The organism is Deltaproteobacteria bacterium (assembly GCA_029210625.1).
In the GTDB taxonomy this organism is placed as follows: Bacteria; Myxococcota; Myxococcia; order SLRQ01; family SLRQ01; genus JARGFU01.
In genome coordinates this window covers 144,400-194,880 of sequence record JARGFU010000014.1, presented here as the reverse complement: position 1 = coordinate 194,880, position 50,481 = coordinate 144,400, and the positions used below count along the sequence as shown (strand labels likewise).

The 50,481-nt window shown below is 73.3% G+C and carries 40 protein-coding genes; 19 read left to right on the top strand and 21 right to left on the bottom strand.

Annotated elements, in window-relative coordinates; all coding sequences use genetic code 11:
* The coding region (locus P1V51_14960) for a hypothetical protein (protein MDF1564348.1) at window positions 1-2,107 on the top strand (2,107 nt) is incomplete at its 5' end.
* The gene (locus tag P1V51_14955; GenBank protein ID MDF1564347.1) at window positions 2,104-2,913 is read left to right on the top strand and encodes a hypothetical protein; all 810 of its coding nucleotides are present in this window, start codon (window positions 2,104-2,106) and stop codon (window positions 2,911-2,913) included. The genes P1V51_14960 and P1V51_14955, both read left to right, overlap by 4 nt.
* On the opposite strand, the gene P1V51_14950 is transcribed toward P1V51_14955, so the two are convergent.
* Window positions 2,877-3,065 carry a twin-arginine translocase TatA/TatE family subunit gene (locus tag P1V51_14950; protein ID MDF1564346.1) on the bottom strand — a complete coding sequence of 63 codons (189 nt, stop codon included), beginning with the start codon at window positions 3,063-3,065 and terminating at the stop codon, window positions 2,877-2,879. The two genes, P1V51_14955 and P1V51_14950, sit on opposite strands and share 37 nt — an antisense overlap.
* Window positions 3,066-3,104: 39 nt before the next feature.
* On the opposite strand from P1V51_14950, the gene P1V51_14945 reads away from it, so the two are divergent.
* Window positions 3,105-3,806 (top strand): glycerophosphodiester phosphodiesterase, encoded by a 702-nt coding sequence (locus P1V51_14945; protein ID MDF1564345.1) that lies wholly within the window; start codon window positions 3,105-3,107, stop codon window positions 3,804-3,806.
* Here P1V51_14945 and P1V51_14940 read toward each other — a convergent pair.
* From P1V51_14940 to P1V51_14910, 7 genes are all read right to left on the bottom strand, one after another.
* A complete protein-coding gene (locus P1V51_14940; protein ID MDF1564344.1) occupies window positions 3,803-4,738 on the bottom strand; it encodes a hypothetical protein in 936 nt (311 codons plus the stop codon). The two genes, P1V51_14945 and P1V51_14940, sit on opposite strands and share 4 nt — an antisense overlap.
* 88 nt (window positions 4,739-4,826) lie before the next feature.
* Window positions 4,827-6,800: a hypothetical protein gene (locus P1V51_14935; GenBank protein MDF1564343.1), complete on the bottom strand. Its 1,974-nt coding sequence runs from the start codon at window positions 6,798-6,800 to the stop codon at window positions 4,827-4,829.
* Window positions 6,797-7,792 (bottom strand): transglutaminase domain-containing protein, encoded by a 996-nt coding sequence (locus P1V51_14930; GenBank protein ID MDF1564342.1) that lies wholly within the window; start codon window positions 7,790-7,792, stop codon window positions 6,797-6,799. Before P1V51_14930 ends, P1V51_14935 begins: the two co-directional genes overlap by 4 nt.
* A complete protein-coding gene (locus tag P1V51_14925; protein ID MDF1564341.1) occupies window positions 7,789-10,920 on the bottom strand; it encodes an MXAN_5808 family serine peptidase in 3,132 nt (1,043 codons plus the stop codon). Before P1V51_14925 ends, P1V51_14930 begins: the two co-directional genes overlap by 4 nt.
* 127 nt (window positions 10,921-11,047) lie before the next feature.
* The gene (locus P1V51_14920; protein ID MDF1564340.1) at window positions 11,048-12,016 is read right to left on the bottom strand and encodes a tetratricopeptide repeat protein; all 969 of its coding nucleotides are present in this window, start codon (window positions 12,014-12,016) and stop codon (window positions 11,048-11,050) included.
* Window positions 12,013-12,228 carry a hypothetical protein gene (locus P1V51_14915; GenBank protein ID MDF1564339.1) on the bottom strand — a complete coding sequence of 72 codons (216 nt, stop codon included), beginning with the start codon at window positions 12,226-12,228 and terminating at the stop codon, window positions 12,013-12,015. Before P1V51_14915 ends, P1V51_14920 begins: the two co-directional genes overlap by 4 nt.
* Window positions 12,225-14,279 carry a putative metal-binding motif-containing protein gene (locus tag P1V51_14910; GenBank protein MDF1564338.1) on the bottom strand — a complete coding sequence of 685 codons (2,055 nt, stop codon included), beginning with the start codon at window positions 14,277-14,279 and terminating at the stop codon, window positions 12,225-12,227. Before P1V51_14910 ends, P1V51_14915 begins: the two co-directional genes overlap by 4 nt.
* Window positions 14,280-14,429: 150 nt before the next feature.
* Between P1V51_14910 and P1V51_14905 the strand changes: the two genes are divergently transcribed.
* Both P1V51_14905 and P1V51_14900 read left to right on the top strand, forming a co-directional pair.
* Complete coding sequence (locus P1V51_14905; protein MDF1564337.1) at window positions 14,430-15,053, top strand: YbhB/YbcL family Raf kinase inhibitor-like protein; 624 nt, start codon at window positions 14,430-14,432, stop codon at window positions 15,051-15,053.
* Window positions 15,050-16,009 (top strand): site-2 protease family protein, encoded by a 960-nt coding sequence (locus P1V51_14900; protein MDF1564336.1) that lies wholly within the window; start codon window positions 15,050-15,052, stop codon window positions 16,007-16,009. Before P1V51_14905 ends, P1V51_14900 begins: the two co-directional genes overlap by 4 nt.
* Window positions 16,010-16,012: 3 nt before the next feature.
* Here the strand turns inward: P1V51_14900 and P1V51_14895 are convergent, their stop codons facing one another.
* On the bottom strand, window positions 16,013-16,225 hold the full coding sequence (locus P1V51_14895) for a hypothetical protein (protein MDF1564335.1): 213 nt from the start codon (window positions 16,223-16,225) through the stop codon (window positions 16,013-16,015).
* Between the two features lie 89 nt (window positions 16,226-16,314).
* Here P1V51_14895 and P1V51_14890 point away from each other — a divergent pair, with 89 nt between their 5' ends.
* Window positions 16,315-17,886 (top strand): caspase family protein, encoded by a 1,572-nt coding sequence (locus tag P1V51_14890; GenBank protein ID MDF1564334.1) that lies wholly within the window; start codon window positions 16,315-16,317, stop codon window positions 17,884-17,886.
* On the opposite strand, the gene P1V51_14885 is transcribed toward P1V51_14890, so the two are convergent.
* Window positions 17,883-18,767, bottom strand: coding sequence for a hypothetical protein (locus P1V51_14885; protein MDF1564333.1), 885 nt, complete (start codon window positions 18,765-18,767; stop codon window positions 17,883-17,885). The genes P1V51_14890 and P1V51_14885 overlap by 4 nt on opposite strands.
* Before the next feature lie 166 nt (window positions 18,768-18,933).
* Between P1V51_14885 and P1V51_14880 the strand changes: the two genes are divergently transcribed.
* On the top strand, window positions 18,934-21,237 hold the full coding sequence (locus tag P1V51_14880) for a hypothetical protein (GenBank protein MDF1564332.1): 2,304 nt from the start codon (window positions 18,934-18,936) through the stop codon (window positions 21,235-21,237).
* A 1-nt stretch (window position 21,238) separates the two neighbouring features.
* Here the strand turns inward: P1V51_14880 and P1V51_14875 are convergent, their stop codons facing one another.
* Window positions 21,239-21,895 (bottom strand): 50S ribosomal protein L11 methyltransferase, encoded by a 657-nt coding sequence (locus tag P1V51_14875; protein ID MDF1564331.1) that lies wholly within the window; start codon window positions 21,893-21,895, stop codon window positions 21,239-21,241.
* Between the two features lie 47 nt (window positions 21,896-21,942).
* Here P1V51_14875 and P1V51_14870 point away from each other — a divergent pair, with 47 nt between their 5' ends.
* Window positions 21,943-22,935 carry a GNAT family N-acetyltransferase gene (locus tag P1V51_14870; GenBank protein ID MDF1564330.1) on the top strand — a complete coding sequence of 331 codons (993 nt, stop codon included), beginning with the start codon at window positions 21,943-21,945 and terminating at the stop codon, window positions 22,933-22,935.
* A 32-nt stretch (window positions 22,936-22,967) separates the two neighbouring features.
* Window positions 22,968-23,876 carry a tetratricopeptide repeat protein gene (locus P1V51_14865; GenBank protein MDF1564329.1) on the top strand — a complete coding sequence of 303 codons (909 nt, stop codon included), beginning with the start codon at window positions 22,968-22,970 and terminating at the stop codon, window positions 23,874-23,876.
* 32 nt (window positions 23,877-23,908) lie between these two features.
* On the opposite strand, the gene P1V51_14860 is transcribed toward P1V51_14865, so the two are convergent.
* Window positions 23,909-25,261 carry a B12-binding domain-containing radical SAM protein gene (locus tag P1V51_14860; protein MDF1564328.1) on the bottom strand — a complete coding sequence of 451 codons (1,353 nt, stop codon included), beginning with the start codon at window positions 25,259-25,261 and terminating at the stop codon, window positions 23,909-23,911.
* A 107-nt stretch (window positions 25,262-25,368) separates the two neighbouring features.
* Here P1V51_14860 and P1V51_14855 point away from each other — a divergent pair, with 107 nt between their 5' ends.
* Window positions 25,369-25,965 (top strand): hypothetical protein, encoded by a 597-nt coding sequence (locus P1V51_14855; protein ID MDF1564327.1) that lies wholly within the window; start codon window positions 25,369-25,371, stop codon window positions 25,963-25,965.
* Window positions 25,962-27,389 carry a glycosyltransferase family 39 protein gene (locus P1V51_14850; GenBank protein ID MDF1564326.1) on the top strand — a complete coding sequence of 476 codons (1,428 nt, stop codon included), beginning with the start codon at window positions 25,962-25,964 and terminating at the stop codon, window positions 27,387-27,389. The genes P1V51_14855 and P1V51_14850 overlap by 4 nt, the downstream gene beginning before the upstream one ends.
* Here P1V51_14850 and P1V51_14845 read toward each other — a convergent pair.
* On the bottom strand, window positions 27,386-28,345 hold the full coding sequence (locus tag P1V51_14845) for a threonine/serine dehydratase (GenBank protein MDF1564325.1): 960 nt from the start codon (window positions 28,343-28,345) through the stop codon (window positions 27,386-27,388). The two genes, P1V51_14850 and P1V51_14845, sit on opposite strands and share 4 nt — an antisense overlap.
* Window positions 28,342-29,052: an alpha/beta hydrolase gene (locus tag P1V51_14840; GenBank protein ID MDF1564324.1), complete on the bottom strand. Its 711-nt coding sequence runs from the start codon at window positions 29,050-29,052 to the stop codon at window positions 28,342-28,344. The genes P1V51_14845 and P1V51_14840 overlap by 4 nt, the downstream gene beginning before the upstream one ends.
* A 68-nt stretch (window positions 29,053-29,120) precedes the next feature.
* On the opposite strand from P1V51_14840, the gene P1V51_14835 reads away from it, so the two are divergent.
* The 4 genes from P1V51_14835 to P1V51_14820 are packed head-to-tail and all read left to right on the top strand — an operon-like array spanning window position 29,121 to window position 36,552.
* Complete coding sequence (locus P1V51_14835) at window positions 29,121-30,152, top strand: radical SAM protein (GenBank protein ID MDF1564323.1); 1,032 nt, start codon at window positions 29,121-29,123, stop codon at window positions 30,150-30,152.
* Entirely contained in the window at window positions 30,149-32,269 is a 2,121-nt protein-coding gene (locus P1V51_14830) for a transporter substrate-binding domain-containing protein (GenBank protein MDF1564322.1), read from the top strand. Before P1V51_14835 ends, P1V51_14830 begins: the two co-directional genes overlap by 4 nt.
* Window positions 32,270-32,309: 40 nt before the next feature.
* Window positions 32,310-36,092, top strand: coding sequence for a MopE-related protein (locus tag P1V51_14825; GenBank protein MDF1564321.1), 3,783 nt, complete (start codon window positions 32,310-32,312; stop codon window positions 36,090-36,092).
* A gap of 10 nt (window positions 36,093-36,102) precedes the next feature.
* Window positions 36,103-36,552, top strand: a complete 450-nt coding sequence (locus P1V51_14820; GenBank protein MDF1564320.1) for a hypothetical protein — start codon at window positions 36,103-36,105, stop codon at window positions 36,550-36,552.
* A 21-nt stretch (window positions 36,553-36,573) separates the two neighbouring features.
* Here P1V51_14820 and P1V51_14815 read toward each other — a convergent pair whose 3' ends face one another.
* The 3 genes from P1V51_14815 to P1V51_14805 form a co-directional block, all read right to left on the bottom strand.
* Window positions 36,574-36,945 carry a hypothetical protein gene (locus P1V51_14815; protein ID MDF1564319.1) on the bottom strand — a complete coding sequence of 124 codons (372 nt, stop codon included), beginning with the start codon at window positions 36,943-36,945 and terminating at the stop codon, window positions 36,574-36,576.
* A gap of 50 nt (window positions 36,946-36,995) precedes the next feature.
* Window positions 36,996-37,286, bottom strand: a complete 291-nt coding sequence (locus P1V51_14810; GenBank protein ID MDF1564318.1) for a hypothetical protein — start codon at window positions 37,284-37,286, stop codon at window positions 36,996-36,998.
* A 267-nt stretch (window positions 37,287-37,553) separates the two neighbouring features.
* Complete coding sequence (locus P1V51_14805) at window positions 37,554-38,561, bottom strand: integron integrase (protein ID MDF1564317.1); 1,008 nt, start codon at window positions 38,559-38,561, stop codon at window positions 37,554-37,556.
* On the opposite strand from P1V51_14805, the gene P1V51_14800 reads away from it, so the two are divergent.
* Window positions 38,538-38,852 (top strand): helix-turn-helix domain-containing protein, encoded by a 315-nt coding sequence (locus tag P1V51_14800; GenBank protein ID MDF1564316.1) that lies wholly within the window; start codon window positions 38,538-38,540, stop codon window positions 38,850-38,852. The two genes, P1V51_14805 and P1V51_14800, sit on opposite strands and share 24 nt — an antisense overlap.
* Before the next feature lie 15 nt (window positions 38,853-38,867).
* Here the strand turns inward: P1V51_14800 and P1V51_14795 are convergent, their stop codons facing one another.
* The 3 genes from P1V51_14795 to P1V51_14785 are packed head-to-tail and all read right to left on the bottom strand — an operon-like array spanning window position 38,868 to window position 44,448.
* A complete protein-coding gene (locus tag P1V51_14795; protein ID MDF1564315.1) occupies window positions 38,868-40,574 on the bottom strand; it encodes an adenylate/guanylate cyclase domain-containing protein in 1,707 nt (568 codons plus the stop codon).
* 14 nt (window positions 40,575-40,588) lie between these two features.
* Window positions 40,589-43,873, bottom strand: coding sequence for a PDZ domain-containing protein (locus tag P1V51_14790; GenBank protein MDF1564314.1), 3,285 nt, complete (start codon window positions 43,871-43,873; stop codon window positions 40,589-40,591).
* A gap of 14 nt (window positions 43,874-43,887) precedes the next feature.
* Window positions 43,888-44,448: a hypothetical protein gene (locus P1V51_14785; protein MDF1564313.1), complete on the bottom strand. Its 561-nt coding sequence runs from the start codon at window positions 44,446-44,448 to the stop codon at window positions 43,888-43,890.
* A gap of 168 nt (window positions 44,449-44,616) precedes the next feature.
* Here P1V51_14785 and P1V51_14780 point away from each other — a divergent pair, with 168 nt between their 5' ends.
* A complete protein-coding gene (locus tag P1V51_14780) occupies window positions 44,617-47,625 on the top strand; it encodes a protein kinase (GenBank protein MDF1564312.1) in 3,009 nt (1,002 codons plus the stop codon).
* Between the two features lies 1 nt (window position 47,626).
* Here P1V51_14780 and P1V51_14775 read toward each other — a convergent pair whose 3' ends face one another.
* Complete coding sequence (locus tag P1V51_14775; GenBank protein MDF1564311.1) at window positions 47,627-48,826, bottom strand: YkgJ family cysteine cluster protein; 1,200 nt, start codon at window positions 48,824-48,826, stop codon at window positions 47,627-47,629.
* Between the two features lie 136 nt (window positions 48,827-48,962).
* Here P1V51_14775 and P1V51_14770 point away from each other — a divergent pair, with 136 nt between their 5' ends.
* Both P1V51_14770 and P1V51_14765 read left to right on the top strand, forming a co-directional pair.
* Window positions 48,963-49,298, top strand: coding sequence for a hypothetical protein (locus P1V51_14770; protein ID MDF1564310.1), 336 nt, complete (start codon window positions 48,963-48,965; stop codon window positions 49,296-49,298).
* Between the two features lie 59 nt (window positions 49,299-49,357).
* A partial coding sequence (locus P1V51_14765; protein MDF1564309.1) for a hypothetical protein occupies window positions 49,358-50,481 on the top strand: 1,124 nt, incomplete at its 3' end.

Below are 50,481 nucleotides of genomic sequence, written 5' to 3'. Positions count from 1 at the left end.
GCCGCCCCCGCCGCCGCCCCCGCCCCCGCCCCCGCCGCCGGCGGCGGCGACCGCCGGAGCGCCCGGCGCGGGCCTGGACGATCTCTTCGGGGATCCCTCCGCCGGGTTCGGCGGGGAAGAGGCCGCCGAGGAGGAGGGCTACGAGGAGGAGGCCTACGCGCAGGAGGGCTCCGACTCCTTCCTCCCCAGCGCGGAGGACATGTTCGGCGGCCCCGCGTCCGCACCGCCGACCGACGACGACGGATCCCACCTCGACGCCGACGCGCTCTTCGGGAGCGCCGGGGCGGCTCCGGCTGCCGGCGGGGGCGGAGATCCGCGCCAGACCCAGGCGATGTTCGGGGGCTTCGACTTCGACTCCGAGGAGCCGGGCGCCGAGGGTGACACCCTCGCCGATCCCGGCACCGCCTCGGAGGGGGAGATGGACGCCGCCCTCTCGGACCTCGACTTCGGCGCCGAGGGGGAGACCTACGATCCGCCCCTCCCCGGCGGCGTGGACGCCTACGATCCGCCCCTCGGCGACGTGGGCAGCGACACCTACGATCCGCCGCTCCCCGCCGCGCCCCCGCCGCCACCGCCGGAGGCCACCGCCGGTGGCGACCTGCAGTTCTCCGGTGCCTTCGGGGCGCCGCCCGAGAGTGATCCCTTCGCCGCGGGCGCCTTCGACCTCGACACGGACACCTTCCCCCCGGCGGCGGCCACCCCGCCGCCCCCCGCCGCGGCGCCCTCGCCCATGCCGGACCCCGCCTCGCTCACCTTCGACACCAGCGCCGCCGCCGTGAGCCCCGGCGCCGGCTTCGAGGGAGGCGTCGGCCTCCCGCCGGTCGAGAGCGTGGCGAGCGACGCCGAGGCGCAGGAGGCCATCGACGCGGCCGTCAGCCTCGACCTCGACGCCGCCTTCGGGGTCTCGCCGGCCGGCGAGGCCGCGCCGCCCCCGCCGCCCCCCGCCGCGGCCTCCGAGGGCGCCCAGGAGGGAGGCTGGAGCTTCGACTTCGCCGACGCCACCGAGGGCGCCGGGCCCGGACCCGCGCCCGCCGCCGACCAGGAGACCGACGCGGCCCTCGACGCCGCCTTCGAGTCCGGCCTGGGAGGCGGGGAGCTGCCTCCGAGCGGCCTCGAGACCGCCGACGACGGCGGCTTCGACGACTGGCAGATCGACAAGAGCGAGGGCCCCCAGGCGCACGAGTTCGATCCCGGCTCCTTCCCCGGCGCGGAGGGCGGTGCGGCGCTCGAGTTCGATGGCGGCGGGCCCTCCTTCGATACCGGCCCGATCACCGACTTCGGCTCGCCGGACCCCGGCCTCGTCGCCGCGACCGACGGGGGCAGCGATCCCTTCGCCACCCTCGATCTCGGCGGCGGCGGGGGGATGCCCTTCGACGCCGGCGGCGGTGACCTGGGCGGCGGCTTCGAGCCGCCCGGAGGGGACCTGCCCACCGGGGCGGTGGTCGGCAGGCCGCGCGCCGCCCAGCCGCCTGCGCCGCCGCCCTCTGCCGAGGGCGTGGTCGTCGGCGCGATGGTGCGGCCGGACAAGCAGGCCGTCCATCAGAAGACGCCCGTCCCGGGGCGCAGCGCGAAGGGCGGCGTCGGCTCGCTGGTGATGAACGGCGTCTTCGTGGCCGCGCTCATCGCCGCGGGGCTGCTGGTCTTCGTCGCCCACCAGACCGAGGGCGCGATCGACGCGAGCCTCGTCTCGCCTGCGCGCATCGCCCAGGCCTTCGGCGGGGGCGCCCGCGGGGTCGAGGTGGTCTCGACCGTCCCGGGCGCCTATGCCCGCGCCGAGGGGCCGCCGCTGGTCTACGTCCGGGGCGAGCTCTACAACGCCTCCTCCGGGCCGGTGGCCGACCCCCGGATCGAGGCGCGCCTCATCGCCGCCTCGGGAGAGCTGCTGGGCACGGGCACCGGCATCGTGGGCGTCGAGCCGAGCGCGGCCGACCTGCACCACCTCATCGACGCCAACGCCCTCGAGGCCCTCATGGAGCGGCTGCGGGAGAAGGCCACCGCCGAGATGGCGCCGGGCGCGACCCTGCCCTACTTCGCGGTCTTCCTGGCGGCGCCGACCGATCCACGCTCGGGGCTGCGCTTCGAGGTGCGGCCCCAGACGGGGCCATGAGCCCGTCCGGCGGGAGAGCGGTCGAGCTGGCCGGGTCGCTCGCGCATCGCCTCACCGTCCTCGAGCCCAGCGCCCGCCTGGCCGCCGCCACCGCCTTCCTCGAGCTCTGGTCGGTGGAGGACATGGTCGACGCCCTGGAGGGCCTGCTCCGGCTGCGCGAGGCGGGGGACCGCCACGGCCGCGACGCCCTGGGGGTGATGACCGAGGCCATCTCGGCGCTCGGGGAGCGGGACGAGATCTCGGATCTCCTCGTCTTCGCCCGGGAGCATCACCGGCTGGAGGTGGCCCACCTCCTGGAGCGGCCGCCGCCGGCCCGAGAATTCCGGCCCGAGGACGAGAGGGGCGTCGACCGGGAGATGCGCTCGAAGACCCTCGGCTTCCGCAAGGCCCTGGCCCGCAAGGCCGACCGGCCGCAGCTGGCGCGGCTGCTCACCGATCCCGATCCCTCGGTGGTCCACAACCTCCTCGCGCACCCCCGCCTGACCGAGACGGAGGTCGTCGGCCTCGCCGCCCGCCGCCCGGCGCGCCCCGAGGTGCTCCGGGAGATCTACCGGGCGCCCCGCTGGAGCACCCGGCGGCGGGTGCGGCGGGCGCTGGCCAACAACCCCTACACGCCCACCGAGATCGCCCTGAAGCTCGTCGCTCTCCTTCCTCTGAGCGACGCGAAGGCGATCGCCGCCGACGGCAACCTGCACGAGGCGGTGCGCCGCGCCGCCGGGGCCCGGGTGGCCGAGTTCGCCCGCCGCAAGGAGACGGCCGAGGCGGCGGCTCAGCTCGACGCGCTGGAGCCCGAAGGTGAGGCCTGATCCCCGGCCGGATCCTCGGGGGGCGGCTCGGGAGGCGGCGCCTCCCCGTGGATCAGCTTGCCGAGCCCGTCGCCCAGATCGCCGAGGCGCCCGGCCACGAAGACCAGGATCACGATCAGCAAGATGACCAGGAACTCGACCAGGGTGGGCACGCCTCAGGGAGTAGCACGGGCCGGGAGCGAGGACGAGCGATGAAGATCCTGGCCCACCGGGGGGCGAGCGCCCGGGCGACCGAGAACACCCTCGCGGCCTTCGCGCTGGCCCGGCGGGAGGGCGCAGACGGGATCGAGCTCGACGTGCGCCTCTGCGGCAGCGGCGAGGTGGTGGTCTTCCACGACGCCACCCTCGAGCGCCTGACCGGCGACCCCCGCCGGGTCGCGGCGCTCTCCCTCTCGCACCTGCGGGCCCTGCGCCTTCCCGGCGGGGAGCGGATCCCGACCCTGGCCGAGGCCTACGAGGCGGCGGGGCCCGACCTCCTGGTCAACGTCGAGCTGAAGGTCACCGAGCGGCGGCCCACCGGCCTCGAGGAGGCGGTGGCGCGGGTGATCGCAGATCTGCGGGTGGCGGAGCGCACCCTGATCTCCTGCTTCCACCCGGCGGGGCTCTGGCGGATCCGGGAGCACGCCCCGCGCTTGCCCCGGGGCCTGCTCTTCGGCACCGAGCAGCACCGCCTCTGGCGGCGCGGCTGGCAGGGGCTGGGCGCCGGGCTCTCGGCGCTGCACCCCGAGGCCTCCCTCGTCGGCCCCGCGAGGATGCGGCTCTGGCGCTCGCTGGGCCTGGCGGTGAACGTCTGGACCGTCGACGACGCGCCGACCCTCCGGCGCCTCGCCGCCCTCGGCGTCGACGCCGTGATCACCAACGACCCCGCCTTCGCGAGGTCGGTGCTGATCTAGAAGTCGAGGCCCAGCTTGGTCGCGAAGGTCATCGTCGCGCCCTGGTCCGGGAAGCCCGGGTTCCCGGTCGAGACCGAGGCGGCCGAGACCTTGTGGGCGGGCTGGTAGGTGAACTCACCGGAGACCTGCACCACGTAGGCGTTGAAGCGGAAGCCCACGAAGAAGCGGTCGAAGTAGTTCCCGCCGATGAGGACGTCCTCGAAGATCGTGTCGTCCGCGGTGGCGTTGTCGAGCAGCTCGTTCGCGGGATCGAAGTCGATGACCTCGGAGATGGCGCTCACCCAGACCCGCTGCCAGCCGGCGTAGGGGGCCAGCACCGCCATGCCGCCCAGCGAGAACCACTTGCCCACCGTGACGTCGAGGGCGCCGGTGATGATGCCGATCTCCCGCACGCCCATCACGCGGGTGCCCTGACCGCCCACCGAGACGTCGGGCAGGAAGTCGAAGCCCTCGTTGAGCGACCAGCGCAGGCCGGCGGTGGCCGCGAACATCTCGCTGTGGATGAGGTACTGGAACTTCGTCTCGAACTCGAAGGAGAAGGGCAGGCCCTTGCGCACCTGCACCATCGGCATCAGGAAGAGGCTCTCGACGTTGCCCTCGGTCACCCAGACCCGGCAGTTGTCCGCGGAGTTGTTGCAGGTGCCGTTGCCCTCGACCCGGGCGTCGGCGTGGACCTGCGCCATGCGCATCCCCACCTCCATCGAGGCGCCGGAGCGGCCGAGGGTCTCGGCGGGGTGCATCGGGGTCGGGGTGAAGGCCATGGCCAGATCGGTCGAGAGCAGCCGGTAGCGGCCGTTGGCGCCCTCGAAGTCGGTGGCCGGGCTCCCCAGACGGAACGCCTGGATGTCGTTCGTGTTGGCCCGGGCCAGGCCTGGCAGGCAGGTGGCGGACAGCACGAGCGCCGAAAGCGCGATGTTCGAGATGCGTCGCATACTCCCTCCAAGCCGGATGGCACGGCGAATCAAAACGCTAGCAGCGCAGCGCCAATAGGGTCAAGAAAACCGGGCCCTTGGGGCGCCTTCAGCGCAGCAGCCGGAAGCTCGGGGCCGCTTGGGCGTCCGAGTGGACCAGCAGGTAGAGGCGGCGGCGGGCCGGGGCCCAGACCATGGCCCAGTCCCGATCGTCCAGCCCGGTCTCGAGGCGGGGCGGCGTGGCCTGCTCCGGGAGGCTCACCCAGCCGAAGTAGACCTCCTGCACCCGGCGGGGGCCCTCGGGATCGGAGCGCAGCTTGCCGATCAGGGAGCCCAGCTGTCCTCCGGGGTGGATCGACACCGAGTAGGCCTCGGTCTCGACCTCCGGGTGGCGCTCCGGCGGCAGCACGAAGGAGAGGCGATCGCCCTGGCGCTCGAGCCGGATCGCGGGAGGGTGGTCCTCCCCGGCCCGGGCGAGGGGGCGGGTCGTGGGATCGCCCCAGAGATCGAAGGCCAGGGCGGCGCGCCAGGTCTTGCGCCACTCGTCCTGGCCCCGCTTCGCCTTCAGGCGCAGGTAGGCCAGGGTGTAGTTGCGGGCGTGGACCAGGGCCTCGCCGGCGCCGATCCCCTGCTGGAGCTGGGCGTCGAGGAAGACCTTGGCCAGGGCCGAGCCCGAGGCGCTGTAGACCGGCATCGAGGTGCCCAGCACCGACTCGGCGCCCAGCGCCCCGAGGACGTAGGCGTCGTTGCGCTCGAGCGTGTAGCAGCCCTGGAGCACCACCAGGCGGGCGTCGAGGAGCTCGTCCCGCAGCCCGAGGTGGCCGTCGACGCCGAGGTCCCGGGGGTGGCCCTCCCAGACGATGAGGTCGTGGCCGGCGAGCGCGCCGGCCTTGCGGGCCTCCTCCACCGCCGGCCCGTAGTGGGCGTCGACCCTGAAGCCCGCCGCCTCCAGCTCCTTCACGCTCGCCCGCGAGATGGCCTCGCCCAGGCGGAACTTCAGATCGACGTTGGCCATCATCAGGGCGCGCCCGCTGCGCGGCCAGCGGCCTCCCTCCGAGGCGCGCTGCCGGGCGAGCTGGAGGGAGAGGTCGTGGACGTCGAGGGCGGCGAGGCGGCCCACCGCGATCTCGGCCGGCGCGATCGCCTCGGGATCGTCGGTGGTGGTGGGACCGAGGCCCACCAGATTGGGCAGGGCGAAGCGGCGCACGCGCTTGCGGCCCTGGTGGCGGTCGTCCGGATCGTCGATCTCCCGCTGCTCGATCCCGAGGATGTCCGCGACCAGGGTGACCGTGTCGGCGACCGGCGTCTTCGAACCCGCCGGCGGGCGGGCCAGGGCGGCGGTGGTGGCCGGATCGGCGTCGACCAGGTGCAGCTCGGCCCCCTGCTGCAGCGCGACCAGGGGCGCCAGCAGGGAGAGGTGGGGGGGCGAGAAGTGGCCCCGGGTGTCCTCGGGGTTGGCCAGCACCAGGCGGCGCTGTCCCATCGCGCGGGGATCCGAGGGGAGGGTGGCGAGGAGGGAAGCGGGGTCCACCACCAGGCGCTCCGCCTGCGAGTCGAGAAAGGGCGCCGTGCGTCGCGCCAGCCGCCCCACGACGACGGTGCTCGTGGGCAGGAAGGCCGGGTGGCTGGCAGCGGGTTTCCCCGGCGCCACGAAGCCCACGAAGCCGCCGGTGCGACCGGCGGCGTGGGTGGCGGCGAGCGCTGCCTCCAGATCGCCGCGCTCGACGAGGTAGCCGGTGGTCCCCGGCTCGATGGAGGCCGCGGCGGGCTCCGGGGCCAGGGTCGCCGGCAGACCGAGCATCTTCGCCACGATCCCTGGCTCGGCCCTCGAGGAGTCCGGGGTGGCGAAGAGGCGGGGTGCGCGGGCCTTCAGGCGAGCGATGAAGGCCGCCGCCAGCTCCGGCCGATCGGGGTCGACCAGGAGCAGGGGGGCGCCGCTGCGGTGCGCGAGGAGGGTGGCCGGCAGGACGAGCTCCGGATCGTGACCGATGACCACCACGAGGTCCGGTGGCGGCGCCGCGGCGGCCGCGCCGGGCAGGGCGAGCAGCACGAGCACGAGCAGCGAGGAGAGCGCGTTCCTCATTCCCGCTCCTCCTCCTGCTCCCGCGCCGCCCGGCGGCGGGCGCTCGCGTCGAGGGCCCGGGTGGCGGCCTCTCCGATCGCGTCGCCGGGGGGGACGACCAGGGGAAGGAGCACGAAGCGCAGGCGGGTGCCCTCGCTGCGGGGCAGGAAGCGCTGGTCGCCGTGATCGAGCTCGATCACCGATCCGGGTAGGGCGCTCATCCCCGGCGGGGCGAGGGCCCACCACGCCCCCTGGAGGTGCACCTCCGTCCAGCGGACGAAGCGCTCGCCCTTCGGCGCGGCGAGATCGAGGCCAGCGGCCAGGCGGGCGGGGATGCCCGCCGTGCGCAGGCTGGTGACGAGCAGCCGGTTCAGGCCGTTGGGCGTCGTCACCCCGGTGCGCAGCGCCTCGAGCACCCCGGGGCCCGAGGCCTTCTCCCGATCGAGGCGGACGGCCTCGTCCAGCACCGCGACGATCTCTCGCACGACGTCGGGGGCGCCGGCCTCCAGCCTCGGCTCGACCCGGGAGACGAGGAACTTGCGCACCCGGGGGCTGCGAGCGGGCAGGGCCGTGGTCGGCCGCAGCCAGCGCGAGAGCCCCGGGTCGGCCTCCGGCCAGCCCTCGAGGACGGGGGGCAGCGGAGCGTCACGCGCCGGCAGCCGGGCGGCGTAGCGCAGGCGGCCCACCCACTCGCCTGACTCAGCGGCCTCGCCCGGGCGCACCCGCAGGGGGCGCAGGTAGGGGTCGTCCTCGCGCGGCGGCAGCGCCTCGGTGCGCAGGGTCCCGGCCTCCAGCCACTCCTCGAGGCCCTCGAGCCCGGGGTGGGCGGGGACGCGAGGCAGGTCGAGGAAGGGGTCATCCTCCCCCCAGGCCTCGACGCGGACCTCCAGGGCGAAGGCCAGGCTGGCCGCCGGCGCCGCCGGGGTGGCGGGCCGTGAGGCGCAGGCCGAGGTCAGCGCGAGGGCGCCGAGGAGCGCCGCCGCCTCGATCACCCCGGGCCGCCTCCGGCTCAAGGGCTCTTCTTGGCCGGCGCGGTGTCCGGCGCGGCCGACTCGACCGCCGCGGCGAGGGTCGCCGGGCGACGGAAGATGACGACCGTCTTGCGACCGATCAGGGAGTCGTCCTCCCGCGCGAAGAGCATCAGGTTGTTCGCCCCCTCGGCCAGCTCGAGGGTGGTGGTGAAGGGGATCTCCCGATCTCCCGTCCCCGCGGCGGCCTTGAAGTAGACCTTCTGGTTGTTGAGGAAGAGGTAGACGTCCCGGATGCCGGTGGCGTCCGTGGCCTTGCCCGCCAGGGCGAAGGTGGCCTGATCGGTGGCCGGGGACTCCTCGAGGCCCACCAGCTGGATCGTCGGCGCCTCGAAGGGGAAGGCGAGGGCCACGCCCGCGGGCCGCTTGCGCACGGCGCCCTGCTTCTTCGAGACCTCCGCGGCCACGAAGCCGGAGAGGCCCTCTCCGAGCGACACCCGGTGGTAGGCGCCCACGTCGTGGGTGAGGGGGAGGACGGCGCCCTTCTTCAGGGTGGCCACCACCGGCGCCTCGGGGGCGGCCCAGGCGCGCGCCTCGGTCGCCGAGGTGGCGCGCAGGCTCCCGGCGGTCCGGACCGCGGCGTCGCCCCGGTGGGCCACGGGGACCTGGATCTCGGAGGAGATGTACTCGCCCGCGTCCCGGTCGTAGATCGTCACCCGCATCCGGGCCCGCGGCTCGTCGAAGCCGTCCTTCAGCTCGAGCAGCATCTCCCCGAGGGCGGTGCCGCCGCGGGGCAGCTTGCCGATCGCTGCGCGGCCCTCGTGGATGTAGAGGTGCTCGTCCTCGAGGTTCTTGAGCGTGGCGACCACCTCGGGGGCCGCGCCCTCGCCGACGTTCTTCACGCCCACCCAGAGCTTCACCTTCTCGCCGGGCGAGAGGACGCCGTCGGCCTGGGGGCTCTCGCCGTCGTCGATGCCCCAGGCGAAGGCGAAGCGGGGCAGGGCCTTGCCCGAGAGCTCGAGCTCGGCCGGGACCGAGGTGACCTCCTCGTGCTGCTCGGCGGCGATCTGCAGGTCGAGGAGCTCGTGGCGGGCCGGGAGATCGATGGGCAGCTCGACCGGCACCGACCAGGTCTGGGTGCGGCCGGGATCGATCTGGCCGAGGACGAACTCGATGCGGTCGAAGAGGTAGGCGTAGTGGACCGAGCGCGGAGAGCGGGTCTTGGTCCAGGCGCGCACCCGGTTGAGCGGCGTGCTGCCCTCGTTCTTCACGGTGAGGACGAGGTGGACCTCCTCGCCGGCGCGGGCCACGCCCTTCACCTCGAGGGTCGCGCTCACGTCGGGGGCGCCGGCCACCTTCTCGGTGCGCGGCGGGTTCCAGCCCACGCCGAGCTTGCCGACGGCCTCGTTGATCCGGCGGCGCTCGCTGGCCGAGCGCTCGTTCACCACCCGGCGGGCGTCCCGCAGCATCTCCTTGCGGGTCGTCGCGCCGGCATCGAGGAGCAGCTCGCGGGCGAAGCGGACCTGGAAGTCCTCCTTCCACTCGGGCTCCTCGAACTCGTCGATCTCCTCACCCTCGGGCACGTCGTCCCGCAGGAAGGTGAGGTGGGCCACCGGCTCGTCGGTGTTGCGCCGCTCGGCGGTGCGGAAGCCCACCGGGTTCGCGCCCGGGGCCGCACCGGCGACCTCCTCGGACATGCTCGCCTCGAGGTCCGACTCGCGCATGGACTCGCGCGGAGCGAAGGCCCAGATCCGCGAGCGGGAGACGAGCGCCGGGATCAGGTCGATGTCCGGCGTGACGCCCACGTCCTGGATCGAGATGTCGCCCGGGGTGAGGTACTCGGCGACGGTCAGCTTGAGGGCCGAGTCGTCGTTCTGCGGGTAGAGGACCTGCACCGAGCCCTTGCCGAAGGTCTGGGAGCCGACCACCATCGCGCGGTCGAGGTTCTTCAGGGCGCCGCTGACGATCTCCGAGGCCGAGGCCGAGGAGTGGCTCACCAGCACGACCATCGGCAGGTCCTTCAGGGTGCCGGGCCGGGTGGCGAACTTCCGCTCGCGCAGCTTGTTGCTCATGCCCACCGTCGAGACGATCGTGCCGTCGTCGACGAAGAGGTCGGTGACCTGGATGGCCTGATCGAGGAGGCCGCCCGGGTTGCCGCGCAGGTCCAGCACCAGCCCCTTGAGGCGGCCGCCGGCCTTCTCGGCCAGATCGAGCATGGACCGGCGCAGGTCGGAGGTGGTGTTCCCCTGGAAGTTGGTGATCCGGATGTAGCCGACGTTGCCGGTCAGCAGCTTGGCCGGATCGATCGAGTCGATGGAGATCCGGGCCCGGGCGAGGGTGAACTTCCTCGGCTTCTCGAAGCCCTTGCGGTCGACCCAGAAGGAGACGTTGGTGCCCGGCACCCCCCGCAGGCGCTTCACCGCCTCGGTCAGGTCCATGTTCACCGTCGACTCGGCCTCGATCTGGGTGATCACGTCCCGGGGGCGGATGCCGCCCCGGTGGGCCGGGGTGCGCGGCAGCACCTTCATGATCGTCAGGCGGCCGTCCCGCAGCGACACGACGAAGCCCAGCCCGCCGAACTCGCCGGTCGTGTGCATCTTCATGTCGGTGTACTGCTCGGGATCGAGGAGGTTGGAGTGCGGGTCGAGGGTGGCCAGCATCCCGTTGATGGCGGCGTACTCGATCTCGGGCAGCTCCTCGTGGCTCACGAGGTTCGCCTCGATGAAGGCGAAGATCTCCTTCATCCCCACCGACATCTGCCAGAGGTCGCCGACCCCCGAGATGTCGAAGGTGCGGGTGGCCGTGCCGACGGTGACGGTGACCTCCTGATGGGAGGCGGCGCGCTTCTCGTCGATCAGTACCTCGGCCACCCGCTTCTCGACGTAGTCGAGGGCCGAGAGCAGCATGTTCCGGGCGTGGATCCGGTCGTCGTCCACGTAGCGGTCGTGCACCAGGAGGACCACGGCGTTGAAGAGGCGCAGATCGGAGAGGCGGAAGTCGCTCCCCATCGTCGCCTCGGCCCGGCTGCCGAGCGCCGAGGCGTCACGCCGGCCGTCGAAGGGGCCGTCGGGCGCGAGGGCCGCGAGGCTGCCGAGGAGGAGGGCCGCGCTCACCTGGAGGGCGCGGCGGCGCAGCCGCTGGGCGCGGGGGAGGTTCTGTCGCTGGAAGGTCATACGGCGTCCTTGCGGGAGGTCATCTCACTCATGGTAGGCGATGGCGGCCAGGCGGCTCAATCCGAGGCTCCCGGCCGAAGGTGGCTCGAGGGGGGAACCATCCTCGGGAAAGAGGCTATTCCCTGCGTTACTTGGTGCCAGAGCCCTCGGGGGTCTTCGCCCGGGCGGCCTCGAGGCGCTGGATCAGCTTGCGGGGCTCCTCTGCGCCCGGTGCGAGGCTCTCCAGCTTCCGGGCCGCCTCCACCGCGCCCGGGAGATCGCCGGCCTTCTCCCGGGCCAGGGCCAGGGCCAGCCAGGGCCGGGGACCCTCGGGGCGGATCCGGGTGGCCCGCTCCAGCGCCTCGGCGGCCCGGGCGTGATCGCCGAGCTTCGAGTGGGCCAGGCCGAGGTGGTAGGCGGCGAGCCAGTGCTCGCGGTCGCGCTTCAGGGCCTCCTCGTAGGCGCTCACCGCCCCGGCGTGATCCCCGCTGGCGGCCCGGGCGTCGCCCAGGACGAAGCGGAGCTCGGCGCTCTTCGGGTGGGCGCCCAGCACCGACTCCAGCAGCTTCACCGCCTCACCGCTCTTCTTCGCGGCGTTCAGGGCGTAGCCCAGATCGGCCAGGATCTGCGGGTCGCGGTCCTTGCTCGCCGCCCGCGCCTTGCGCAGGGGCTCGAGCGCGGCTGGGGCCTTGCCCGCGAGGACCAGGCTCATCCCCCACTCGTGCCAGGCCTCGGGGCGGTCCGGCTCGAGCTTCGCCGCCTGCTGGTAGGTGCGGGCCGCGGCCGTCGAGTCGCCGGCGAGGTCGTGGGCCATGCCCAGGAGCATCTGGCCCTGGTAGTGCTTCGGCTCGAGCGCCGCGGCCCGGGTGAGCTCGGCGATGGCGCGCTCGCTCTCGCCCAGCCGGGTGAGGGCGGCGCCCAGCAGCCGGTGGGCCCGGGCGTGCTCCGGGTCGAGGGCGAGGGCCTGCTCCAGGGGATCGATCGCCTTCTGGTCCTGCCCGTTCTTCAGGTAGCTCTCGCCGATCGAGACGAGCTGATCGGGGGTGAAGTCGGCGAGGGCCGGGGCGGCGAGGCCGAGACAGAGGGCGAGGGCGAGGGGGCGAAGTGCGGTCTTCATGCGGCGTCCTTCTGGCCGGCCGAGGCGCCGGGGGGGCTCTCGTCATCGTCGTCGTCGCGGGGGAGACCGACGATCGGATCGGAATCGGTCCAGGCGACGATCTCCAGGCTCAGGCGGCTGAGCAGGGCCGCGCCCACGACGCCGAAGAGCCCCAGCCCCGCGATCAGGTGGTGCAGCTGCAGCCTCCCGGGGCCTGGGACCGGCTCGCTCACTCGCCCCGGTAGAGGTAGACCTCACCGCTCCCGCCGGTGAGGGTGGCGACGAGGCTCCAGGGCAGGCCGCCGCCGTCGAGCAGATCGAGGTCGGTGGCGTCGCCTCCGTGGAGCTGGAGCGCCATGCTCGGGCAGCCGTCGGTGGGACCGCAGTACTGGTAGCGCAGCAGGCCGTTGCCGCTGGCGATCATCAGATCACCGTCGGACCAGACGCGGATGGCGTCGGCCTTGTTCTGGGGTGAGGCCGGGTTGCCCGAGATGTCGATGGCCACGACGTGGTCGGCGAGGGCGCAGCCTCCGGCCATGCAGGCCCGATAGGCCGTGGCGTCGAAGCGCACCACCCGGTCGTTGGTGTCGCGGGTGATGCCCCAGAGGGTGCCGTTGTCCCAGGTCAGGCCGTCCGCCCGCGTGCCTCCCCCGGCGCCGGCCTCGGCGAAGAGGGTCAGGCTCTGGCTGAAGGTCCAGCTGGAGGAGCCCCCGGGATCGGCGGGGTTGAAGTTGGTGAGCTCGAGGCGGTTCACACCGTTGGCGGTGCAGACCCAGAGGGCGGTGTTCGACTCGCGGATGACGCAGGTGACGATGCCGCCGTCCGGCGGCCGGGTCACGGCGCTGTCCTCGACGAAGGTGCCCGGGCTCTGCCCGTCGAAGAACTTCAGCTTGTCCTCGCTGACGATCCAGGGGCGGCGCCCATCGACGGCGGCCATCCCCAGCGGAGTGATGCCGTCGTTGTTGGCGACGTCGAGGTCGTCCCGGGCCGAGAGGTCGGCGGGGTTCGCGTAGCGGTAGACCCGATCACCGTTGTTCTTCCGGCCGAAGTAGCCCGCCCCGGAGGGGCCGACCGCGCAGCCCTGCAGGTTGGTCGCCGAGGCCGAGGTGCTCGGCGCCAGGGCAGGGGTCAGCACATGGGCGCTGCCATCGGAGGCCACCCAGATCCGGGCGCCGCCCGGATCGGCGCAGACCGCGCGGAAGTTGCTCTCGCCGCCCGGCTTGACCCGGGCGGTGGGAGAGCCGACCGAGAGCACGAACTCCTGCTGCTGGTCGCCGCTCCCGCAGGGATCGCTGTAGACCATGCGGACCAGGTGCAGGCCCTCGGCGAGCTCGATCACGGCGCCGCTGCCGACCACGCCGACCTCGAGAACCGGCCCGACCCGCGGCGCCTGCCCGGAGGTGATCAGGTGCCAGGTCACCGCCGCGCCGGCGTCGTCCAGGGTGATGTAGCGCGTGTCGGGGCTGACGTCGGCCCGGAGCTGCACCGCGCCGGAGAGGCCGGTGAGGGGATAGCGCGCCGGGACCCGGGTGGTGTCCTCGACCAGCCCCGCCATGTCCACGCTCACGGTGGCCGCGATCAGATCCCCCGGCGGCGGGGGGAAGTCGGTGGTGCCGTCGCAGTCGTCGTCGTGCCCGCAGAGGTCGCCCGAGGCCGGCGCCCGGGGCTCGCAGGCGAGGAAGCCGCCCACGCAGCCGGTGGCGCCGTGGACGCACTCACCGAAGGTGCCGTTGCCGGCGGGGATGGTGCAGGGCGAGCCCAGCGCCGGATCGGACTCGTCGGTGTCGCCGTCGCAGTCGTTGTCCGCCCCGTCGCAGACCTCGAGCTGATCGGCGTTCGCGTCGGGGTTCTGGTCGTCGCAGTCCATCGCGTCGCAGAAGCCGTCGGTGTCCCAGTCGGTGAGGCCCTCGTCGGTCTGGCCGTCGCAGTTGTCGTCGAGGAGGTTGCAGATCTCGGGGCCGCTGCAGGGGCCGCCGTCGGTGCCCCCGTCCGTGCCGCCGTCCGTACCCCCGTCCGTGCCGCCGTCGCTGCCGCCGTCGCTGCCGCCGTCTTCCGTGCCGCCGTCGCTGCCGCCGTCCGTGAGGCTCCCCTCGGGGACGCAGGTGTCGCGGGCGTGGTCGCAGGTGTAGCCGGCCGCGCAGGCGCCGTTCTCGTCACAGGCCTTCCCCTCGAGGCTGACCTGGGCCGGGACGCAGCCCGAGGCCAGGGCGAGAAGGGTGATCGCGCAGGCCACCCCGAGGAGGTGGCGGCAGCGCTCGAGGTACCGGTCGAGGTTCTTCCGCATATCGTCTCTTCGTCCTGAAAACTTCGTGGAGCGGGGAGAAAGAAGCAGCATAGCTCACCTTGGGATCGGGCCGGGAGGCGATTCGCTCCCGCCGATCTGGGCTGTTTTCCCCGGGGTGATTAGGGTCGGACCCACGCAAAGGAGGCGACCATGAAGCTCTGGAGTGACTCGTTCGAGGAGGGGACAGCGATCCCCACGCCCTTCGCTTTCGGCAAGCACGATCCCGAGAGCCACGTGACCCTGTGCGAGAACCGCAACCCCCACCTGGCGTGGTCCGACCTGCCCGAGGGGACGCGCTCGCTGGCGCTGCTCTGTCACGACTCCGACGTGCCCAGCAGGGGTGACGACGTGAACCAGGAGGGCAAGACCGTCCCGGCCGACCTGCCGCGGGTCGACTTCTTCCACTGGGTCCTCGTCGACCTGCCCCCCGAGGAGGGGTACTTCGAGGCCGGCGCGTTCTCCGACGGCGTCACCGCCCGGGGCAAGGGCGCGGACGACAGCCCGATGGGCCGCCACGGCATCAACGACTACACCGGCTGGTTCGCCGGCGACGCCGACATGAAGGGCGACTACTTCGGCTACGACGGCCCCTGCCCGCCGTGGAACGACAGCATCGTCCACCACTACCACTTCACCCTCTTCGCCCTGGACGTCGAGAAGCTGATGGTGGACGGCGCCTTCGGGGGCGCCGACGTGCGCGCCGCGATGGAGGGCCACGTCCTGGCCGAGGCCAGCGTGATGGGCACCTACCACATCAACCCCGACGCTCGGTGAGCGAGAGCCCGCTCGAGCCCGACACCGGGGCGCCGGAGGAGAGCGTCGCTGCGCGGGCCGCGGCCATCCGGCAGGAGATCGCCGCCGAGCGGGAGAAGCAGAACTCGCCCACCAAGAACCTCGCCCTCTTCCTGATCACGGGGATCGTCTTCGTGGCGGTGATGGGGAGCGATCTGGATCTGGGGGCGGTGCTCCTCTTCCTGGGCGTGCTCCTCTTCCACGAGCTGGGCCACGCCCTGGCGATGGTCGCCTTCGGCTACCGCAACGTCTCGATGTTCTTCATCCCCTTCCTCGGCGCCCTGATGACCGGCCGCAAGGACGACGCGCCCGCCTGGCAGGAGGCGCTCGTCAGCCTCGCCGGCCCGCTGCCCGGGCTCCTCGTCGGCATCGCCCTGCTTCCGGTGGCCCTGCTGCGGCAGGAGGGCCTCCTCGCCGAGCTCTCCGGCTACCTGATCATCCTCAACGGCTTCAACCTGCTGCCCTTCCTGCCCCTGGACGGCGGGCACTTCGCGGCGGCCGTGCTCTTTCAGCGCCACCGCCACCTGGAGACGGCCTTCGCCTACCTCGGCGCCGTCGGGCTGGTCGCCATCGCCCTGCTCCTGGGCTGGTGGGGCATCGGCATCTTCGCCGTCTTCGCCTTCGTCGCCGCCAACTTCCAGCGCAAGGTGCGGGAGGTGGCGCACCGCCTGGGTGAGGAGCACGGCGCGCGCGTGGCCGATCCCGACGACGCCATGCTCGTCACCATGGACGAGGCCGTGGAGCGGGAGCTCTCGGTGGAGGCGCCGGCCACCCGGGCCCGGGTGGTCGAGCAGATCCGGCAGGCGGCGCGTCGCCGTCCGCCCGAGGCGCTGGCCACCGCGCTCCTCTTCGTCGCCTACCTCGCGCCGCTCCCCCTGCTCATCGTCGCCGGGATCGTGGGCATCTTCCTGGGGGCGGCCGCGCAGCCCGCGCCCTGAAGCTCAGAGCTCGCGCACCTCCCAGCCCATCGCCCGCCCGTAGCTGAGGTGGAAGCGCCGGCCGTCGCTGCTCTCGACCTCGCCCTCCCAGGTGCAGGAGCTCTCCCGGGTGGGAGACCAGCTCACGAGCTCCAGGGGAGCGCCGTCGCGGGGGTCCTCCAGGCGGATCGGCCGGATGGAGCGGCCATCGGTGCAGGTGATCTCGACTTCGGGCACGTCTTGCCTCCCTCCGTGAGAGCCTTCCGGGCGAGGGACGATTCACCGGTGGCAGTCAGGAGGGCGCGACAGAAGTAGACTGACCGGCGATGCGCCGCCTCTCCCCGCTCGTCCTCGCGTCGTTCCTGCTCCTCGGTCCGCTCTCCTGCGAGCGCTGCGGGGGAGCGAAGACGCCGCCGCCGCCGGTCGACGCCGGGGCGGGCGACGCCGGGGCGGGCGAGGAGCCCGCCGGCGCCGCGCTGCAGGTCCCGGAGGGCGCGCTCCTCGCGGGGCCCCGGACCTACGGGGTGATCGCCGGCGTGCTGGTCTTCTCCGAGCCGGGCGTGGCGGGCTGGCCGGCGAAGGAGCGCAAGGACCGGGAGCTCCACGAGCTGCTCCTCGCCCGCGGCGTGCCGGCCTCGAACCTCGAGCTGCTCCTCGACGAGGCGGTGACGAGGGAGTCGGTGCTGGCGGCGATCGGGCGGGTGGCCCGCGCGGCCCCGGCGGGCTCGACCTTCTTCTTCTACTACGCCGGTCACGGCGCGCGGGACGAGGCCGGCGCGACGCACTTCCTGGCGCACGACTCGAAGAGCGCCGACCTCGCGGGCACCGCCATCGGCGTGGACGCGATCGAGTCGAGCCTGCGGGAGGCTTTCGCGGGAGAGCGGGTCGTGCTCATGGCCGACTGCTGCCACTCCGGGGCCCTCGCCCCGGTGGCGGCGGCGCTGGCGCGGGAGAAGCAGGTGCAGGCCGCGGCGCTCACCTCGGCCGAGGCCAGCAACCTCTCCACCAGCAACTGGACCTTCACCCAGGCGGTGATCGACGGCCTGCGGGGAGACGCCCTCGGCGACGCCGACCGGGATGGCCTCCTGCAGCTGGACGAGCTGGGCGCGTCCGTCGCCGCCGAGATGAAGCACCGCGAGGGGCAGCGCCACGGCTTCGCCTCGTACGGCCTCCCGGGCCGCGCGCCGCTGGCCCACGCCGGGGAGGGCCCGGGCGCGGCCGTCGGCCCCTTCCCGGCGGGCGCCTACCTGCGGGCGCCGGTGGGCGCGGGCCACCGGGTCGTGCGGGTGCGCGAGCCCGGCGCCGTCGAGAGCCTGGTGCGCTTCTTCGACTACAGCGCCTTCGAGGACCGGCGGGTGAAGAACGCGGAGCTCGAGGCCATCGCCTACGAGCGCCACCCCGTCGGCGCGAAGCTCCGGGTCTTCTGGGGCGGCGAGCTCTGGGACGCCGAGGTGAGGGCGGTGGAGGGCGACTTCCACCGGATCACCTACCCGGGCTGGGACGCGTCCTGGGACGAGTGGATCCTGAGCGACCGCATCGCCGGCCTGCGGCCGCCGCCCGGAGAGGCCGCTCCCGGACCGGCGCTGGTGGAGGTGGAGTGGGGCGGGAGCTGGTGGCCCGCCCTCATCCTCGAGGAGAAGGGCAAGCAGCTGCGCATCCACTACGTCGGGTACGACAGCAGCTGGGACGAGTGGATCCCGCCGGAGCGTCTGCGGCGGGTGAAGGCCGGGAAGGAGCCGGCGGCGGTCGGCGAGCCGGTGCAGGTCGAGTGGCGGGGCCAGTGGTGGCCGGCCTCGATCCTCGACCGGACCGGGGAGCGCTACCTCATCCGCTACGACGGCTACGGCACCGAGTGGGACGAGTGGGTCGGCGAGGCCCGCATCCGCCGCAGGGGCTAGAGCACCTCGCGCAGCTCGACCGTGTAGGGCATCGACCAGAAGGTGGGCGCGTCGCCGTCGCCCTCCCAGTCGGCCGGCTCGGGATCGGCCACCTCCACGCTCATGAGGAAGGTGCCGAGCCCGAAGGTGTTGCCCACGGTGAAGATCTCGCCTCCGCGGGTGCCGCCCTCGGCGGCGAGCTGGGTGACGCCGTCCTCGCCCCAGAAGCGGATCCGCATCCGGTGACCGCCCGGCGCCGCGACCAGCGCGGCCTCGAGCTTGGCGCCCCGGTTGAGGGTGAAGCGGTACCAGTCGTCGTAGGGGGTCGCAGTGAGGCGGTTGGCCGTGTAGCCCGCCATGGCGTGGGCCTGGATGGTGGTGGCCACGGGGACGACCTTGGCGGTCTCCGGGCTGTCGTTGCCCTCGTAGCAGTCCATGGTGCCGGTGAAGGTGTAGTCGAGGTTGAACTTCACCGGGTACTCGCCGGCCGGCGCGCCGAGGCCCTGGGTGATGACCACGACGTAGCGCTGACCGGGCGCCGCCGAGAAGCCGCCCCGCATGGTGGTCGGGTCGGCGGTGCCCACCGCGTTGGCGGCGATGATCGCGCCGGCGGTGTCCCCCTCGGCCCGGACGATGAAGCCCGGGCTCAGGGGGGGGCTCTCGGTGGTGAGCACCAGCTCGATGAAGCCTCCGCCGAGGTCTTCCGGTGCGGTGAGGATCACCTGCTGCTCGTCGTTGCTGTCGAGGTAGCGCCCGGGGACGGCGCGGGAGACGGTGCTGGGCGCGTAGCTCTGGCACTCGTGGAGGGGGTCGGTGAGCGGGACGACTTCCTCGGGTCCGCCGCAGGCCGTGGTGGTGATGAGGACGGAAGCGAGAAGCTGGATCGTGCTGCGTGGTGACATGGGTCCCTCCCCTGATTTCAATGACTTGCACCGCCCCCTCGGCGGCACAGAAGAAGTTGGGATTGGCCGGGAGCCCTGTCCAACGGTTTTTCGCAGGGGAGAGCCGCGCCGGATTTGAAGCATCCATGGCGGCGTGCGTCAGACCGGGCCGAAAGAAGGAAACCCCATGCGTACGAAGCTCTTCCCCCTGCTGCTCGCCTCCCTCGCCCTCTCCCTCGCTTCCCCCGCCCTCGCCCAGGGCCGCGGTGTCAGGCCCGCCCGGGCGGCGGACCGCGACGAGACCCGGGAAGAGCGAGAGGCGAAGGAGAAGAAGGAGCGGGCGAAGGCCGAGGCGGTCCGGCGCGAGCAGGCGGTCGCCCAGGCCCGCGCCCAGGCCGAGGCTCAGGCCCGCGCCCGCGCCGAGCAGGAGGCCCGGGCCCGCGCGGCCCGCGAGGCCTCCGCCCAGGCCGCCCGCGATCGCGCCGAGCGGGAGGCTCGCGCTCGCGCCGAGCAGGAGGCTCGCAGCCGAGCGGAGCGCCAGCGCCAGGAGCAGGCGGCGAGGCAGTCCGCCGAGCGCGCCGCCCGCCAGCAGGCCGAGGCCCAGGCCCGCGCCCGCGCCGAGCAGGAGGCCCGCAACCGCGCCGCGCAGCAGGCCGCCGAGCGGGCCGCGCGCGAGCGCGCCGAGCGAGAGGCCCGCGATCGTGCGGAGCGCGCCGCCCGGGAGCAGGCCGAGCGCGAGCGGGCCCGGCAGGTCCGGGAGGCCGCCGATCGAGCCGCGCGGGCTCGCCAGGAGCAGGAGGCCCGGGACCGGGCGATGCGCGAGGCCGCCGAGCGAGCCACCCGGGAGCGCGCCGAGCGAGAGGCGCGGGATCGGTCGATGCGCGAGGCCGCCGAGCGGTCACGCCGGGAGCAGGCCGAGCGGGACGCCCGGGACCGTAGCGCGCGCGCCGAGCAGGCCCGCGCCGAGCGGGAGGCCCGGGAGCGCAACGCGCGCGCCGAGCAGGCCCGCGCCGAGCGAGAGGCTCGCGAGCGCGCCGAGAACGACCGCCGGGCGCAGGCCGCCCGGGATGCCCTCGATCGGGCGCAGCGGGCGCAAGCCGATCGAGAGGCCCGGGAGCGCGTGGAGCGCGAAGCCCGCGCCGCCCGCGAGCGGCAGGAGAACCAGCCCCGCGGCCGGGCCGTCGGGCACGATCAGACCGCCCTCGACGACTGCGGTCGGCATGCGGGCGTGGGCGGCGGCCTCGGCTTCCTCCACGGGCGCCGGGCCAACTGCCCGGACCGCGGCAACAACGGCAACAACGGCAACAACGGGAACCATGGCAACAACGGCAACCACGGGAACCCCGTCGATCCCTGGGGCCCCGGCCGCCCGGTGACCCCCGGCCGCCCGGCGACGCCCGCCACCCCGGCGACGCCCGCCACCCCGGCGACACCCGCCACCCCGGCGACGCCCGCCACCCCGGCGACGCCCGCCACCCCGGCGACGCCCGCCACCCCGGCCTGGCCCGCGCACCCGGCGACCCCGGCCTACCCGGACTATCCGAGCTACCCCTCCTATCCCTCCTACCCGGCCGAGCCCGCCTACCCGGCGACCCCGGCCTATCCGGCCTACCCCGACTACCCCCGGGATCCGGTCGTCGTGACCACCGAGACCGACGTGGACGTCTGGGTCGACGTGGACACCCACGTGCCGCCCTCCGAGCCGCCCCTGGTCTTCGTGGACACGACCCCGGCCCAGCCGATCTACGAGCCCGGATCGATCTTCGTGACCGACACCTCGGTGGCCGCCGACTACGGCTACCGCGAGGAGTCCTCCGGCTCGACCCACTACGACCTCGGCGCGAGCGCCGCGTACGCCTCCAGCGGGAGCGTCTCGGCCTCGTACCAGGGCGCGGTCTCGGAGGACCTCGGCGCCAGCTACAGCGAGACCGCGGTGGTCTCGACCCCCCACCGGCCCCGCCCGATGGCGCGCCGCCGGCACCGGGGCACCTACCTCGGCCTGGGCTTCGGCATCCTGGCCGGTGAAGAGGCCCGGGGGATCCAGTGGGCCGAGTGGGGCGTGGCGGGCACCTGGAAGAAGGAGCTCGGGGCCCTCCTCGCCGTCGAGGCCGGCGTGGCCTACTACGGCGCCGACTCCCTCGCCCTCGAGATGGGGCAGCGCTCGGGCTACGACCTCCCCGCGCACCTCGGCCTCGAGCTGCGCCTCCCTCTCGGTCCCGTCACCCCCTACGCCGAGGCGGGCCTCGGCGCCTCCCTGCGCCACCGCAACCACCCCGACTGGTGGGAGGACGGCACCACCGCCACCCTCGGCGGCCCCTTCGCCGGCGCCGGTCTGGCCTTGAAGCTGGGCCGCGGAGTGAACTTCGACCTGCGGGCCCGCAGCCGCTGGACCTCCTTCGGCGCCGGCTCCGAGATGCGCAACGTCGATCCGGGCAAGCCCGACCTCGAGCTGGTCGCCCTCCTCGACATCCGCCTCTGGGACGGGATGTAGATCAGGGCAGCAGCTGGAAGACCCGGGTCTCCTTGGACTCGTGATCCTCGAGCTCGAGCAGGGTCGGTACGGTGTAGCTGGCCCGCTCGATCAGGCCCCGGCGGGGCGGGTAGGCCCGGCCGGGGTCGGCGAGCAGCACCTCGGCGCCCCGGCGGGCGAGCTGCTCCAGCCAGCCGGTGACCGCCGCGGCCATCGGCTTCTCGTAGCAGACGTCGCCGGCCAGGATGAGGTCGAACTCCGGCAGGGGCCGGCCCACCAGGTCCTCGTCGGTGGTCTCGACCTGCAGGCCGTTGAGCGCGGCGTTCACCCGGGTGGCGGCCGAGGCGAAGGGATCGATCTCGGCGGCGAGCACCCGGCGCGCCCCCGAGGAGGCGGCGGCCAGGGCGGCGACCCCGCAGCCCGCGGCGAAGTCGAGGACCCGCCGGCCCTCCACCAGCGAGGGCTGGTCGAGCACCAGCCGGGCGAGGGCCGCGGAGCCTGGCCAGCAGAAGGCCCAGTAGGGAGGGGGGAGCTGCTCGCGCTCGAGCCAGGCCTCGGTGGCCTCCCAGAGGGGCGTCAGCTCGGTGGCGAGGTAGAGAGAGAGCTCCGGCACCAGGGGCGCGGGGGTCGGGGCGGCGTTCTCCCGGACGAAGCTCTCGTGGTCGGCGGCGCTGCGCATCGTCGGCGGACTCTACTTCCAGAGGCGGATTGGGGCACCATGGGCGAGTGAAGCTCCGGTCCCTCCCCGACAGCAGCGCGCTCGCGCCGGGCAGCGAGCTCGCCCGTCGCTGGGACGCGCTGGTCCAGCGCAGCCCGGGGATCGACGACTTCTGCTCCTCCACCCGCTGGGCGGTGCCGGCGCACCTGGCCTTCGCGCCCGAGGGGCGGCTGCTCTTCGGCGAGGGGGAGCACGGGCTCGCCCTCCTCCTCGAGCGCGAGCACCCGAGCTACCGCAAGATCGTCCACCCCCTCGAGCCGATGTGGGGCTTCGGCTCGGGCATCGCCGGGGAGGGGATGGCGGAGGCCGCCGCGGAGGCCGGGCGAGCCCTCTGCGAGCGAGGGGTCGTCGGGCTGGCCTTCCTGCCGGGGCTCCCCGACGACGAGGCCTTCTTCCGCGCCCTGGTCGAGGCCCTCGCCGGGCAGGCGCAGCTCCTCCCCGGGCAGGCCACCGGCCGCGCCCGCGCCGACCTGCGCGGCGGCCGGGAGGCCTTCCTCTCGCGCCGCGGCGCCGGGCTGCGCCGCAGCCTCGAGCGCGCCCGCCGCAAGGCCGAGGCCGCGGGCGTCGAGTTCGTGGGCGCCGCGGAGGGCGCGAGCTGGCCCGAGGTCTACGAGCGCATCCAGGCCGTCGAGGCCCGCTCCTGGAAGGGCATGATGCGCCTGGGGATCGGCGAGGGGCCGATGCGGACCTTCTACGAGCACATGGGCGCGCGGCTGCTCCCCGCGGGCGCGTTCCGGGTGCTCTTCGCGCGGCGCGGCGAGGAGGACCTCGCCTACCACTTCGGCGGGATCCACGCGGGCATCTACCGGGGCCTGCAGCACGCCTACGTCGAGGAGGCGCGCCGCGAGGGGCTCGGCAACCTCACCCACCTCGAGATGATCGCCCGCGTCGCCGGGGAGGGGGTGCACACCTACGACCTGGGCCAGGAGATCGACTACAAGCTGCGCTGGTCCGATCGGAGCCTCTCCACCCGCACCTATTACCTGGTGCCGCGGCGCTGACCCCCGGCGGGAGCCTGTGGGATAAGGAGCGCATGCACGCTCCCGCCGCGCTCCGTTGCCTCTCTCTCGCGCTCCTCCTCGTGGTGGCGGCTGCGCCCCGCGCCCTGTCGGCGGCCGAGACCTGGCAGTCCCTCCACGACGCCGCGGAGCAGGACCACCGGGCGGGCCAGTTCGACCAGGCCGCCGAGAAGCTGAAGAAGGCCCTGGTGCTGGCCGAGGCCGAGGGCGACCCCCAGGCCATCTCGGACGTGAACTACGCCCTGGGCGCGGTCTACCTCGAGCAGCGCAAGCTCGAGGAGGCGCGCACCCACCTCAAGGCCTCCCTCGCGCACGAGGAGAAGGTCGCGGGGCCGAACGCCCAGACCACCCTCGAGGCCCTGGAGTCCCTGGCCATCGCCGACGACTACGACGGCAAGTTCGCCGACGCCGAGGTCCACTTCCGCTCGCTGCTCGGGCGCTGGAAGGAGCTGGAGCAGCCGCCGGGCGCCGCCGTCGCGCGCGCCCTGACCAACCTCGCGCTGAACCTGGAGTACCAGAAGCGGGACGACGAGGCCGAGCCGCTCTACCGGGAGGGTCTGGCGATCTACCACCAGCTGAAGGACCCCGAGCAGGAGGCCTTCATCCGCAACGGCCTGGGCAACCTCTGCCAGCGCCGCAAGGATCGCAAATGCGCGCGCCGCGAGTACGGCCTCGCCCTGAGCCTGCGCGAGCAGACCCTCGGGCGCGATCACCCCTACGTCGCCACCGTGCTCTTCAACCTCTCGGGGATCGAGCTCGACGAGAACCGCCCGGCGAAGGCGAAGGCTCTCCTCACCCGCTGCCTGAAGATCCGGCGGGCGACCCTGCCCGCGGATCACCCCTTCCTCGTCGAGGCCGAGGCGAGGATGCAGGAGACCCAGGCGCTGCTGAAGAAGAGCAAGAAGGGGAAGAAGGGGAGGTAGCCCCGAGGGGCGGAGCCGGGAGCTGCGAGCCCCTAGGCGGGAAGCTCGGGGCCCCGTCTCCAGGGCCGCTCGGTGACCGTCCGCCAGATCATCGGCGCCATGCGCAGGTGACGCAGGGGGTGACGACGTCGATAGCGGCGGATCCGCTCCTCGATCCAGCTCGCCTCGACCCGGGGCGAGACGTAGAAGTGGGGCGCGAAGAGGTCGTCGTCGGCCTCGACGAGGCCCTCCTCCACCGCCCGAGCGAAGAGCCCGGTCTTCGGCTGCAGGCGCCAGCCGATGGAGAAGTCGACGTAGCTGGCCTTCAGCCGCGGCAGCCGCGCGAGGGTCTCGTCGACGGTCTCGCGGGTCTCTCCCGGGCTGCCGAAGGTGGGCATGATCATCGCGGCGATGCCGGCGCGGCGGAGCTCGGCGCAGTCGCGCTCGATCTCTGCGTAGCCGAAGGGCTTCTTCAGCGCGGCGAGGACCGGATCCGAGAGGCTCTCCGCGAAGACCGTGACCATCAGGCCGCCCGCCCGGCGGAAGAGCTCGAAGAACTCCCGGTCGGCCTCGCCGGGGTCGAAGATCGACTGGAGGGTGAGCTGGGCGCCCTGGCGCAGGATCTCTCGCAACACCTCCTTCGCGTGATCGAGCGGGCGGTTGAAGCCGTCGTCGACGAGGAAGACGCTCCGCACCTTGCCCGTGCGCTTGAGGGCCAGCAGCTCCTCGGCCACGAGGGCCGGATCGCGCAGGCGGAAGCGGTCGCCGAAGGTCACGTGGGTGTCGCAGTAGAGGCACTGCTCGGGGCAGCCGGTGCGGGTGACCACCGCGGCTTGCCAGTAGCCCTTCCGGTAGCGATCGAAGTCGAGGAAGCGGTGGCAGTCGAAGCGCACGCCGGCGTAGCCCACGAGGCGGTAGGGGTTCTGGTGGATCGCTCCCGCGTCGTCGCGCCAGACCAGCCCCGGCGTCTCGAGGTCCGCCTCGCCCGCGGCCAGGGACTCGACCAGGTGAGCGATGGGCTCGAGGTCGTCTCCGGCGAGGCCGTAGTCGGCCGCCACCGCCTCGAGGATCTGCGCCGGGAAGGTGGTGAAGGCCGCGCCGCCGATCAGGGCCGGCGCGCCGGTGGCCGCCTTCACCTCCCGGACGAGCTCCCCGATGGAGGGGATGGGATCGAAGTAGCGGCTCGGGCTCATGTTGTCCCGGTTGCGGATCGAGAAGCAGCAGAGCTCGGGCGCGTGCTCGCTGGCGGCGCGCAGGGCGGTCTCGGTGGGCCGCTCCTCGTACATGAGATCGACGAAGCGGACGTCGTGACCCGCCTGCTCCAGGCGCATCGCCACCAGCGCGGCCCCGAGCGGCGTGGGTCCCAGCAGGGGATAGGTGTTGGTCTGGACGACGAGCACTCGCATCGCGCACCCGCCCTCACTCTAGTATGTTCGCGCCCCATCTTCAGGAGAGGCGCGAGGGAAGGGACGGAGCCGTGACGCGGACCAGGACAGCACGAAGGGGAGGCCTGATGCGCCGCCTGGCCTGGCTCGCCTACCTGCTGCCCCTCGCCCTCGGCGGGGTGGGGTGGCTGGCGAGCGCGCCGGTGATCACGACCCCGGCCTACGCGGTGGAGCACGCCGCGACCCCCGAGGAGGCGGGGACCGTGAACCTGGCGGCGCTCTCCCGGGGCGCGCGGGTCACCGTCAGCTCCTACCACTGGTTCAACAGCCACCACCCCCTCTTCCTCATCGACGAGCACCCGAACCCGGGGCTCACCGAGAAGTGGGTCAGCGCCGGCAAGGACCGCGCGCCCTGGCTCGAGCTCGCCCTCGCCGCGCCCGCCCGGGTCGAGTCGATCGCGCTCGACCTCGCCAGCATCCGCGAGGATCGGGCCTACGACCTGCGCGACTACGATCTGACCTGCCTCGGGCCCGAGGGGGTCCTCTCCCGCTTCGAGGTGAGGGGCAACACCGGGTCGAGGCCGGTCCACGCCCTCGGCTGCGAGGGGGCCACCCGGATCCGGATCGACTTCCAGGTCGAGGAGGAGGGGAGCCCCCGCGGTGTGGTGCGGCTCTTCGAGCTGCGGGTCCTCGGCCGCTTCGAGGCCGGAGGGGAGGGCGCGTGAGCGAGGCGGCCACCGGCGCGGCGCGGAGCCCGCGAGCCTGGCTCGGGCTCGCCGCCCTCCTGGTCCTCGGCCTGGCGGTGCGCCTCTACTACTTCTCGATCAAGGCCGGGATGCACTACCCGGACGAGATCTTTCAGTACCTCGAGCCCGCCTACTGGGTGCGGCACGGCGACGCCTGGCTGCCCTGGGAGTACGCCCGCGGCGTGCGCAACTGGGTGCTGCCCGCCTACTACGGCAGCCTCATGACCCTCGGGGAGTGGCTGGGCTACCAGGGCTGGGAGTTGCACCGGCTGCTCACCCTCCACAACACCCTCTTCGGTCTGCTGCTGATCCCGGCCGGGCTGCGTCTCGGCCGCGCCGCCTCCCGCGGGGACGAGCGGGTGGCCTGGCTCACCGGCCTCTTCCTGGCCGCCTTCCCCCTCTTCGGCTACTTCGGGCCGCACACCCTGAGCGAGCTGCACGGCCTCCTGCTCACCACCTGGGCCTACGCCCTCTGGATGGAGCAGGTCGCCGCCGAGGACCGGGAGGGCGATCGCCGCAAGGCCTTCGTGGTGGGCCTCCTCCTCGGCGGCGCCTTCGTCACCCGCTACACCCTGCTGGTCTTCGTGCCGGTGGTCGCCCTCGACTACCTGCTCTTCAGCCGCAAGCGGCAGTTCGTCGCGGCGACCGCGGGCTTCCTCACGATGATCGCCTTGCTGGCGATCGTCGACTGGATCACCTGGGGCGTGCCCCTCCACGCCTTCATCGAGTACGTCCGCTACAACCTGATCGAGGACGGCGCGAGCCACCACGGGGTGAGCCCCCTGGACTTCTACTGGCAGGAGGCCTTCGTCGAGCGCCTCGGGCACGCCCGCTGGCTGCTCGTCCTGCCGGCGCTGGCCTTCGCCCGCGCCCACTGGCGGATGCTGGGCGGCTGGCTGCTGCCCTTCGTGGCCTTCTCGGTGATCCGCCACAAGGAGGAGCGCTTCCTGCTCTCGATCTGGCCCTTCCTCCTGGTGGGCGCCCTGGTGGCCTGGTTCGCGCTCCTCGATCGCCTGCCGCGGCGCCGCTGGAGCGCCGGCCTCGCGACCGCGCTGCTCCTGCTGGTCTGCGGCGCCAACTTCGTCGGCGTCTCGAAGATGCGGATGCGCTGGAAGGCCGGCATCTTCCAGGCCCAGGACTTCGTCGGCCAGCAGGCCGACGCGACCGGCCTGCTCCTGGACGATCGCCTCCACCTCAACGGCGGCTACACCCTCCTGAACCGATCGATCCCTCAGCTGCAGTTCCACACCGGGCACCTGCGCAACCGCCTCTACAACTACGTGGCGGTCTACGAGGAGCGCTCGCTGCAGCAGATGCGCCGCTGGCGCGGCTTCGAGGAGGTCGCGACCTTCGAGGACACCACCGTCTTCCGGCGGCAGCAGGGGCTCGTCCCGCCCCCCTAGAGGGAGAGGGTCGTGGGGTCGACGTTGCCGCCGCTCAGGATGACGCCGACCTCGCCCTCGGCCTTCACCGCTCCGGTGAGCAGCGCCGCGACGGGCACGGCCGAGCTGGGCTCGATGAGGAGCTTGGTGCGCGACCAGACGAGCCTCAGGGCCTCGACGATGGCCGCCTCGCTCACGGTGACGATCGCCTGCAGGTGCTCGGAGATCACCGCGAGGTTGTGCTCGCCGATGTGCCGCGTGCGCAGGCCGTCGGCGATCGTCGGCGGCACCTCGGGGAGGGTGACGACCTCGCCGCGCGCGAGGCTCTGGCGGGCGTCGTCGGCGATCTCGGGCTCGACGCCGATCACCTGGCAGGCGCCGCCGCCGGCGCGGTGGGCCGCGGCGGCCAGGGAGGTGCCGCTGACGAGGCCGCCGCCGCCGACCGGGGTGAGGATCAGGGAGAGGCCGGGGTGGTCCTCGAGGAGCTCGCGCGCGGCGGTGCCGGCGCCGGCGATGATCCGCGGATCGTCGTAGGGGTGGACCAGGGTGTAGCCGTGGGCGTCGATCTCGGCCTGGCAGACGGCCTCGCGCTCCTTCGCGTCGCAGGGGACGATGCGCGCGCCGTAGCCCGCCGTGGCCGCGCGCTTCGAGGCGGGCGCGTCGTGGGGCATGACGACCACGGCTTCGGTCTCGAAGAGGCGGGCGGCGAGGGCCAGGGCCTGGGCGTGGTTGCCGCTGGAGTGGGTGATCACGCCCCGGGCGCGCTCCTCCTCGCTCAGCTGGGACAGGGTGTTGTAGGCGCCGCGGAACTTGAAGGCGCCCACCCGCTGGAGGCACTCGGCCTTCAGGAAGACCCGGGCGCCGCAGGCCTCGTCGAGGAGGGTCGAGTGGAAGACGGGCGTGCGGTGGGCGGCGCCGCGCAGCCGCTCGGCGGCCTCGGCGACCACGGAGGGGTCGGGGGCGGTCACCGGACTCACGAGACGAACTCCGCGATGTGGCGGGCGAGCCAGTCGGGCTCCTCCCAGGGGATCAGGTGGCCGGCGCCCGGATGGACCAGCAGCTGCGCGCCCGCGATCGCCTCGGCCAGCTTCTCCGAATACTTCCTCGGGGTCATCTGATCCGCCTCGCCGCAGAGCACCAGGGTGGGCAGCGAGATCCGCGCGAGGTCTGCCAGGCGATCGAAGGTGTTCACCGCCTCCCAGTCGCCGAGGGCGCCCGCGGGGTGGGTCTCCGACCAGGCCTGCGCGACCCGATCGATCAGGTCCTCGCTGGCGCCGGGACCGAAGGCCAGGGCGGGGGGCGGCACCGGCTGCCCCTCGGCCGCGGCGGTGCGCATCATCTCCAGGATCATCGGGTGCACCCGCAGACGCCCGCCGGTGCCGATGAGGATCAGCCCCGAGAGCCGGGCCGCCCCGCGCAGGGCGACCTCCAGGGCCACCGCGCCGCCCAGGGAGTGGCCGACGAGGAAGGCGTCCTCGAGGCCGCGGGCGCCGAGCTTCTTCTCGACGAAGGCGGCGAGGTCCCCCACGGTGTCGAGGGGGCGGGTGCCGGGGCGCCGGCCGGGGTACTCGAGGATCTCGAGGTGGCGGCCGCCGAGGGGCAGCGAGAGCGCGGAGATCAGGGGCTCGTAGGCCCGGGCGTTGCCGCCGGCGGGCGGGAGGAAGACCAGCGGGGGCAGGCTCATGGGCGCATTGGAGCACCGGCGGCCGGGGACCACAACGCGGGCCGCAGGCCGTGGCAGAATGGTGGGCCGTGAGCGACCCCCTCTCCCTGCGCGGCCTCGAGCAGCACGAGGCCATCGAGCGCCTCGCCACCTTCGGCGCCCGCCCTCGCGAGGCCCGCAAGCTCTGGTGCCAGGCGCTCGCGCCCGAGGGCCTGCCCGGCGACGGCCTCCTGCCGCAGGTGCGAAGGGAGGTCGCCCGGAGCGTGGCCGAGCGGCAGGCCGGGCCGAGCCTGCGGCTCGCCTCCGAGCGGATCGATCCGGCCGACGGCTTCGCCAAGCTCCTCTTCGAGCTGGAGCGGGGCGGCAAGGTGGAGGCCGTGCGCATCCCCATCCACGGGAAGCACCACGTGGTCTGCGTCTCCTCCCAGACCTCCTGCGCCCTGGACTGCGCCTTCTGCGCCACGGCGGGGCTCGGCACGCCCCGCAACCTGCTCGCCGAGGAGATGGTCGAGCAGGTCCTCGAGGTGCGCGCCCGGGCCGAGCTGCCGGTGAAGGGCGTGGTCTTCATGGGGATGGGGGAGCCCCTGGCCAACCTCGACGCCGTCCTGCGCGCCGCGAGGATCCTCTCCACGGGCGGCGGGCCCAACATCTCCGGGGGCAACATCACGATCTCCACCGCCGGCCTGCTGCCGGGGCTGCGCCGCCTGGAGGCGGAGCGGGTCCCCTTCCGGCTGATCCTCTCGGTGGGCTCGGCCATCCCCGAGAAGCGAAGGCAGCTGATGCCCATCGAGGAGAGCCAGCCCCTGCGGGAGGTCTTCCCGGCGGCGGCGCGGGTGGCGGCCGGCCGGCGACGGCGCCTGACCCTGGCCTACGTGATGGTCGCCGGCTTCAACACCGGCGAGGAGGACGCCCGGGCGCTGAAGGCGCTCGTCGGTGACACCCCGGTGATCCTCGATCTGATCGACGTGAACGACGCGAGCGGCCGCTTCCTGCCGCCGGACGAGGCGGAGCTCGACCGCTTCCGCGACGCCTTGCGGGTGGTGGGCGCCCCCGTGAGCCGGCGCTACTCGGGCGGGAAGAACGTCGAGGCCGCCTGCGGGATGCTGGCGGGCAAGGGATGAGGGTCCGGCCGCTCCACTCCCTCGCCCTCGCGGCGCTCGTCCTCCTGCCGGCCTGCCCGGCGAAGGAGGCACCCCCGCCCGTGGAGGAGCAGCCGGAGCCGGCGCCCCCACGCCGCGGTGACCTGCCGGTGATCGCCGCCCGGGGGCGGCTCGAGGTGCTGGCGCCCCCGGCCCTCGAGCCCTCCCTCCACGATCGCTTCGGCATGCTCCTGCGCGAGCGGGAGGTGCTCGCGGACTTCGCTCGCCGCCGGGGCCTGGAGCTGGTGATCCTCGAGCAGCCCTCGGCCGCCGCCGCGGTGGTGGCGCTGGAGGCGGGGGAGGGGGACCTCGCCATCACCGTGCCGCTGACCGAGGCGCGCAAGGCCCGCCTCGCCTTCGGCCCGCCCCTGGGCACGGTGGAGGAGTGGCTGGTGGGCCTTCCCGGCCCCGACTATCCCGACGATCTGCCCACGAGCCTGCGCGACCTGGGCGAGCGCGAGATCGTGGTGCCCGCCAGCTCCGCGGTGGCCGAGCTGCTGGCGGCTCGCCGCTCCGAGCCGCCCCGCTTCCGGCTGGTGCTCGACGAGGAGCGCGACGCGGCCGCCATCGCCGCGGCCGTCGCGGCGGGCGAGGTCCCGCTGACCGTGCTGCCCCGGCCGCAGCTGGCCGAGCTCTCGAACGAGTACCCCGCGCTCACTGCCCTCCTCATGGTGAACCAGGCCCGCTCCCTGGGCTGGGCCCTGCGCCCCGACGCCCCGGAGCTGCTGCTCGCGCTGCGCGGCTTCCTCACCGAGAAGGCGATGACCGGCCACACCGAGGAGCTCTTCACCGGCGACCTCGACGGCATCCGCCAGCGGGGCGTGCTGCGGGTGATCACCCGCAACAACCCGGTGACCTACTTCCTCTACAATGGCTCGCCCCGGGGCTTCGACTACCTCCTCGTGCAGCGCCTGGCCGACCGCCTGAAGGTGCGCCTGGAGATGGTGCTGGCGCCCTCCCGCGATCTGCTCATCCCCTGGCTGCTCGAGGGGCGCGGCGATCTGGTGGCGGCCTCCCTCACGGTCACGCCGGATCGGGCCGAGCAGGTCACCTTCTCCCGGCCCTACCTCCACGTGGACGAGATCCTCGTCGAGCCGGCGGCCGCGCCTCCCGTCACGAGCAAGGAGGCGCTGGCCGGGCGGACCGTGCACGTGCGGCCCTCCTCCTCTTACCACCGGACCCTGAAGGCCCTCGGGGTGGGCGTGCGGCTGGTGGCCGCCGACGAGACCAAGGAGACCGAGGAGCTGATCGACGAGGTCGCCCGCGGGGCCATCCCGCTGACGGTGGCCGACAGCCACATCCTGCAGACCGAGCTGACCTGGCGAGACGACGTGCGCGCCGGCCTCAACCTCACCGGCGCGGAGCCCGAGGAGGAGGGCGAGCAGCCGAAGCCGGCCAAGGCCATCGCCTTCGCCATGCGGCCGGGCTCGCCCAGGCTCGAGCGGGCGGTGAACGCCTTCGTCGCCGCGAGCTACCGCGACCTCGAGTACAACATGGCGCGGCAGCGCTACTTCGAGAGCAGCCGCCGCATCGCGCAGGCCAACGCCTGGCGGGTGCCCGCCGAGGAGGAGGGCCGGATCTCTCCCTACGACGACCTGATCCGGAAGTACTCGGCGAAGTACGGCCTCGACTGGCGGCTGATGGCGGCGCTGGCCTTCCAGGAGAGCGGCTTCGATCCGGAGGCCGTGTCCTGGGTGGGCGCCCAGGGGCTCTTCCAGGTGATGCCCGCCACCGGGAAGGAGCTGGGCTTCACCAATCTGAAGGATCCCGAGCAGGGCATCCACGCGGGCATCAAGTACCTGCGCCAGCTCATCGACCGGATCGACCCCAAGCTGCCCTTCCGGCAGCGCGTGAGGATGGCCATGGCGGCTTACAATGCCGGACTCGGCCACGTGCAGGACGCCCGCCGGCTGGCGGCCCGTCGGCGCCTCGATCCCGATCGCTGGTTCGGGCACGTCGAGAAGGCCATGCTCCTGCTGGAAAAACCGCGCTTCCACCGCTGGGCGCGCCACGGCTACGTCCGCGGGCGGGAGCCGGTGAAGTACGTCAGCGAGATCCAGAACCGCTACGACAACTACGTGAAGCTGGTGCCGGAATAGGCCCTCGATCGGCTATCCTCTGGCCTTCGACTCCGGGGGCATGAGGACGCCGATGATCCACTTCTCGAGGGCCTGTCGACCCGCCGCGCGCGCGCTCGCGCTCGTGCTCTCGCTCGGCCTCTGCCCCGTCGCCCACGCCCAGCTGAGCCAGGGCGGCCTCCCTCCCAGCTGGGATCTGAAGCTCCCCCTCGCGGGCGCCAAGGCGCTGCCCGTCCGCACGCTGCCCAGGGTGGACGTGGCCGCCTACCAGGCCGAGGACGCCCTCCAGGACGGGACGGCCCGCCCCTGGCGCTTCGGCGCGAAGCTGCCCGTCGATCTGGATCCGGCGCAGGCCGGCCTCTGGGAGACCCTGCCCGGGGGCGACCGCCTCTGGCGCCTGGTGATCCGCTCCCCCGGGGCGCTCTCCCTCAACCTGATCTTCGACGACTACCGGCTGCCCCCGGGGGCCGAGCTCTTCATCCACGCCGAGGATCGCTCGGCGCTGATCGGCGCCTTCACCGAGGCGAACCATCGCCCCGACGGCGTCTTCGCCACCTCGCTCCTGCCCACCGAGGCCATCGTCCTCGAGCTGCGCGAGCCGAAGGACGCCCCCTTTCGCTCCCGCCTCCACCTCGCCTCGGTGACCCACGGCTACCGGGACGTCTTCGGCCTGGCCAAGGTGCTGGGCGAGTCGGGCAGCTGCAACAACAACGTGGCCTGCCCCGAGGCCCTGGGCTGGGAGAACGAGATCCGCTCGGTGGTGATGCTGGTCTCGGGCGGCGACGGCTTCTGCACCGGCGCGATGATCAACAACACCTCGGGCGACGGCACGCCCTACCTGCTCACCGCCAACCACTGCTACTCGGATCCCAGCAGCTGGGTCTTCTGGTTCAACTGGCAGAGCCCCACCTGCTCGAACCCCGGCAGCTCGCCGCCCCACGACACCCTCTCCGGCGCGACCCTGCGAGCCCGGCGGGTCGACTCCGACTTCTGCCTGATCGAGCTGGACACCGCGCCCCCGGCCTCCTTCACGCCCTACTACGCCGGCTGGAACCGCAGCAGCTCGCCGCCGAGCGCCTCGGTGGGCATCCACCACCCCAGCGGGGACATCAAGAAGATCTCCTTCGACAACGACCCGGCCGTGGCGGCCGCCTACGGGGGCGGGCCGAACGATCACTGGGAGGTGCAGGACTGGGACGACGGCACCACCGAGGGTGGCTCCTCGGGCTCGCCCCTCTTCGGCCCCGACCACCGCATCGTCGGGCAGCTCCACGGCGGCAGCGCCGCCTGCGGCAACAACCTCGAGGATCTCTACGGCCGCTTCGACGTCTCCTGGGACGGCAACAGCGCCAGCGAGCGCCTGCGCGACTGGCTCGATCCCGCCGGGACCGCGCCCACCGGGATCGACGGCCTCGACCCCTTCACCCCCACCGTCCCCCTCGACGCGCAGCTCACCCTCACCGCTCCGGTGGGGGGCACCAGCACCTGCGTCTCGTCGATCACCCCCGAGGTGATCTTGCGCAACCGGGGCACCGCCGCCCTCGTCTCGGCTCAGCTGGTGCTGCAGGTCGACGGCGTGCCGGTGGAGACGCGCAGCTGGACCGGCAGCCTGGCCACCCACGCGGCCGCCACCGTGACCTTCTCCTCCCACGTGGTGGGGGTGGGCAGCCACACGGTGACCGTGACCCTGGTCGCCCCCAACGGCGGCACCGACGAGAACCCCGCCAACGACGTCGCCACGACCAGCTTCACCACCCTCTCGGCGGTGGGGCGCTCCCTCCCCTTTGGCGAGGACTTCGAGGGGGGCACCTTCCCGCCGCCGGGCTGGCAGCTGGAGAACCCCGACGGCTCCTTCACCTGGGAGCAGAGCAGCGCGGTGGGCAGCGCGGGCAGCAGCGCGTCGGCGACGGTGAACAACTACGACTACAACTCCAGCGGCCAGGTCGACTGGCTCTACGGCCCCTACCTCGACCTGGCCCGGACGGGCGGGCCGGTCACCCTGAGCTTCGACCTCGCCTACGCCCGCTACAACGACACCCTCTGGGATGGCCTGGGGGTCGAGGTCTCCACCGACTGCGGGGGGAGCTGGAGCCAGGTCTTCTTCAAGGAGAGCACCGCGCTGGCCACCGCCGCGGACCTGCAGGCCTACTACACTCCGGCCCCGGGCGAGTGGCGCACCGAGACCATCGACCTCTCGGCCTACCTCGGCGAGCCCTCGGTCCAGCTGCGCTTCGTGAACCAGAACGGCTACGGCAACTGGCTCTACCTCGACTCGTTGAACGTCACGGGCGCCAGCAGCCCCGGCGACCAGGACGGTGACGGCTTCACCGTGACCGCCGGGGACTGCGACGACGGCGACCCCACCGTGAACCCGGGCGCGAGCGAGGGCTGCAACGGCGTGGACGACGACTGCGATGGCGCCACCGACGAGGGGGTGACCACCGACTACTGGCCCGACGGCGACCGCGACGGCTACGGAGACGCGAGCGTGGCGCCCACCGCGGCCTGCGCGGCGCCAGCCGGCATGGTCACCGACGCCTCCGACTGCGACGACGGGCGGGCCTCGGTGCACCCCGGCGCCCTCGAGCTCTGCAACGGCGGCCGGGACGACGACTGCGACCCCACCACCACCGAGGGCAGCGCCGCCGACTACTGGCCCGACACCGACGGTGACGGCTTCGGCGCAGCGGGCGCCGCGCCGATCACGGCCTGCGCCTTGCCCGCCGGGATGTCGGCGAACGACCTCGACTGCAACGACGCCAACCCCTCGATGCACCCCGGCGCCGCCGAGCTCTGCAACCTCGCCGACGAGGACTGCGACGGCGCCACCGACGAGGGTCTGCCGACCACCGACTTCTTCCTCGACGGCGACGGCGATGGCTGGGGTGACGCCGCGGGGCCCACCCTCGCCGCCTGCCAGGCGCCCGGGGGCTACGCCGCCGAAGCCGGCGACTGCGCGCCCGCCGATCCCTGGATCCACCCCGGCGCCACCGAACTCTGCGACGGCGTCGATCAGGACTGCGACGGCGCCACCGACGAGGGGGCGACCAACGACTACTGGCCCGATCTCGACGGCGACAACTACGGCGACGCCCGCGCGATCCCCACCGCGGCCTGCAGCGCGCCCCCTGGCCTGGTCGCCAACGGGGACGACTGCCGGGACGACGACCGGGAGGTGCGGCCCGGGGCGCTCGAGGCCTGCAACGGCCGGGACGACGACTGCGACGGCGTCACCGACGAGAGCCTGCCCACGGCCGGCTACTGGCCCGACCTCGACGGCGACGGGCACGGCGACCCGAACGGAGAGCCCGTACGCTCCTGCCGGCAGCTCCCGGGCACCGCCCCCAACTTCGGGGACTGCCGGGACGACGACGCCACCATCCACCCGCGGGCGCCGGAGCTCTGCGACGGCATCGACAACGACTGCGACGGCAACACCGACGAGGAGCTCCCCCTGAACCGCAGCTGGCCCGACGCCGACGGCGACGGACGGGGCGACGCCTCGGTCCTGCCGCTGGTCTCCTGCGCCGAGCCGCCGGCCGGCCGGGTGGAGAACAGCGACGACTGCGACGACGCCGAGCCCGACGTCTACCGGGGCGCCGGGGAGCAGCTCTGCAACGGCCGCGACGACGACTGCGACCGCACGACCCTCGACGATCCCGAGGGCACCTGCTTCGTGCCCGACGGCGGGACGAGCGACGCCGGCAGCGTCGTGGTGGACGGCGGCGGCGACATCGGCACCTCCCGGGGCTGCAGCTGCGAGAGCGAGGGGAGCGGGGAGGGGAGCCTCCTGGGCCTGCTCCTCCTCGGGCTCCTGCTGCCGCGGCTGCGCCGGAGGGGATAGGATCGTCGGGGTGCTCCCGGAGCTTCATCCCTGCTCGCTCTGCGGCGATGCCGTGAGCGAGGAGTCCGGGCTGCCCGAGGACCGCCCGGCGGTCTGCGCGGGCTGCTGCGGGCGCCTCGTCGAGCTCGTCGGCCACCTCGACTTCGAGGTCCTCGCTCGCCTGTGGCGCTTCGAGACCGACCCGCGGGGCGTGGTGGAGCGGTGGGCCGAGGGGGACCTGGAGCAGCAGGGCTGGATCCTGCACGACTTGCCCGCCGAGGCCTTCGCGGACGAGGGCGGGACCCACGCCGACCTCGCCCTCGCCTACCTGGAGATGGGCCTGCGCGGCGATGCCTTCAACCACGCCGTGCTGGCGCTCACCACCGGCCCGCAAGCGACCGCCCTCGAGGTGCTCTTCGGCCCGAGGCTCGCCCGCTCGCGCCTGGTGGTGCGGCTGCGCGAGCTGCTCTTCCCGAACTAGGGGGAGGCTCGCTGCGCGTGGTCAGCCGGTGAAGGCGTAGGCCAGCAGCAGGCCCACGGCGGCGGTGACGGCGCCCTGGAGGCGGACCAGCCCGGGCGGCCCGGCGGCCCAGGCCTTGATGACCCGGCCGTAGCGGGCGGTCCCGACGAGGGCCGCGACCACGCCCGACACGAGCACGACGATCCCGAGGATCAGCAGGAGGGTGGGGGCGCGGGAGGCGGGCGCGGCGAGGACGAAGACCACGCCCATCGCCAGCCGGTACCCGGCAGCGAGCTGGAGCCTTCCGGGCCGGAGGAGGAGGCGCGCGAGCTCCAGGTGGAGGGTAGGGGAGAGCAGGCCCACGGCCCCCTGGAGGACGATCACGAGGCTGAAGACGAGGGCTGCGGTGGTCATCGCGACCTCTCTCCCGGCGCTGCGGCAGCGGCGGGTCGAGCGCTGTGATTCTACCCCGTCTTCGGTAGTCCGAGCTTCTCGTGGAGCTCCTCGAGCAGGCGGGCCGCCTCCTCGTGGCCGGGGTCCGCCCTGAGCACCTTCTCGAGGGCGACGGTGGCCTTGAAGGGCTGGGCCGCGCGCCACCAGCCCCGCGCGGCCTCGAGGTACCACCAGGCCGCGGTCTGGGAGTCGCCACGCCGGAGGTAGAGCTCCGCGATCAGCATCCTGGTCCGGCAGGCCGCCTCGCCCGTCTGCTGCGCGAGCGTTCGTTTGTGCTTCTCGATGGCCTGGAGGTCTTGCATCAAGTCGCCGGGTCGCCGCAGCGGTAGCGGCAGGCTGGCCCGCTACTGTTGAGATTTCCAGTAGACGAAATCGTATCCACGAAGAAACTCGGGGGTCTTTCCTTCGACGGTCGGAGTAAGGAGCGGGAAAAGGGGAGAACGGACCCCAGCGATCCCTGGATCGACCGTCTACCTCCGAGGAACGCCCGAACATCATAGCGGATCGGGAATGCTGATAAGCGAGTTCGGAGGCACTTGGGCAGAAGTGACGGTCTGGGACACACGTTCTCAAAAGTCCTCCGGGTCCAGGCGCCCGGACTTCGAAGGCGCGTTGCGCCCCCTCCGCAGGCGGTAGCGCCGGGGAGCGGGGCCGGGCTGGATGGACGGAGAAAGGGCGGGGGAGCCGGCCGATAGCTGGACCGAGGTCCGGGAACCGGACGGGTGGGCGAGGGTCGCGGCGAAGGGGTCGAAGGTCCGCGCGGCCGGGGGGCGGTCGCCCCCGAGGGCATCGAGGGGGCTGCGGACGGCGAAGGGACCACGGTCGAGGACGTGGGTGTAGATCATGGTGGTGCTGACGCTGCGGTGGCCGAGGAGCTGCTGCACGGTGCGGATGTCGTAGCCGTCCTCGAGCAGGTGGGTGGCGAAGCTGTGGCGGAAGGTGTGGGTGGTGATCCGCTTGTGCAGGCCAGCCACCCGAGCGGCCTCGCTGACCGCCCGCTGAAGCACCGTCTCGTGCAGGTGGTGGCGCCGCCGCTCGCCGGTCTCGCGGTCCCGGTAGGTGCGGGTCGCGGGAAACGCCCACTGCCAGGCGAGCTGCTGCTTCGCGGCCGGCAGCTTGCGCGCGAGGCCGAGGGGCAGCTCGACGTTGCCGGCGCCCCGGCGCAGGTCCTCGAGGTGCTGCTCCCGGACGAAGCGTAGCTGCGCCCGCAGGGGCTCGGCCACGGCCGCGGCCAGCAGCGTGACCCGGTCCTTCTGGCCCTTGCCGCAGCGCACGATCAGCTGGTTGGAGTCGAAGTCGAGGTCCTTCACCCGCAGGCGGCAGCACTCCATCAAGCGCAGGCCGGCGCTGTAGAGGACCATGGCCATGAGGCGCGGCAGGCCCTCCATCGCCTCGAGGACGGCGCTCACCTCCTGCCGGCTCATCACGACGGGGAGGCGGCGGGGCTGCTTGGCCCGGACGATCTCCTCCATGCGCTCGAGGGGCAGCTCGAGCACCTCGCCGAAGAAGTAGAGGCGGTTTATGCCAATGTGGACATATAGGGGAGTGCTCCGATGGAACGACGCAAGAAGATTCACCTCGAGAAGAAGGGATGGAAGGTCGGAACCGTGCGGGAGCTCCTCGAGCTCACCGACGCAGAGTCGACGTACTTCGAGATCAAGCTGCGCCTGAGCGAGCACATTCGTCAGGGGCGCAAACGGAAGGGACTGACGCAGGTCCAGCTGGCAGAGCTGGTCGAGTCCAGTCAGTCGCGAGTCGCGAAGATGGAGGGAGGCGATCCCTCGGTGTCGATCGACCTGCTCATCCGGACCTTGCTGGCGCTGGGGGTCACCGAGCAGGAGCTGGGCAAGGTGATCGCTGCCACCTGAAGCCAGGCCCGAGGATCAGTCGGCGTCGGGGATGCGGGAGATGGCGGTCTTCACGCTCTGCCCCTCGCCCGAGCCCTCGCGCTGGTGCCTCGCCTTGCGCCCGAGGATCTCGAAGACCTCGACCGGCGCCTTGCGGCCCTTCACGTTCATCATCGACTTGCTGTGCAGGTGATAGGCGTTCTGCACGGCGGCGGCGGTGATGGGGCCGGCGAGGATCTGGCCGGGCTGCGCCACGCTCTCCAGGCGCTGGGCCACGTTCACGGCGTCGCCCAGGGCGGTGTACTCCAGCCGCAGGGCCGAGCCGACGGTGCCGGCGACGAGGGGGCCGGTGTTCACGCCGATGCGCAGCCTCGCGCCGCGGGAGGCCCAGGCGTCGATCTTCTCGAAGCGCAGCTGCATCTGCACCGCGGCCTCGACGGCCCGCAGGGCGTCGTTGCCCTTGCTCACCGGGACCCCGAAGAGGGCCATGACGCAGTCGCCGATGTACTTGTCGACGGTGCCGCCCTGCTCGAACACCGCCTCGGTCATCGCGTGGTAGAACTCGTTGAGCATCTCGCCGAGGGTCTCGGCGTCGACGCCCTCGGCCACGCTGGTGAAGCCGCAGATGTCGCAGAAGAGCACCGTGGCCTCGGCGGGGGTGAGCTTCGAGACGGGGCCGCCCTCGGTGGCGTCCTGGGCGATGACGGCGTCCACCACGTCCGGGGCGTGGAAGCGGGAGAGGGCGCGGCGCAGGCGCTCCTCCTTCTCCATCTGCTCGTGGAGGCGGGAGCGCTCGAGGCCCATGCCGGCGAGGTGCGCGACGGCGGCCACCGACATCTGCTCCTCGCGGCCGAAGCCCCCCGGGGGCCGGGTGAGGTAGAGCACGCCGGGCACCTCGTCCTGGCGGATGAGGGGCGCGCAGAGCACCGAGCGCAGGCCCATCAGGGCGATGGACTGCTGCTGCTCGAAGCGCTCGTCCTGGCTGGCGTCGTGGGTGGTGACCACCGCCCGCTCGCTCACCGCGGTGTTCACGATGGTGCGGGAGATGGGCACCCCCTCCTCCTCGCTGGCCTTCGTCAGGCGGCGGACGCACAAGGGGGTCAGGTCGTCGCCCTCGAGGAGGACGACCGCGCCGGCGTCGGCGCCGGCGACCATGCAGACCAGGCCCAGGATCTCGTCGAGGAAGGCCTCGGTCGAGGGGGCGCTGTTGATCAGCTCGGTGACCGTCGAGAAGAGGGAGAGAGGGTCGAGGGCCGAGCGGCCCGCCGGCACCGAGACCTCGGCGCCCTCGACGATGGCGCCGATCTCCTTGAGGCGATCGAGGATGGGGTTGGCGGTGAAGGCGTCGCGGACGACGCCCTCGGTCTCCACCCGCATGCCCTCGACCAGCGAGGCCTTGTGGGAGGGGGCGAGGCTCGAGAGGTCGTTGTCCTCGGCCCAGGGGACGTGGCCCTCCTCGGCCTCGATCCGCAGGGCGAAGTCGCCCAGGCGGATGCGGTCGCCGGCCAGGACCCGCTTGGGGCCGACCACCCGCTGGCCGTTGACCCAGGTGCCGTTCTGGCTGCCCAGGTCGGTCAGCACCGCCTCCCGGCCGTCGATCTTCAGCATCGCGTGCCGGCGGGAGATGCGCTTGCTCGCCAGGCGCAGGTCGGCCGAGCTGTGGCGCCCGATGACGTGCTCGCCGTCGGACAGCGCCTCGACCCGCGGGGGCTCCTCGGGGGAGCGGATGTGGATCCGCAACATCGTCAGGGGAGAGTCTAGCGATCTTCCCTGCGAGGCGGCAGGGTGGGGGGCCGCCGGTCGGGGCGGGGCCCGAACTCGGGGCGCAGGGGCGGGTTCGCCTCCAGGGCGGCCAGGGCCTCGACGACGGCCTGCTCCAGCTGGGGGTCCTCCGCGGCCTGGCTGGCGTGGGGCGGCAGCGGGACCTGCAGATCGGGGTCCACCCCGTGGTTCTCCACCGACCAGCCGACGTCCTGGAACCAGAAGGCGTACTCGGGCTGGGTGGTGTAGGTGCCGTCGACCAGGGCGTGCCGGGGCCAGACCCCGATGACGCCGCCCCAGGTGCGCATCCCCACCAGCTTGCCCAGGCCCAGGAGCTTGAAGCAGTGGCAGAAGATGTCGCCGTCCGAGCCGGCCAGCTCGTCGGTGAGGCAGACCAGGGGGCCGGCCGGCGACTCCTGGAAGTAGGGGATCGGCGTGCCGTGGCGGGGCTGGTCGAAGCCCACGCGCTTGCGGGCCAGCTTCTCCAGGATCAGCTGCGAGACGTTGCCGCCGCCGTTGCCCCGCACGTCGATGACGAGGGCGTCGCGATCGCACTCACGCAGGAAGTCGCGGTGGAAGGCGGCGTAGCCCGCCGCCCGCATATCCGGGAGGTGGAGGTAGCCGACCTTGCCCTCGCTGCGCGCGTGGACCAGCGCGCGCCGCTCCTCCACCCAGGCGCGGTAGCGCAGGTCCTGCTCGTGGCGCAGGGTGCTCACCGTGACCCGCCGCAGGGGGCCGTCGCCCCGCCGGACGGTGAGGGCGACCTCCTGGCCGGCCTGGTGGAGCAGGGCCTCGCCCACGCTGCGCCGGGCGCCCACGGGTTGGCCGTTCACGGCGAGGACGACGTCCCCCGCCGCGAGGTCGAGGCCGGGGGAGGCCAGGGGCGAGTCCTCGTCGGCCTCGCCGGGCGCGCCGCGCAGGATGCGCTCGATGACGAAGCCCCGGCCGTCCGCCGCGAGGGAGAGATCGGCGCCCAGGTGCCCGATCCGGTAGTGGGGCTGGTAGGGGTAGTCGCCGCCGTACTCGTAGGCGTGGCTGGTGCCCAGCTCGCCCTGCATCTCCCAGAGCAGATCCGAGAGCTCGGTGCGCGAGGCGACGCGCTCGACCAGCGGGCGGTAGCGGGCGTGCACCGCCTCCCAGTCCACCTGCGACATGTCGGGGGACCAGAACTGGTCGCGCTGCAGGCGCCAGGCCTCGTCGAAGATCTGCCGCCACTCGGCCGCCGGATCGATGCTGATCCGCAGGCGGCCGGGATCGATCCAGCCCGCGCGCCGGTTGAAGCCGTCCTCGATCGGGAGCTTGTCGCTCGCCAGCACCGCCCGCAGGTCGCGGCCGGCGTGGTAGACGAGGGTGCTGGCGTCCCGGGAGAGGGTGAAGGACTCGATGCCGGCGGTGACCAGCTCGAGGCTCTCCTCCTCCAGGTCCCAGACCCAGAGCTCGTCCCGGGGGCCGGGCTCGCGCGGATCGTAGGGGTCGTGGAGGGCACCCTCGAGGGGCTCGGACTGGAAGAAGAGGCGCCCCTCGCCGGCCCCGAGATCGACGATGCGGCGCTGGGCGACGGGGAAGGGCAGCAGTCGATCCTGGATGCCCTCGAGATCGATCTTGATGGGCTCGATCTTGTCGTCGTCCTTCTTCTCCGCCTCCGCCTCAGCCTCAGCCTTCTCCTTCTCGTGCTCGGGCTCGGGCTCCGGAGGATCGTCCTTCTTCAGGGGCATCGGCTCCTTGATGAAGGGCGATCGAACGTCGGCCTGCAGGGGCAGGGCGTAGGGCCGCTCCCCCCAGGGGAAGCCCAGCTCGAAGTGCAGCCCGTCCTCGACCGGGTTGAAGACCCGGGCGCCGATGAAGAAGAGGAAGCGCCCGTCGGGATCCCAGACCGGGCGGCCGTCGTGGAGCACCGGGCGGGTGACATCCACCGGTCCGCTGCCGTCGATGGCGGCCAGGCGGATACAGCTGGTCCGCGGCGTGTCGGGGTAGGCGTAGGCCAGGTAGCTGCCGCAGGGTGAGAAGGCGAGGTCCCCCGGGCGGGAGTGGACGCCGCGATCGAGCTCGACGAGCTTCCCCGTCGCCAGATCGACGTGGAGCAGCTGCATCCGGTGGTTGACCAGCGCCACCTCGGGGCGGGTGGGGGAGGCCTGGAGCTCGACGATCCGGCCGAGGTCGAGGCCCTCGATGAGGGTGGGCTCCAGCGCCGGGTCGAGGGGGAGCACGACGAGGGCCTCCTCACCCGGGGCGTCGGTGACCGCCACCACCGCCTCGCCGTCGTGGCGCCAGCGGGCCAGGCGGTGCCGGCCGCCGCCGGGGCCCTCGTGCACCAGCACCGGGCCCTCCCAGTTGCCGAAGGAGAAGACCTTGCCCCGGGAGACCACGACCTGCCGGTGACCCTGGGGGTGGGGCTCGTAGTCCTCCAGGAAGTCGGAGGCGTCGACGAAGCGCCGGTGCCGCGCGCGGCGGGAGGAGGCGATGTCCACCTCGACCGCGGCCGTCTCGCCGGACGCGGGGTCGTGGACGAAGAGGTCGCCCCCGGCGTGGTAGACGACCCGGGCGCCGTCGCTGCTGGCGTTGCGCACGTAGAAGTCGTCGTGGTCGGTGTGGCGCCGGCGATCGACGATCTGCGTGCCCTCGAGGGCGACGGAGTAGAGGTTGCCGTGCCCCTCCCGGTCCGAGACGAAGTAGAGGCGCTCGCCCAGGAAGAAGGGCGAGGCGACGTTCCCCTCGCAGGACAGGAGGACGAACTCCTCCGAGTCGCCGGGCTTGAGCCAGAGCTGCCCGGCGGTGCCGCCCCGGTAGCGCTTCCAGCGCGCGGGATCGAGGGTGTGGCGGCCCAGCACCACGGCCCCGCCGGGGCCGCCCTCGGCCAGGTCCCAGCCCAGGCCCAGCTCGAGGGCCTCGACGCGGGGGCTGCCCTCCTCCTCCAGGTGCACCCGGAAGAGCTCGGTGTGCTTGGGGAGGGCGGCGCGGTGGGTCGAGGCGACGATCACCGAGCGGCCGTCGGGGGCGAAGGAGCGCGGACGGGCGTCGCTGCCGAAGTAGGTCAGCCGGCGGGCCTCGCCGCCACCGGCCGGCATCGACCACAGCTCGGTCTCGCCCTCGTCGGCGCTCCCGAAGACCAGGAGGTCGCCGCCGGGGGAGAGGCGCGGCCAGACCTTGCGGCCGATGGAGTCGGTCAGCTGCCGGGCGCGCCCGCCGGACGCAGAGACCTCGAAGAGCTCGTCCTCGCAGACGAAGACCAGGCGGTCCCCGTGGAGGGTGGGCATGCGGTAGTAGCCGGAGGGGCGTGCCATCGCGCGGTGATAACCTAGAGCGGCCGTAGCCAGAAGCCCTGGATGGCCTGCCGGTCGTAGACGACCAGCAGGCGGAAGCGGACCGGGCTCGCGCTCATCCGCAAGAGGACCGCGGCGGCCTCCAGCCTGCGCCCCTCGTCCATCACCGTGGTCTCCCAGGCGTCCATCAGCTCGCCCGGAGCGCCGTGGGCCTCGACCACCCCCTGATAGACCTGGGCCAGCCGCGCGGCGGGCAGCGCCTCTTCCAGGTCCTTGCGGAAGCCCCGCCGGGCCGCCTCGAGATCCCCCCGGGCCAGGGCGTTCATCGCGTCCACGGCCGTGGCGATCCGGAAGGAGCTACGGTCGACCGCGGCGCTGCCCGGCAGGTCGCCGGGGCGATCCGCGGGAGGCTCGGGGACCCCGGAGGCCGCCGGGAGCCCGGGGCAGTCGGGGCAGGCGCTGCACGCGGCGCACTCGGGGCAGGCCGCGCACTCGGGGCAGGGTTCGGGCGCCGCCGGGGCGCCCTGGCAGGCTCCCGCCGCAGCGAGGAGCAAGACGCCGAGCAGGGCCGGCCACCTCCAGGCTCGTTCCATCATCGGGGCCCTCCGGCGCCGGGGACGAGGACTGGCGCTGCACTCCCCTAGCAGCCGCCCGGCAGGGCGTCGAGGGGGGCTTTGCGCTTCCCCGGGGAATGCGGGAGACTTCCGGCCGGGATGCCGGATCAAGGGGCCAAGAATCCGCTGGCAGAGGCCGCCAGGGCGCTCATGGCGCAGGGTGCGGCGACTCGTGAACAGGTCGGGGCCGCGCAGGCGAAGACCAAGGGGGAGGGGGGCGTCTTCCTCACCCACCTGGCCGGAGAGGGCGTCGCGATCGAGGCCATCCTCCAGGCCTTCGGGGCGGCCTACGGCCTGCGCGTCGTCCCCTCGGCGCACCTCGACGCCTTCGATCCCGCCGCCCTCACCGGGGTGGATCTCGCCCTCTGCCAGCGCCTGCTGGCGGTGCCCTTCGGACGCCAGGGCGAGACCCTGGCGGTGGCCTTCGCTCAGCCCTCCTGGGTGACCTCCCAGGCCGCCGGGGCCCTGCCGCCCCACCAGGCCTTCCTCGCCGAGGAGGCGGCGGTGCGCCGGGCGCTGGGCCGGCTGGCCGCGGCCACGGCCGGCGCCACCAGGCTGATGGCCTCCGGGCACGCGGCTCAGCAGGCTCCGGCCGCACCTGCCACAGCCCCTGCCCCCGCCCCCGGCGCCGGTGGGACGCTCCCCTACGGCCAGCCCGCGCCCGGTGCCCCTCCCGCAGCGGCGGCGCCTCCCGCGGCAGCCGTGCCTCCCGCGCCAACCGCGCCTCCTGCGGCCACTCCGCCGCCACCCCCGGCTCCTGCGCCCACGCCCTCGGTGGCGACCACCGGGGCGGCGAGCGTGGCGACCACCGGCAGCGCCCGGGCGGCCTCCGTGGCGACCACGGGCAGCGCCAGCGTCGCCACCACCGGCAGCGCCTCGATCGGGACCACCGGCACCGCCTCGGTGGCGGCCACCGGCAGCGGCGCGGTCTCGATCCCCGGCGCGGAGGTGACGCCGATCGTCCCCGGCATGGCCGTGGGCGAGTTCACGGTGGTGAAGCCCCTGGGCGGCGGCGGCATGGCCACCGTCTACCTGGCTCAGGGCAACGACGGGCGGGAGGTGGCGCTGAAGGTGATGCAGCCGCAGCTGGCCAACGATCCCAGCTTCGTCCAGCGCTTCCTCCACGAGGTGCGCAGCACCATCGACATCCACCACGGCAACGTCGTCGAGGTCTTCTCCTACGGCGAGGAGGGCGGCCGCTACTGGATGGCCTCCGAGTTCGTCGACGCGGGCACGGTCGAGGACCTGATGAAGAAGGTCCAGCGGATGCCCGCGCCCCTCGCCGTGGAGATCTTCGCGCAGCTGGTCACCGGCCTGCACTTCGCCCACCAGCAGGGCATCGTGCACCGGGACGTGAAGCCGGCAAACATGCTCCTGACCTCCTCGGGCGTGTTGAAGGTGGCCGACTTCGGCATCGCCAAGACCGTGGGCGGCGCGGCCCTCACCCAGACCGGCATGCTGGTGGGGACGCCGGCCTACATGAGCCCGGAGCAGGCGCGGGGCGAGGGCCTCGACGCCCGCTCGGATCTCTACGCGGCCGGCATCGTGCTCTACGAGCTGCTCTCCGGGGAGAACCCGAACGCCGCCGACGACGCCGCCACCACCGTGGCGCGCCTGCTCAAGGGGATCGTCCCGCCCATCTACGAGAAGGAGCCGACGGTCCCCCCCGAGATCGAGGCCCTCCTCGACTCGCTCCTCTCCGCGGAGCCCGCCGAGCGACCCCCCAGCGGCCAGGCGGTGCTCGAGGCCATCGGGCCCTACCTGGAGCGGCACCGCGCGACGCGGCCGAACCTGCTGGCCGAGGCCCTCTCCGACGCCGACCGGACCGTCGCCGGGCTGATCCAGGAGGTCTCGGTCCACTGGCTCGCCGAGGGCCGCCGCCTCCTCGAGGCCGGCCCCGCCGAGCGGCGCCAGGCCTCCCTCGCCCTCTACCGGGCGGTGCTGCGTGACCCCGAGAACGCCGAGGCCACCGAGCTGCTCACTCAGGTCTGCGAGGCCGAGGGGATCCAGTTCGGGCAGAGCGCCAACCCCAAGATCGTCGAGCTCGAGCAGCTCCTCGAGCAGGAGCCCGACAACGCCGGCATCCTCCAGCGCCTGGCGAACCTCTACCGGAACGAGGGAAACCTCTACAAGGCGGTGGGCTTCTTCAAGCGCTACCTGCGCCTGCGCCCCGACGACGGCTACACCGCCAGCCAGCTCTCGATGCTCACCGGCCAGCACGTGGAGGTGAAGGCGAAGGGGCCGAAGAAGGGGGCCACCCGCGCCACCGGCGTCACCGGCGCGCGCCCCGGGATGGGGCCGGACACCGCCGCGCTGGTCGCGGGGGTGCACACCGGCGGCTTCAAGGCGGCGGGCCCGGTGATCCCCGGCGGGCGCCCCGAGGCGGCCGAGGTCACCGAGCCGCTCCCCGATCCGACCGCCCTCGACTACGTGCGGGCCGCCTGGGAGGCCTGGGGCCTGAAGGTCGTCGGGCTGCTGGTGGTGGCCGGCGTCGTCTGGGCGATCTTCTCGGGCATCGGCAGCTTCGTCTCCAGCGCGACCGAGGAGGCCGACCGGGTCTCGACCGATCTCAAGAAGGGCCTCGACGACACCGAGGACGCGGCGCTGCGCAAGCAGCACGAGGCCGGGATGGCCGCCGCCGACACCGGCAACGCGGAGGCGGCGCGGCTGCTCTACGAGGAATCCCTGGGCAAGTACCGCAAGGGCGAGCTCGACGCGGCCATCGCCGGCTTCCAGAAGCTCAAGGCCGAGTTCCCCAAGCGTCCCCAGGCCCGGGAGGCCGACTACTACATCGGCAAGGCGAACCTCGACGCGGGCAACCACTGGGCCGCCGCCGAGGCCTACGGGCGCTTCCTCGAGGAGCAGGCGGGCTCGCCCAAGTACGTCCCCGCCCTGATGGGCCTGGCCCAGGCCTACTACGGCAACGGCCAGAAGCCCGAGACCGTCAGCACCTGCTCCAAGCTGATCGCCGATCACCCCACCAGCCCCCTGACCCGCCAGGCCCGGATGCTCCGGGCGAAGGCCAACGAGGATCTGGGCAACGCCCCGGCGGCCGCCGACGACTACCGCCACGTGGTGGGCACCACCGACACCGGGGTGCCCTACTACGACGAGGCGCGCGCCGGGCTCGCCCGCACCGAGGGCGGCGCGGCCGAATAGGTCAGGCCGCCCGGGCCAGCATCGAGCTGCAGAGGGTGGGCTCGTCCAGGATCTTCTCCAGCAGGTGGGAGAAGGAGGAGGTCCGGTGGATGGCGGTGTGCTCCAGCACGAGGAGCTCCGTCGCCTGCACCGCGGCCAGGAGATCGCTCTGGCGCACGCCGGGCTGCCCCTCGCTGGCGGCCTTCAGCCGGGCCAGCAGCACGATCATCCCGTAGGCGACCACCAGCAGGTTGAAGCCCCGCAGCAGGTCGAGCTGGTCGGCGAGGTGCCGGCGCCCCACGAGCTTGGCGATGAAGTAGCGGGTGAGGAGCGCGTCGCCCTCCTCGCCGGGCGCGAAGGTGACGGCGGCGATGCGCCCGCGGGAGGCCTTCGCCCCCATGGCCCGGGAGCGCAGCTTCGAGAGACCGAGGCCGAAGAAGCGCACCCCGAAGAAGTGGCCGGCCTTCGCCCAGGGTCCCGGCAGGCAGTCCGAGGCGAGGAAGAGGGAGAGGACCGGCCCGGCGCGGGGGGCCTCGCCACCCTCGCGTCCGAGCCTCGCCAGCTCCCCGCTCTCCATGGCGCTCGCGCGCTTCAGCCCCATCGCGACGGCGATCCCGCCCTCGCTGTGCTGGCTCTGGATGACCTGCAGCAGGCCGACGCAGGTGGCGAGCCGGTCGGCCATCGAGGCGCCGGTCTCTCCGAGGCGCCGCGCCAGCTCGCGATCGACCTCACCCTGATCCCGGAGGCCGATCTCGATGTCCGGGCTGAGCCGCAGGGGGGCGCAGCGAGGGTGCACCTCCGCGCTCCGCTCGACGGTCTTCAGCCAGCGCTGCTGCTCCGAGAGGCGCTTGCCCCGATCGGCGCAGACCGTGGGGCAGTAGAAGGAGAGCCGGGCGTGGGTCTGGCCGCCGATGGAGGTGAGCTGCAGGGGGAAGGCCTTGCAGGCCGCCGGCTTGGCCTCGTGGCCCAGCCGCTTCTGGATCTCGCAGCGGTTCTCGGCGTCGAGGAAGAAGCAGCGCTCGTCCACCAGGCGCAGGCGGAAGGGCTCGCCGCTGCCCGCAACGGGCAGGAAGGGGTCACCCGCGCCGACGCCGGTCCAGTCGTGGGCGCGCAGGCGCTCGACGACCTCCGCCGAGACCGGGACGCTCCAGCGCGTGCAGCACCGTCCGTCGCCCTCGCAGGTGAAGCGAGCTTCGGGCGCCCGGATGGTCTTGGTGCTCAACGAGATCGAGTATCCCAGGGCGGCACCGGCACGGATACCGGCAAAATCGTTGGGCCGCGGGCCTTGCCGGCCTCCGGCGAGCCTCATAGGTTGGCGCGGTCCAGGCGGTGGGGCCGCAAGGAAACGGGGTCTTTCGATGATTCGAAAGAGGGGTCGGCTCTTGCCGCTGCTCCTGGCGGTGGTGTGTCTCTCGGCCTGTGACTGTCGTGGCGGGGGTGGCACCCCGGACGGCAGCGTCGACGACGGTGGGACCACCGACGGCGGCGGCACCGACGGGGGCAGCAGCGATGGCGGCGGGAGCGACGGCGGCGAGGTCACCCGCCGGCCCACCTCCCTGCGGCTGGTCGGCGGGGGCGGCGAGGCCGGCTCCGCCGATCGCAAGCTGCGCCTGACCATCGGGGCCCCTCAGCCCATGGGTGAGGCGGACGGCTCCGGCCGCAGCCTCGAGGCCGGGCCGGAGGTCGGACGATGACCGGCACCGGCATCGACCCCCGCCCCTCTCACGCTCTCCATCCTCTCTCGAGGTCCACCATGCGCTCTCTGCGTCTCGCGCTCGCTCTCCTCCTCTCCTCTCTGCTCACCCTCCCGGCGCTGGCCGACGCGCCCGCCTTCGTGCCGGTCCAGGGCTACCTCAGCGCCGCCGACGGCACGCCGACCGAGGGGGAGACCACCCTCGTGCTCTCGCTCTACGACGATCCGAGCACGGCCACGCCCCTCTTCACCGAGACCCAGCAGGTGCTCGTCGAGGGCGGACACTTCACGGTCTACCTCGGCCAGGTCGACACCCTCGACCTCGCCCTCTTCCGGGATCAGGGCAGCCTCTTCCTGGGCGTGGCCGTGGACGGTGAGGCCGAGCTGACCCCCCGCCTGCCGGTGGGGACCACCCCCTACGCGGGCTTCGCCCAGTACGCGGGGAGGGCCGACAGCGCCCTGAGCGCCGACGACGCCGCGACCCTCGGGGGCGTCGCGCCCGGCGAGCTCCGGCGCACCGCGGATCCGGTGGACTGGGCCGAGCTCGCCAACGTCCCGACCGACCTCGCCACCGGCCCTCACACCGTGAACACCGACGTGCTGGCGGCCCTCGGTTGCGCCGACGGTGAGGTCGCGAAGTGGAACGGCGCCGCCTGGGCCTGCGCCGTGGACGTGGACACCGACACGAACACCCAGCTCACCGAGGCCGAGGTCGAGGCCTTCGTCACCAACGGTGCGCTCGATCTCGCTCCGGGCACGACCGTGGGCGGCGCGGTGCTCGCTGCCGGGCCGCACACCACGAACACCGACACCCTGGCGGCGCTGGGCTGCCTGGACGGTCAGGTCGCGAAGTGGAACGGCCCGGTGGGCGCCTGGGAGTGCGCGCCGGACCTGAACACCGGCGCCGACACCCTGGCGGCGCTGGGCTGCGGCGCGGGCGAGGTGGCCAAGTGGGACGGCGCCGCCTGGGCCTGCGCCGTGGACGTGGACACCGACACGAACACCCAGCTCAGCGAGGCCGAGGTGGACGCCTTCGTCGCCAACAACGGCTACTCGATGGGCGCCCACACGATCGACACCGACACCCTGGCGACCCTGGGCTGCGCCGCGGGCGAGGTGGCCAAGTGGGACGGCGCCGCCTGGGCCTGCGCCGTGGACGTGGACACCGACACGAACACCCAGCT

What these genes read in the sequence shown, in the direction of transcription:
- P1V51_14955 (MDF1564347.1), top strand. Translation starts at nt 2,104, where the DNA reads ATGAGCCCGTCCGGCGGGAGAGCGGTCGAGCTGGCCGGGTCGCTCGCG.
- P1V51_14945 (MDF1564345.1), top strand. Translation starts at nt 3,105, where the DNA reads ATGAAGATCCTGGCCCACCGGGGGGCGAGCGCCCGGGCGACCGAGAAC.
- P1V51_14940 (MDF1564344.1), bottom strand. Translation starts at nt 4,738, where the DNA reads ATGCGACGCATCTCGAACATCGCGCTTTCGGCGCTCGTGCTGTCCGCC.
- P1V51_14935 (MDF1564343.1), bottom strand. Translation starts at nt 6,800, where the DNA reads ATGAGGAACGCGCTCTCCTCGCTGCTCGTGCTCGTGCTGCTCGCCCTG.
- P1V51_14925 (MDF1564341.1), bottom strand. Translation starts at nt 10,920, where the DNA reads ATGACCTTCCAGCGACAGAACCTCCCCCGCGCCCAGCGGCTGCGCCGC.
- P1V51_14920 (MDF1564340.1), bottom strand. Translation starts at nt 12,016, where the DNA reads ATGAAGACCGCACTTCGCCCCCTCGCCCTCGCCCTCTGTCTCGGCCTC.
- P1V51_14910 (MDF1564338.1), bottom strand. Translation starts at nt 14,279, where the DNA reads ATGCGGAAGAACCTCGACCGGTACCTCGAGCGCTGCCGCCACCTCCTC.
- P1V51_14905 (MDF1564337.1), top strand. Translation starts at nt 14,430, where the DNA reads ATGAAGCTCTGGAGTGACTCGTTCGAGGAGGGGACAGCGATCCCCACG.
- P1V51_14890 (MDF1564334.1), top strand. Translation starts at nt 16,315, where the DNA reads ATGCGCCGCCTCTCCCCGCTCGTCCTCGCGTCGTTCCTGCTCCTCGGT.
- P1V51_14885 (MDF1564333.1), bottom strand. Translation starts at nt 18,767, where the DNA reads ATGTCACCACGCAGCACGATCCAGCTTCTCGCTTCCGTCCTCATCACC.
- P1V51_14880 (MDF1564332.1), top strand. Translation starts at nt 18,934, where the DNA reads ATGCGTACGAAGCTCTTCCCCCTGCTGCTCGCCTCCCTCGCCCTCTCC.
- P1V51_14875 (MDF1564331.1), bottom strand. Translation starts at nt 21,895, where the DNA reads ATGCGCAGCGCCGCCGACCACGAGAGCTTCGTCCGGGAGAACGCCGCC.
- P1V51_14865 (MDF1564329.1), top strand. Translation starts at nt 22,968, where the DNA reads ATGCACGCTCCCGCCGCGCTCCGTTGCCTCTCTCTCGCGCTCCTCCTC.
- P1V51_14860 (MDF1564328.1), bottom strand. Translation starts at nt 25,261, where the DNA reads ATGCGAGTGCTCGTCGTCCAGACCAACACCTATCCCCTGCTGGGACCC.
- P1V51_14855 (MDF1564327.1), top strand. Translation starts at nt 25,369, where the DNA reads ATGCGCCGCCTGGCCTGGCTCGCCTACCTGCTGCCCCTCGCCCTCGGC.
- P1V51_14840 (MDF1564324.1), bottom strand. Translation starts at nt 29,052, where the DNA reads ATGAGCCTGCCCCCGCTGGTCTTCCTCCCGCCCGCCGGCGGCAACGCC.
- P1V51_14830 (MDF1564322.1), top strand. Translation starts at nt 30,149, where the DNA reads ATGAGGGTCCGGCCGCTCCACTCCCTCGCCCTCGCGGCGCTCGTCCTC.
- P1V51_14825 (MDF1564321.1), top strand. Translation starts at nt 32,310, where the DNA reads ATGAGGACGCCGATGATCCACTTCTCGAGGGCCTGTCGACCCGCCGCG.
- P1V51_14815 (MDF1564319.1), bottom strand. Translation starts at nt 36,945, where the DNA reads ATGACCACCGCAGCCCTCGTCTTCAGCCTCGTGATCGTCCTCCAGGGG.
- P1V51_14810 (MDF1564318.1), bottom strand. Translation starts at nt 37,286, where the DNA reads ATGCAAGACCTCCAGGCCATCGAGAAGCACAAACGAACGCTCGCGCAG.
- P1V51_14800 (MDF1564316.1), top strand. Translation starts at nt 38,538, where the DNA reads ATGGAACGACGCAAGAAGATTCACCTCGAGAAGAAGGGATGGAAGGTC.
- P1V51_14795 (MDF1564315.1), bottom strand. Translation starts at nt 40,574, where the DNA reads ATGTTGCGGATCCACATCCGCTCCCCCGAGGAGCCCCCGCGGGTCGAG.
- P1V51_14790 (MDF1564314.1), bottom strand. Translation starts at nt 43,873, where the DNA reads ATGGCACGCCCCTCCGGCTACTACCGCATGCCCACCCTCCACGGGGAC.
- P1V51_14785 (MDF1564313.1), bottom strand. Translation starts at nt 44,448, where the DNA reads ATGATGGAACGAGCCTGGAGGTGGCCGGCCCTGCTCGGCGTCTTGCTC.
- P1V51_14780 (MDF1564312.1), top strand. Translation starts at nt 44,617, where the DNA reads ATGGCGCAGGGTGCGGCGACTCGTGAACAGGTCGGGGCCGCGCAGGCG.
- P1V51_14770 (MDF1564310.1), top strand. Translation starts at nt 48,963, where the DNA reads ATGATTCGAAAGAGGGGTCGGCTCTTGCCGCTGCTCCTGGCGGTGGTG.